This window comes from Herbaspirillum autotrophicum (assembly GCF_001189915.1).
Lineage (GTDB): Bacteria > Pseudomonadota > Gammaproteobacteria > Burkholderiales > Burkholderiaceae_D > Herbaspirillum > Herbaspirillum autotrophicum.
In genome coordinates, this window is record NZ_LFLS01000040.1 from 1 (window position 1) to 52,950 (window position 52,950).

A 52,950-nucleotide genomic window follows, 5' to 3' on the forward strand; every position below is an offset into this window, starting at 1 on the left:
AGTGTTGTGTGCCAGCTCACCGGCCGGCAGGCTGCGACCGGCACCGCGCTGATCGAACAACACCACCCGCTGTTGCGTCAGGTCGAACCAATCCAGCATGGACCACTGGCTGCTGCTGCCGGGGCCGCCATGCAACACCACACTGACCGGACCACCGGTGCGACCGAATTCGGCGAAATACACACGGTGGCCGGCACCGACCGGGAGATGGCCGGAGCGCAACGGAACGGGATCAGGCTTCGGCACGGAACTTGCGTTTATCGACATGATTGCGTCAGTGGTAAGAGAACATGAACACGATGCTGACATGCAATCACCAATCGTACCTGGTTTTTTTTCAACCCATTGATGGAGACAAGCATGACATGGAGCAAACCTGAGTTTTCCGATCTGCGTTTTGGCTTTGAAATCACGATGTACATCGCCAATCGTTAATTCCCTGACATCCGGGAATGCGCGGCAGTCGTACAACGATTGCCGCGTCTGCTCCCGGACCTGACCCCGGCACATAATGAAAATAATCGTATTAGGTTCTGCAGCAGGCGGCGGCTTCCCACAATGGAACTGCAATTGCCGCAACTGCAAAGGGGTACGCGAGGGCGTTATCAACGCCAGACCGCGCACACAATCATCGATTGCAGTATCGTCCAATGGCCGCGACTGGCTGCTGATCAATGCCTCGCCCGACATCCTGACCCAGATCAAGGCGACGCCGGCACTGCAACCGGCACGCGCCACGCGCGACACCGGCATCGCGGCCGTGATGCTGATGGACGCCCAGATCGACCATGTCACCGGTTTGCTGATGCTGCGCGAAGGCAAGCCACTGCCACTGTATTGTTCGGCTGCGGTCTGGGATGATCTGACCGGCGGTTTGCCGCTGGTACATGTACTGTCACATTACTGCCGCGTGCAATGGCATGTGCTGGCGCCCAATCAGACACCGATGCCGCAAGAGTTGCCGCAAATCGAAGACATCCGTTTCACGCCGCTGATGCTGACCAGCAAGGCACCGCCGTATTCGCCGCATCGCGAGTTGCCGCAACCGGGCGACAATCTTGGCCTCATCATCGAAAACCGCAAGACCGGCAAAAAGCTGTTTTACGCGCCCGGCCTCGGCGAACTGGAACCGCATGTCTTGGCTGCGATGCATGCTGCCGACTGCATTCTCGTCGACGGCACGTTCTGGACCGAGGATGAAATGATCAGACTCGGTTTCTCAAAGAAGAAAGCCGCCGACATGGGACACCTGCCGCAATCCGGTCCGGGCGGCATGATCGAGGTGCTCGATACGATCAGCGATGCCCGCAAGATCCTGATTCACATCAACAACACCAACCCGATTCTCGATGAAGATTCTGCCGAACGCGCCACGCTGACGCAGCACGGCATCGAGGTCGCCTGGGATGGAATGGAAATCGAACTATGAAGCAGCTCGCCGCCACAGCAACATTACCGGCATGGGAGCGTGCCGAATTTGAATCCCGCTTGCGCGCCAAAGGTGCCGGCTATCACATCCACCATCCGTTCAACGTCAAGATGAACGATGGCTTGCTCAATCCTGATCAGGTACGCGGCTGGATCGCCAATCGCTTTTATTACCAGATAAACATTCCGCAAAAAGATGGCGCCATCATCGCCAATTGTCCGGATCGGGAAACCCGCAGGAAGTGGGTACAACGCATACTGGACCACGATGGCTGGGAAGACAACGCCGGTGGCATCGAAGCGTGGAGCCGGCTGGCCAGCGCCGCCGGCATCCCGCGCGAGGAATTATGGTCGTTGCAGCATGTCGCGCCCGGCGTGCGCTTTGCGGTCGATGCCTATGTCAACTTTGCCCGTCGCGCGCCGTGGCAAGAAGCAGTCTGCTCTTCGCTGACTGAAATGTTTGCACCGAAAATTCACAAAGACCGGCTGGCCAACTGGCCGCAACACTACCGCTGGATCGAGTCTGACGGCTTGCAGTATTTCCGCAGCCGTATCTCGCTGGCCGAACGCGATGTCGAACATGGTTTGCAGGTGACGCTCGATCATTTCGTCACCCGCGTGCAGCAGGAGCGCGCACTGGAAATCCTGCAATTCAAGCTCGATGTGTTGTGGAGCATGCTGGACGCCATCGACAAAGCGTACCCCTGACCGGGCCACTCATTCAAACCGCCACTTTCCAGTAATTGACATCATGACGACACTGCCAGACAAACCCCGACTCTCGCGCCTGTTCCGCTTGCAATGGGAAGAAGCACAAGGCAATTACGTGCTGCTGTATCCGGAAGGCATGGTCAAGCTCAATCGCAGCGCTGCCGAAATTCTCAAGCTGTGCGACGGTGAACGCGATGTCGCCGGCATCACCTTCGACCTCGAACGCGCCTTCTCAGTCAGCGGCCTACAACCCGATGTCGATGATTTCTTACGGATCGCCAATGAGCGCAACTGGATTTCCTGACACCACCGCCGGCGTTGCGCCGCCGCTGTGGCTGCTGGCCGAGCTGACTTATCGCTGTCCGCTGCATTGCGTGTTTTGCTACAACCCGCTCAACTATGCCGAAAATCGCAACGAGCTCAGCACCGCACAGTGGATCGACGTGATGCAGCAGGCGCGCAAGCTGGGCGCGGCGCAACTCGGATTTTCCGGCGGCGAGCCCTTGTTGCGCGACGATCTCGAAGAACTGATCGGTGCCGCGCACGGACTCGGCTATTACACCAATCTGGTCACCTCGGGCATCGGTCTCAATGAAAGCCGCATTGCGCGCATGAAGCAACTCGGGCTGGATCATATTCAGCTTTCGTTCCAGGATTCGACCAGGGAAATGAACGACTTCCTGTCGAGCACCAAGACTTTCGACCTCAAATCGCGCGTTGCCGCACTGATCAAACGCTACGATTATCCGATGGTGCTCAATGTCGTGCTGCATCGCTACAACCTCGACCACGTGGCACGCATCATCGACATGGCGCTGGCAATGGAAGTCGAATATCTGGAACTGGCGAATACCCAGTACTATGGCTGGGGCATGATCAATCGCGCCCATCTGATGCCGACCCGCGAACAAGTCGAGCATGCCGAAGCGGTAGTCAACGAATACCGCAGCCGCATCGGCAACCAGATGAAAATTCTGTTCGTGGTACCCGACTATTTCGAAGAACGTCCCAAGGCCTGCATGAATGGCTGGGGTTCGGTATTTCTGGCCATTGGCGCCGACGGCACCGCACTGCCCTGCCACGCTGCGCGCAGCCTGCCCGGCATCCGCTATCCGAATGTCACCGACTACCGCATCGAAGACATCTGGCGACGCAGCAACGCCTTCAACCAATACCGCGGCGACGACTGGATGCAGGAGCCCTGTCGCAGTTGTGACGAAAAGAAAAAGGATTTTGGCGGCTGCCGCTGTCAGGCCTTCGCACTGACCGGCGATGCCGCTGCTGCCGACCCGGTCTGCGCCAAGTCGGAACGGCACGGCGACGTGACGAAGATCGTGATGCACGCGCGCAGCAAACCGGTGGCAGAGTTGCAGCCGATATTGTTCAGGACTGATGCGAATTCGCAACGATTTTTCTAATGACGGCTTCCGCCCCCGTCACCATCGCTGATGGCGGTGACGAGCGCGGCAACGGGTTGGGTTACTGCGCGTACACCGTCATTGCAACGCGTTTCTTTTGCGGCTCATCATCTGAAATCGAGACGATGTGCGCCGGGAATGCTTCCGGTGCTGCCATGCCCTCTTTCCACAACCAGTAATGGTTTTCCGGCAAACCGTTGACCGCCGTTACCTGATGGTTGCCATGTTTGTCGACGGCATGAATGGTGACCCGGCTGATCAGGCCGCCCTTGAGCGCGCGCATGTCTTCCACCGCTTCGGCCACGGCCTGTTCCACGCTCATGCCCATTTTCATGTACAGCACCACGGCGCGTGCAGTGCCGGCACGGATCGTCATTTCACCGGCGCCGGTACAAGCGCAGGCACCATAACGGCTGTCCGCGTAAGAACCGGCACCGATCACCGGGCTGTCGCCGAGACGACCCGGGTACTTCCAACCCCAGCCTGAAGTGCTGGTGCCGGAAGACAACGAGCCATTGGCGTCGAGTGCCAGAAACACCGTGGTGTCGCGTCCGATTTCGGGATCGATGGCGTTGTGGCAGTATTTTTCCAGCGCCACGTCCGGCCATGTTTGCTGATCGGCTTGCGTGACTTCGGCCAGAAACCAGCGCCGCCAGGCACTGCGCGAACGCTCATCCATCAGGTCGCCGGCTTCGGCGCCGATTTCCCGGGCGAAATGCGCTGCGCCCTCACCGATCAGCAACTCATGCGGCAAGCGCTGCAACAACTGCCGCGCCACACTGACCGGATGCAAGAAGCCCTTGAGGCCACCGATGGCGCCGGTACGCAAGGTATCGCCATCCATGACGGAGGCGTCCAGCTCTACTTCACCGAGCAGATTCGGCCAGCCGCAACGCCCCACTGTGCGCACCGTTTCATCATCTTCGACCAGCCGTACGCCGGCCTCGATGGCATCCAGTCCTGCCGCGCCGGCCTGCAACAAACGCGCGGTTTCCCCGATGCCCGATTTGCCTTCGTTATTGGTCAATATTAACAATGCATTCTCCTTGAGTAGCTAAGTTCAGTGGTCAGAGCCCGGCGCGGAATTCCTTGTTCCAGAAATCCAGCATCGCGCTCTTGTTTTTCATCAACAGATCGAAATCGATTGTCATCATGCGGTCCATTTCAGGGCCGGTGAAGCCGACTGCGCGCTGCAACTCCGGCGGCAAGGCCGCATTCTGAATGGTCGGCGCATAGCCCATGGTTTCGGCAAACGCACGCTGCGCCCCCGGATTGAGCATGGCATTCATGTAAGCAAAACCGGCGCCGCGATTCTTGCTGCCAATCGCCACCGTCGCTTCGAACGTCGCCGGCAACGCGCCTTCTTTCGGCACCACATAATCAATCGACAGACCCGCTTTTTTCCATTGCAATGCGCGCGCCTTCCAGGCCGGGGTCAACCAGATTTCGCCGCTCTTGAGTGCTGCTGCCAGTGCATCGGTAGAGGGATATACCTTGGGTGCGTTGTCCTTGAGCGCACGCAGGAATTTGCGTCCGGTTTCCAGATCCTTGACCGTCCCGCCGGCGGCCAGCGAACCGGCCAGCGTCAGATAATCATATTGATCGTCGATGACGCCGACGCGGCCTTTGTAGACCGGATCGAGCAAGGCTTGCATGCCATCAGGACGGGTCTTCACCTTTTCCGGGTTGTACAGCAAAACCAGGGCGCTGAAGATGTGCGGCACGGCATAAGGACGCTTGAACGCCGGGATGACGTGCGCCAGATTTGGCACCAGTGCCGCATCCACCGATACCGTCGTGGCTTCCGCAAACATCTGGTACATGTCGTTGTCGCGCAGCAGCGAGACATCGAGACTGCTGCGACGCGCATTCTTTTCCGCGCGCATCTTGGTCTGGCGCGCCAGTGCGCTGCCCGAATCGTAAACCGCAGTGAGACCGTTGCTCTTGATCAGCGGATCGATATATTGCTGCAGCAAGCGTTGATAATCGCCGCCCCAGGTGCCGACCACCACGTTCGATTCAGCAGCATCGGCCGCGTACACCAGTCCCGGCAAGGAAGCAACGGCAGGAATGGCGGCCATGGCGCCGGCCGTTTTGAGGAAGGAACGACGATCGTATTTATTCATGCTCACTTTTTTCTCCGGTAAGGTTTTCATACTTTCGGGACACTGCGAGATTGCATCGATACAGCGGTTTCACTACAGAAATCGGGGTGCTTGACGGCTGCGCTTACAGATGCGCTTCGACGTCAGCGATGGTTTTTACCAGCGTGCGATCCAGCGCATCGAGCAGCGCTTCGGTTTGCGCCGATGCCGCCGGGGTACGCGGCTTGATACGAATCGAATGGAACGTCATCGCCGGTTCGAAGCGACGGAATACAATGCCGTCGCTTTCCAGAAAGTCATATGCCGCGACCGGATGCACCAGTCCCACCCCGACCTGTTCACGTACCAGCGTGCAGATATTCACCGAGTAACGCACCGATGCCGTGACCTGCGGTGTCACGCCGGCTTCGCGGAACAAATCATCGACACCCCAGCGGATCATGTCGGCGGCTTCGTAGGAAATGAAATTGCACCCGTGCAAATCGAGCGCGTGGATCACCGACTTGCGTGCCAGCGGATGCTGTGCCGGCAAGGCGCACAGCGCCGGCAATTTGGCGATGGAAATGGCATCGGTCTCGCTCAGGTCAACCTGATCGGTCACGATGCCCAGATCCAGCGTGCGCGCTACCACGTGATCGCGAATTTCGGTCGAGAAGCCGGTGGTCAGCGCGACTCTGATGGACGGATGGGTCTTGTGGAACTCAGCAATGGCGCGGGCAAAGTAGCCGAGTCCGAATGACATGACGCTGCCGGCACGGATGATGGCTTCGTCCGGATTGCGCAGGCTCAGGGCAAATTCGCGGATATTGTCGAGTCCGGCATACCGGCGCTGTACTTCACCGAACAATTCGACGGCGGTCTCGGTCGGTTCCAGCCGGCCGCGTTCGCGGCTGAACAGGGTCAGTTGCGTGGTGCGTTCGAGATCGGCAATCAGACGGCTGATGCCGGGCTGCGAAGTGCCCAGCAACTGCGCCGCCTTGGTCGATGAGCGCGTCAGCATGACCGCGCGGAAAGCATCAATATGTCGGAAATCCATAGTGCAACCTCAGTAAAATCGTAAGGACGTCCTGAAACCTCAGGTCATCATGGTGTTGGCATAGCGCCGATGGATCAGCCAGTTGGCGCCCAGCGCCATGAGCAAGGTCACCACCATCAAAATCAATGCCAGCGCGGCACCGAACGGCCAGTTCGAAGCCTGGGCAATCTGCCCGTAAATCGCCGGCGCCATCATGGTCAGCGAGGTACCACCGAGCAGCACCGGCGTGGCATAGGCATTCATGCACAGGATGAATACCAACATGGTGCCGGCAGCCACCCCGGGGGCCGACATCGGCAAGGTCACGCGCAGGAATGCACGGGTATTATCGGCGCCCAGATTACGCGCCGCCTCTTCCACCGAACGATCAATCCCTTCCAGTACGCTTTGCAAGGTGATGATCATGTACGGCAAGACCACGCCGGTGGTGCCCATGATCACCGCCAGCGGGGTGTACAACAACCGCACCGGCTGATCAATGATGCCCATTGCCATCAGCAAGGCATTCATGAAACCGGCATTGCCGAGAATGACCATCCAGCCGGCGGCCCGCACCACATTGCCGACCAGCAGCGGAAATACCAGCAAGATCACCAGAATGCTTTTGTAACGACTCTGCGTGCGCGCCAGAAAATACGCCACCGGAAAACCGAACAGCAATGACAACAGCGTACAGACCGCGGCCACCTTGAGCGTATCGCCAAGAATATTCAGGTAATAGCGTTCGCTGAAAAACCGCACATAGTTTTCCAGCGTGAACGCGGCCTGCATCATTTGCCCGGCCTCGTAATGATTGAAGCTGTAGCGAAACAATTGCAGCGCCGGCAGGACAATCACCAGTATCACGATCAAGGAAGCCGGCACTGCCAGCAACGCTCCCGGATTGACTTTGCTGCCGGATGACGGCACCGGCATGACAGATCCGCTCATCGCTTACCCATTGAAAAAGACACAGTCGCGCGGCGCAAAACGGGCCAGCCCGAGTTCGCCGGGGGTCATCCAGGCTTGATTGGTGTCGGCGCCATTCTGAATCTGGGCCACAATGGTTTCGCCGTGGACAGTACGGGTTCTGATTTCGATCAGTGCGCCCATGTATACCAGCGATGAAATCGTGACCGGAATACCGGTACGCGCATGCAGGTTGCCGGTCAGCGGCTCCAGTGTCACCCGCTCCGGCCGCACGCCGACGGCACTGGCATTACCGGTGACGGCTCCGACCGGCAACTCGGTGCCGGCGGTAGTGGCAAAATTGCCATCGGCAGTCAGCGCCCCGTCGAAGAAATTCATCTTGCCGAGGAAGTCCGCCACGAAACGATTTTGTGGTCGTTCATATAAATCAGATGCGGTGCCGACTTGCTGAATGCGGCCGTCGTGCATAATGGCCAGCCGGTCGGCAATGGTCAGCGCTTCTTCCTGGTCGTGCGTGACAAAAATCGTGGTCAAGCCAAGCCGTTGCTGCAGCGCCCGGATTTCTTCGCGCACCTCGACCCGCAATTTGGCATCCAGATTCGACAGTGGTTCGTCGAGCAGAAACACCTTGGGTTGAATCGCCAGCGCCCGCGCAATCGCGACCCGCTGTTGCTGACCGCCGGAAAGCTGGCGCGGATAACGGTCGGCATACGCATCCAGACGCACCATGTCGAGCGCCTGCTTGACGCGCACCGTGCGTTCGGCTTTCGGCACCTTGTGCATTTCCAGACCAAACGCGACATTCTCGGCAATCGTCATGTGCGGAAACAAGGCATAGCGCTGGAATACCATGCCCGCATTGCGTTTGTGCGGTGGTACCCGGGTCACATCCTGGCCGCCGATCTCGATGGTACCGGCAGTCGGTTCGATGAAGCCGGCCACCATGCGCAGCGTCGTCGTCTTGCCGCAGCCGCTGGGACCGAGAAATGCCACCATCTCGCCGTCTTCGATATCGAGCGAAAAGTCGGACACCGCCACCGATGCACCGAACTGCTTCTTCAAATTCCTGATGGAAATTTTGGCCATTTTTATACCACTTGACTCAGCTTGACAAAACGATCGGTGACCAGCATCACGATACCCAGCAATATGATCTGCACTGCCGATACGGCGGCAATGGTGGGATCCATGTTGAACTCCAGGTACTGCATGATGGCGATCGGCAAGGTGGTGTGCCCCGGTCCGACCAGCGGCAATGTGACTTCAAGGTTTTCGAACGAGACGATGAAACTGAACAAGGCTGAAGCAACGATGGCCGGCCGCAGCATCGGCAGCGTCACGCACACCAGCGTCTGAAAACTGTTGGCACCGAGGTTGCGGGCGGCTTCTTCCACCGTCTGATCGAGACTGCCGAGACTGGCGGTGACCAGCCGCAGCGTCCACGGAATGGTGAGCGCAATATGCGCCGCCACCAGTCCGCTGTAGGTGCCGACGATATCGATGTCGAGCACGTTTTCGGCACTCAGATAGAACAGATACACCGCAATGCCGGCGACGATGCCGGGCACGACCAGCGGTGACAGCAACAGCGAATTGACCAGCGCACTGCCGCGAAACCGGTAGCGATGCAGCGCCAGTGCCGCCAGCGTGCCCAGCAACACGCTGAACACCGCCGTCACGGCAGCGACCTTGGCACTCAACACAAAGCCATTGGCAAATGCCGGATTGTTCCAGGCGCTCAGATACCAGGTGAAGGTATAGCCTGAGGGCGGGAAGCTGATGATGGCGTCATTAAAAAAGCTGAGCCACAGTACGAACAGCAAAGGGCTCAGCATAAAAAGGTAAATCAGTGCTACAAACGCCAACGCCGCCGGCCGGGCCAGCGATCCCAGGCCGTGGCGGGAAATCCGAGGTGCGATGCCGGCAGATTGAGCGTGTCGGTTCAAGACGTTTTCCTGTCACAAAGCGTAAGGGGCGAAGCGCTTGGTACTGATTTTTATTATTCAAATCTGAATGGAGATTATATTTTCATTCAAATTTGAATGCAAAGGATTATTTCGCTGCGGAACATTGTTGCTATAAGGCACCGGTTATCAGCAGCAATGGCCAAGTGATGCGAGCGGAAATACGGACGAAAAAAAAGCCGCAGGCTGCGGCTTGGTGAAAGTTCAGGAGTTCAGCAGGTCAGCGATGTTCGCGCCGCCATTGGCGCAAGGCGTCATTCATTCTGGTTTGCCAACCGTCGCCCTCTTCCTTGAAGGCAGCGATCAGGTCTTCATCGAAACGCACGGTGACTTGCACCTTCTTGCCACTGCCGGCAGGCCGGCCACGCGGACGCGCCGGACGCAGAGTGGCCAGTTGTTCGCTGGTCAGTGGTTGGGCATCGGGGTCACCGAGGGCGGCGGCGGTGATGACCTGGTCTTCTTCTGCATTTGGCACAATGGTGCCGGATTTAAGCTTGGGCATAATTATTTACCTCTCGTCGATTGGCTTTGCGCAGACTGATAATTCTGCGCACCTCATCACGATCAACATATACGACAACATACAAGCGCAAGCCTAAGTAGCCGATACCGACCATGCGCTGTTCCCTGTACTGCCACCGGATATCCGGCACGACGTACAAGCAATCCCATTCGATATGTACCGCCATGGCGAGTGAAACTCCATGTTTGGCACAGTTGATTTCATCCTTGAAGGGATCGAACGTGATTTCCATGCGAATTAGTGTAGCTACAAATATTTAAAACTTCAATCAGTATTTGCAGCTACATTTAATTCGATTCCGGCTTGCCAGACTTTCCGGTCCCTGCCGTCACCTTACCTCTTTCAATTGGGCCAAAATGGCGGGATTCTCCAAGGTGGAAACATCCTGGGTAATTTCCTCTCCGCGCGCCAGCACCCGCAACAACCTGCGCATGATCTTGCCGGAACGGGTCTTCGGCAAGTTGTCGCCAAACCGCAATTCCTTGGGCTTGGCAATCGGTCCGATTTCTTTCGCCACCCAGTTGCGCAACTCGCTGGCAATGCGCAAGGCATCTTCACCGCCCGGACGTTCTTGCTTGAGCACCACAAACGCACAGATCGATTCGCCGGTGGTGGCATCCGGCTTGCCTACCACTGCGGCTTCCGCCACCAGCGGATGCGCCACCAGTGCCGATTCGATTTCCATGGTCCCCATGCGGTGGCCCGAGACATTGAGGACGTCATCGATGCGGCCGGTGATGGTGAAGTAGCCGGTAGCGGCATCGCGAATTGCGCCATCGCCGGCCAGATACAATTTGCCGCCCAACTCATCAGGAAAGTAACTCTTGCGGAACCGTTGCGGATCGCCCCAGATGGTGCGGATCATCGATGGCCACGGACGCTTGACCACCAGAATGCCGCCTTCGCCATCCGGCAAATCTCTGCCGGTTTCGTCCACCACGCCGATCATGATGCCGGGCAATGGCAACGTGCAGGAACCCGGCACCATCGCCGTGGCGCCGGGCATCGGGCTGATCATGTGACCGCCGGTTTCGGTTTGCCAGAAGGTATCGACAATCGGGCATTGAGTACGACCGACGTGGCGGTAATACCAGAGCCAGGCTTCCGGATTGATCGGTTCGCCGACCGAACCCAGCAAGCGCAGGCTGCTCAGGTCGTAACGATCCGGATGCACTGCCGGATTGGTATCGGCAGCCTTGATCAGCGAACGGATCGCGGTCGGTGCCGTGTAGAAAATCGTCGCCCGGTGTTTTTCTATCATGTGCCAGAAGCGCCCGGCATCGGGATAGGTCGGCACGCCTTCGAACACGATTTGCGTCGCGCCGGCCGACAGCGGCCCGTAAGCGATGTAACTGTGGCCGGTGACCCAGCCGATGTCGGCAGTACACCAGAAAATATCGTCCGGCTTGATATCGAAGGTCCACTTCATGGTCAGCGTGGCCCACAGCAAGAAACCGCCGGACGCGTGCTGCACGCCCTTGGGGGTACCGGTCGAACCCGAGGTGTAGAGAATGAACAGCGGATGTTCGGCGTCCACCCACTCCGGTTCGCAGTCGTCGGATTGCTGCGCCAGCAGCGTATCAAGCCAGACATCGCGCGCAGCATCAAAGCCGACCTCGTTGCCGGTACGGCGATGCACGATCACCCGTTCGACGCACTCGCAACCGCCCGCGGCCAGCGCCTGATCGACAATCGCCTTCAATGGCAAGGACTTGCCGCCGCGCACTTGCTGATCGGCCGTGATCACCACCTTCGCACCGGCGTCGATGATGCGTTCCTGCAGCGACTTGGCGGAAAAGCCGCCAAACACCACTGAGTGAATCGCACCGATGCGGGCGCAGGCTTGCATCGCGGCCACGCCCTCGATCGACATCGACATGTAAATCACCACGCGGTCGCCCTTGCCTACGCCCATCGACTTGAGCGCATTGGCAAACCGGCACACCGTGCGATGCAATTGCTGATACGTCACCGACGAGGTGTGGCCGTCATCGGCCTCGAACATGATGGCGGTCTTGTTGCCGTTGCCATTGTGCACATGGCGGTCCAGGCAGTTCCAGGAAACATTCAGACGCCCATCCTGAAACCAGCGGTAAAACGGTGCATCCGATTCATCAAGCACATCGGAAAACGGTGTTTCCCATTGCAGATGTTCCAGCGCCAGCCGGCCCCAGAATTTTTCGTCATCCTGCGCGGCCGACGCGCACAAAGCGCGGTAAGCAGCCATGCCGGAAATGGCGGCATGGTCGACGAATTTTTCGGGTGGGTGAAACATGCCGCTTAACGGTGTCAGTTCGGTGATGTCGTTCATGTCTATCCTGCCTGTGAAGAATTGTTGCGTAAATCAGCTGGCCAACCGGTCCCTGGCAGCGCGGACAAAAAAATGGCTGACGACCGCAGTCGCCAGCCAAAACTGCTCAAGCACGAGCAAGGAAGCGGGTGCCATGCCTCAACAGCCTGGAGAATTGCCGTCGTTGATTACATTCGAAAAATCGGATTGCTGCTCCTGCTGCCTGTATCACGACAGGCAGCAGCTACCTCATTGCCACATTTATTTTGCCAGCTTGAAGACCCAGACCGAACCACCCTGTTCCAGGAAGTTGACCTTCTTCGCCACTTCGCCGCCCCACAGTGGCACCGCGCCACCCCAGCCGGAAACTACGGCGACGTATTGGGTATCGCCGTCTTTCCAGGTCACCGGTGGCGCCACGACGCCGGAACCGGTCTGGAATTTCCACAATTCCTTGCCGCTCTTGGCATCCACTGCCTTGAGGAAACCTTCCGGCGTGCCGTAGAACACCAGGCCACCGGCAGTGGTCATCACGCCCCCCCAGAGCGGCGCGTTGTTCTTGATTTCCCAGACGATCTTGCCAGTCTTCGGATCCACCGCACGCATGGCGCCGATGTAATCTTCATTGAGCGGATGAATGGTGAAACCGGCCCCGAGGAAAGCGCCGCCCTTCTTGTAGCTGACCGGCTCATTCCAGATATCCATGCCCCACTCATTGGCTGGTACATAGAACAATTTGGTTTGCGGGTTGTAGGCCATCGGCATCTGGTTCTTGGCGCCGAGGAACGCCGGTGCGGCAAACACGGTAGCGCCCTTCTTGCCTTCTTCGCCCTTGGTCGGATCGCCCGGACGGCCCTTGTCGAGGAACTTCGGACGGCCGGTCTTGAGATCAATGCCGGAAGCCCAGGTGATCTTGTTGACGAACGGGAAGGCGTTTTGCAGCTTGCCATCCTTGGCGTCGATCACATAGAAGAAGCCGTTGCGGTCAGCCTTGCCGCCCATGCGCTTGCCATCCATGTCGAACGTGACGAATTCATTGACGCCGTCGTAATCCCAGCCGTCATGCGGAGTGGTCTGATAGCTCCACTTGATCTGGCCGCTGTCGATATCGAGCGCCACGGTAGAGGCCGAATACAGATTGTCGCCAGGCCGCAGGTGGCTGTTCCACGGCGCCGGATTACCGGTGCCGAAATAAGCCAGGCCGGTCGTCGGATCATAGGTGCCGCCGAGCCAGGTCGCGCCGCCGCCGGTCTTCCACAAATCGCCGGGCCAGCTCTTGTTGGTAGTGCCGGTAATGCCGTTTTCCGTGGCCTTGCCGTCCTTGTCGTACTTGTAGCCCATGTGGCCTTCGATCATCGGCCGGCTCCACACCAGTTGCCCGGTCTTCGGATCCCGCGCCTCGACCCGTCCGACCACGCCGAACTCGCCGCCCGAAACGCCGGTCAGCAACAAGCCCTTGGCGATCAGCGGCGCTGCCGACATCGAATAACCGGCAGCATAGTCATCCACTTTTTCTTTCCAGACAATCTTGCCGGTATCCTGGTCCAACGCAATCAATTGCGCATCCAGCGTACCGAAAATCACCAGATTGTCGTACAGTGCCGCGCCGCGATTGACCACGTCACAGCACGGCATGATGCCGTCCGGCAGACGATGTTCATACTTCCACAGCTTGCTGCCGGTTTTCATGTCGACTGCATAGATGCGCGAGTACGAGCCGGTCACGAACATCTTGCCGTTATAAATCAGCGGCTGCGATTCCTGGCCGCGCTGTTTCTCGCCGCCGAAAGAAAATGACCACGCCGGCACCAGTTTGCTGACGGTCTTGGTATTGATCTGGGTCAGCGGCGAAAAGCGCTGGCCTTGTGTTCCCATGCCCCACGACAAGACGCTGCCGGGATTGGTGGCGTCCTTGGCGATCATGGCGTCGGTGACGCCGGCGGCATACACCACGGCTGGCGCTGCACTGCTCAGCGCCACACCCAACAAGCTTGCTATCAGTTTTCTTTGCATGTCATCCTCCTGTTTTTTTGCATCAATTGTTCAAGTACGCTGTTTTTGAATTCATGTTGTGAAGCCGACTCTGTACAGGCAAACCGCGTGCCAACTGCATGTGAGCGATTTCCTGCGCTGGCAGCCGCATGAAACGATTTTTTCTGTTCCAAAAGCGGGCAATTGTCACGCTCTGGAACAAGACAATTACGACGACTTTGCTGCTGCCGCGGGCGTGGCTGTTTCTGGTCCGGTTTGCGCCGACGTCATTTCTACCTGCGCATACTCTGCATCGGAAAACAATCTCGACCGTGTCAGAAAGCGCTTTCCGGTGCCATTGTCGAGCGAGAACATGCCTCCCATTCCCGGTACGACATCGATGATGAGTTGGGTATGTTTCCAATACTCGAACTGCTCGGCGCCCATGTAAAAAGGCGCGCCGTCCAGCAGCCCCATGAAGACATCGGTATCGCTCAGTCCGAAATCGCCGAGCGCGTAGCACATCGGCGAACTGCCATCACAACAGCCGCCCGACTGAAAGAACATCAGCGCGCCGTGCTGTTCATGCAGACTACGGATAAAGGTAATGGCCTCGTCGGTGGCGATCACGCGTGCAATGACGGAATGCGTCATGAGTTCTCCACAAAAAAACGGCATACCTGTCGATATGCCGTGGCCTGCATTGATTAGAAGAAACCCATGGCGTTCGGGTTGTAGCTCACCAGCAGATTTTTGGTTTGCTGATAGTGATCCAGCATCATCTTGTGATTTTCACGTCCGATGCCCGATTGCTTGTAACCACCGAAAGCCGCGTGCGCCGGATACAGGTGATAGCAGTTGGTCCACACGCGGCCAGCCTGAATCGCACGACCGACACGGAACGCGCGCGAACCGTCACGCGTCCACAATCCGGCGCCCAGACCGTACAGCGTGTCATTGGCGATTTCCAACGCTTCCGCTTCATCCTTGAAGGTCGTGACCGATACCACCGGGCCAAAGATTTCTTCCTGGAAGATGCGCATCTTGTTGTGGCCCTTGAAAATCGTCGGTTGCACGTAATAGCCGCTTTCGAGATCGCCGTTCAGTGTCTGGCGAGCGCCGCCGAGCAAGGTTTGCGCGCCTTCCTGACGACCGATGTCCATGTAGGACAGAATTTTTTCCAACTGTTCTTGCGAAGCCTGCGCGCCGATCATGGTGCTCTTGTCGAGCGGATTGCCCTGCTTGATCGCTGCTACCCGTTTGATGGCGCGCTCGATGAAGCGGTCGTAGATCGATTCCTGAATCAGTACCCGCGACGGGCAAGTACATACTTCACCCTGATTCAGCGCAAACATGGCAAAGCCTTCCAGGCACTTGTCGAAGAATGCATCGTCCTGATCCATCACATCGGCAAAGAAAATGTTCGGCGACTTGCCGCCCAGCTCCAGCGTGACCGGAATCAGGTTTTGCGAAGCGTATTGCATGATCAGGCGGCCCGTACCGGTTTCGCCGGTGAACGCGATCTTGGCGATGCGCTTGCTGGACGCCAATGGTTTGCCCGCTTCCAGACCGAAGCCGTTGACCACATTCAACACGCCTGGCGGCAACAGGTCGCCGATCAGCTCCATCAAGACCAGAATCGAGGCCGGAGTCTGCTCGGCTGGTTTGAGTACGATGCAATTGCCCGCAGCCAGTGCCGGCGCCATTTTCCATACGCCCATCAGGATCGGGAAATTCCATGGAATGATCTGACCGACCACGCCCAGCGGCTCATGGAAGTGATACGCATAGGTTTCGGAATCAATCTGAGCGACACTGCCTTCCTGCGCCCGGATGCAACCGGCAAAGTAACGGAAGTGATCAATCGCCAGCGGAATATCGGCCGCCATGGTTTCCCGGATCGGCTTGCCGTTGTCGATGGTTTCAGCAGTCGCCAGCAATTCCAGGTTGGCTTCCATGCGGTCCGCAATGCGATTGAGGATATTCGCGCGATCAGCCAGCGAGGTTTTGCCCCAACTGGCTTTTGCTGCATGTGCAGCATCCAGTGCCAATTCAATATCTTCTGCGGTGGAACGGGCGATTTCACAAAATGCCTTGCCGGTGACCGGCGTGATGTTTTCAAAGTAAGCGCCATTGACCGGTGGCACAAATTTGCCGCCGATATAGTTGTCGTAACGTTGCTTGAACGGGTTCTTCACACCCAGTTTGCTGATATCTGCCAGATTCATGTCATCCTCCTGTTGATATGTGTCATTGAAAGCTCCGGGGGCGGCACCTCCGGAAACAGGTACCTATCAGCAATCGCCATGCCAGAACCCGCAGCGGTCGCCGGCCCTGCGCCGTAGCCCGTTGCCGGCAACCGGATTGATTTTCGGCGGCTGTCACCGCCGCAACCCGACTGTCATATTTTTGAACACATCGGCGGCCGACTGTCCCAAATTGTTCAAGCACCCTGCTGCTGCCGGCAGCCAGGCATAAAAAAACCGGGAGGGAGGAACCTGCGGTTCCCGCCTTCCCGGTCGGCTGTCTCAGCAGGCAGAACACCTGCGGCAGATCACATCCACAGGTTCAAAACGCGTGTTTGATGCCCAGTTGAATTGCCGTCGTGGTTTTTCCCGCTGCCGCCAGGAAGGCATTGTTGTTGGCAATGCCGAACGGCGCACCGGCGGTGTAACCGCTGCCGGCATTGACGCCGGCAATCAGGCCATACAGAGTGGTGCGCTTGGACAAGGCATAGTCATCACTGAGTATCCAGGTGCGCGAGGTATCGCTGTTGCCATCCTTGTTGGTGGAATAGTAAAACGCCAGCGTCGCCGTATTCGCCACCGAGGTACGATAATTCAGACCCAGCCCATACACGTGATACTGCGCCAGCCGTGAACCCGTCGCCGGATCGGTATTCTTGTCATTCAGATAGTTGCCGGTCAGGGTCGCGTCGCCCATGGTATAGGCTGCACCGACGCTGTATTTGCGGGTCTGTGCACCGGTGCCGCCAAGGGTGGCAGTGGGACGGCCGTTCTCGGTCTGATACGCGGCCGACAAGGTGACCGGACCGGTATAGGTCGCGCCCAGTGCAATCACGCGATTGGCGCTCATGCTGCCGGCCTGTTCGCCGAAACTGTAGGAACCGCTCAGATTGACGTCACCGACTTTGGTGCTCAGGCCGACTGCGTTGGCCACGAACACATCAATCACCGAATTCGAGTTGGCAGGTGCCGCTGCGGCGCCGCCATTCAACGGGTTTTGCGTCAGCGCCCAGGAAATCAGGCCGGAAAAAGTTTCTTTCAAACCGCGCGGATCAGTGGCGGCAAACGCCAGCACCGCCGGCGAGTATTGTTTACCGAGCGTGACCGAACCGAGGCTGTTGGACAGGCCGATATTCGATTGGCGTCCGAACAGGCCGCCCCACTGCCCACCCTCACCGGTGGTCGAAACGAAATGTCCTTCCAGATTGAAATTGGCTTTCAGGCCGCCACCGAGATCTTCGCTGCCCTTGAAACCGAGGATGCTGGGGCTCAGACCGCCCGTGCTCAGGCCCACCACGGTGCCGCTGCCGCCATTCGCCGTTTTCTGGTTATTCACCATCACCACGCCGGCATCGATCACGCCGTAAATGGTGACCGATGATTGTGCCTGTGCCTGTTGTACCCCGGCCCCCGCGATCGCCCCCAGTGCCAGCAATGCGCGCAATGATGTATTCAATTTTTTGTCCATCCGTATCTCCTCTGTCTAATGGATTTTCTGTCCTGCACCTGCATATCGATGCCCACGGCTAAGGGCAAAATGCGTGCCCGTCAGCGCGTGCCATCAGCGGCCACCCAAACACTGCCCCGCAAACCCCGGGCAAGGAAGTGGCCGACAGTGCGGGCGCTCATCGAAAGCCTTGCCGGCTGCGACTTCCACCGCAGGATGCGGCGGCGCAATACAAACCGGAATGATCATTTCCGGCTGCGCAAATTCGGATCACTTGTGTGCGCGTCTGTTCAGATTTTGACCGTCCCCGGCACGCGTGACCGGACACCGTCAGGGCTGACCACGCCGTCAGTGATGGCATGCGATTTGCTCTCGTCTTCTAGCAGACGCGCGCACATACAACAACCAGCTTGCCACCGCCCAAGGCCGCCACATGCATATCTGGAACAAAGTCCTGCTGCTATTGATTACCTCCTGTTGCCTGTCACAGGTCAGCGCCGGCGTGATGACGCGCGATACCATGGTAAAAAATTTCCCGGCACCGCTGATCGTCGCTGACAAAGCCAGCGATATTCCGGTATGGCCCTTGTTCCGTCAAAACGCGACCGCCAATGAGCTGGTCGGCTACGCCTTCGAATCGATTGATCTGGCACCGGTGCCGGGATTTTCCGGAGTCCCGGTCAATCTGTTGATCGCCCTTGATCCCAAGGGCAACTTTCTCGATGTCAAAGTCCTGTCGCATCATGAACCGGTATTTCTGGAAGGACTGGGCGAAGCGCCGTTGTTCCAGTTCGTCAGCCAGTATCACGGCCTGTCGCTGAACCAGAACATCAAGATCGAAGCACGCAATGGCCGTCAGACCAGCGCCACCAATGCTTATCTCGACGGCGTCACCAAAGCCACGGCATCGGTGCGCATCATCAATCAAACGGTATTGGCATCGGCGCTCAAGGTGGCGCGCAAGAAACTCGGGTTTTCCGCAGGCCGCGATCCGGATCTGATCGCCCGCATCAAACCCGATCTGCAAGAACGGCACAGCATCAAGTCCATGCTCAATGACGGTCTGGTCAAGCACGTCACGCTCTACAACAAGGACATCGAAAAGAAATTCGCTGCCACTGCCGGCGCCGGCCTCGATCCCGACGCCGTGAAAAATCCCGGTGCGGTATTCATCGATCTGTACCTGGCATATGTATCGGTGCCGGCCATCGGCAGCAATCTGCTCAACGCCGCCAGTTGGGACAAACTGCAAAAACGGCTGGAGCCGGGCGATCACGCCATTCTGGTGATGTCGAATGGCCGCTACAGCATTGCCGGCGACGATTTCACTCCCGGCTCTGTGCCTGACCGTTTGCTGTTGCAGCAAGACAAGTTGCCGCTGGAAATGCGTGATCTCAACATGGAGATGCACCTCAAGGACACGCAGAGTTTGCCCGCGCCGGAGCAGATCAAGGTATTTCGCGTCATCAGTCAGTCCGGACTGGATCCGTCGCGGTCACTGGATTTCCTGCTGCCGGTGATCCGCAGCAAAGGCATCATTTATCCCGAGCGTTTCACCGAGAATGTCGCTGTCAGCATGACGATCCCGACCCGTTTCTACACAGTGCCGGACAGCGACGACAAAGCCTGGCAAGGAATCTGGAAAAGCCGCTGGCCGGAACTGGCGGTTCTGGCTGCGGCGCTGGCACTGCTGTCGCTGGCGCTGATCCGGCAACGACAACTGACCCGCAATGGCCGGCGCTTTATCTGGTTCCGCCGGGGTTTCCTGCTGTTCACCTTGCTGTTCATCGGCTGGTACGCCCAAGGCCAACTTTCGATTGTCAATATCACCGGTCTGCTGCAGGCGCTGGTGGCCGGCCGCAGTCTCGATTTCTTCCTTTACGATCCGATGACCGTGGTGTTGTGGGCCTTCGTCGCGGTTTCGCTGATCGTCTGGGGGCGCGGCACGTTTTGCGGCTGGCTGTGTCCGTTCGGTGCGCTGCAGGAATTCACCGGCAAACTTGGACGCCTGCTGCATCTGCCGCAATTGAAAATTCGCGCCAGGACGGACGCCCGTCTGAAACTGATCAAATACGTCGTGTTGGCCGGGATCGTGACCAGCAGCATTTTCTCCAGCGCCATCACCGACATGCTGGTCGAAGTCGAACCATTCAAGACCGCCATCACCCTCAACTTCGTACGCTCCTGGCCCTATGTCAGTTACGCGCTCGGCTTGTTGCTGCTCAGTGGTTTCATCTACAAATTCTTTTGCCGCTACCTGTGCCCGTTCGGCGCCGGCCTGGCCGTGCTCGGCCGCCTGCGGGTGTTCAACTGGCTGCCGCGCCGCAAGGAATGCGGCACGCCCTGTCAGACCTGCCGTCATCGCTGCGATTATCTTGCCATCGCCGGCGACGGCAAGATTGCCTATCAGGAATGCTTCCAGTGCATGGATTGCGTGGTGATTTACGCCAGCGATGAAAAGTGCGCGCCGCTGATGCTGGAAAAGAAAAAGCAGGGAGTGAAGCGCGACTTCATTCCGATTCAGGTAACCCCGGTCAATTGATGAGGACCATCACATGCAACGTCGCACCTTGATTTCCGCCGCCGTCGGCGGTGCCCTGATCAGCGCTGCCGGCTGGCGTCTGTCACGCCCGGAAACCGCTGCCGGCCAACTGACCCGCAGCGCAGCGTTGCCGGATGGCGTTCATATGTACACCGGCAGCGACCTCGCCTTCGGCACCACCATGTCGATACAAGTGTTACACGACAACCGCCGGCAGGCGGAACTGGCGATTGAAGATGCGTTCCAGGCGGCCAGGAATGTTGATGCCCTGATGAGTATCTACAACCCGCGCAGTCAGGTCTGTCAGCTCAACCGCGACGGTCGTCTGGCCGCGCCCGATGCCCATCTGCTGCATGTGATGCAGGATGCGATGCGGCTGTCGGCATTGAGTGCCGGCGCGTTTGATATTACGGTGCAGCCGCTGTGGCAGCAATTCAGTCAGGCCGCCAGGAATCAGGTTCTGCCCGCGCCCGCCGCACTGCATGCCGCGCGCTCACTGGTCAACTGGAAAGACGTCATCATCAGCGCCGATGACATCCGTTTCCGCCAGCCCGGCATGGCGATCACGCTCAATGGCATGGCGCAGGGGTATGCCGTCGATCTGGCGCTGGCGGCGGTCAAGGCGCGCGGTGTACGACACGCCTTGCTGGATACCGGCGAGTTCATTTCCGCCGGCCACAAATCAGCCAATCGCCACTGGGCCATCGGTGTGCAAAACCCACGCGATACGCAAGCCCTGACCGCCGTACTGGAAATGGATGGCCGCAGCATCGCCACTTCAGGCGATTATGAAACCACGTTTACGCCCGATTTTCGTCATCACCATATTTTCGATCCGGCCACCGGCGATTCGCCGTTGCAACTGGCCAGCGTGACCGTGGCTGCGCCCACCGGCTTGCAGGCGGACGGACTATCGACGGCCCTGTTCGTCATGGGCAGCGCAAAAGCCTTGCGGCTGGCGGCAAGCCTGCCTCAGGTTGATGTCCTGCTGATCAGCAAACAGGGACAGGTATGGCGTTCCGCCGGATTGCGGCAAGTACCGAGCTGAGCCGCGATCGACATGACAGCGCGTCGGAAAAATTCACGGCCACATGCGGCGCGCCATGTGCCGGCGGTCAAACCAGATATGCCTGATCGCCGCCAGCACATGGACCGCAATCAGCACGGCAAAGACCAACGCCAACAACTTGTGATACTGCATCAGGTTGTCGCGCAAGCCGGCATCTTCTGCCGCCCAGCGCGGCAACTGCAGGCCAAAAAACCTGACGCCATACTTGTTGAAGGACGATGACAGATAACCCGTCAGCGGCTGCAAGAGCATCAGCACATACAGCAACAGATGCCCGCCCTGTGCGGCCTTGATATTCCACGCCGCCATGCTGGCCGGCAAGGCCGGCGGCCGGTGTGTCACACGCCACAGCAGCCGGACTATGATCAAGACCCCGGCCAGCACTCCGAACGACTTGTGCAGATTGAAATACACAGCGCGGTCCGGCGTCCCTTTGGGAATGCCGACCATCCAATAGCCGAGTGCCAGCATGCCGATCACCAGCAAGGCAATGCTCCAGTGCAGCAGCATGGCCACCTTGTCATAGCGGGCCGGGTCGTGCATGGGGGGCGATGTTGCACTCACCGGATCACCACGCCCCACGGCAATTCACCCACCGCGATTTCCTTGCTGACGGTATTGCTTGCAGTGTCGATCACCGATATCGAATTGGAGCGGCCATTGGCGACGTACAGCTTCTTGCCGTCCGGCGTGATCGCCATGTTCCATGGCCGCTTGCCGACCGGCACCGTGGCCACCACCGTATTGCTGCCGCTGTCGATCACCGTTACCGTGCCATCCTTGCCATTGGAGATATACACCCGCTTGCCATCGGGTGCGATCGTCACGCCATTGGAAAAATTGCCGGGCTTGATTTGGGCACTGACTGTCCGGGTTGCCACATCGACCGCGTAGACGGTACTGGCAATCTCGGCGGCAACATAGGCCTTGCTGCCGTCCGGCGTGAAGGCAATGCCACGCGGTCGCATGCCGAGCTTGACCGATCCGACTTGCTTGCGCTGTGCCACATCAATGATATCGAGCGAATCGGCTTCTTCGGCGCTGACGTACAGCCATTTGCCATCCGGGCTGAATACCGCGTGTTCCGGATTCTTGCCTGCGGTCTTGATGCTGAAGACTTTTTGATTGGTGGCGGTGGAAATGAAGCTGACCGAATTGGTGATTTCACTGGCCGCCACGACCCAGTCGCCGGCGGCAGAAATACCGACCCCTTCGGGCGATTCGCCGAGCGGCACGGTCCCGACCTGGGCTCGCTTGCCGAGATCGACAATCAGCAAGGCATTGGCCGGCTGATCGCTGACATACAACATCTTGCCATCGTGACTGACTGCCAGCCCGCGCGGCTTGGTGCCAGCCTTGATTTGTCCGACTACGTTATCGGTAGCGCAATCGATGATGGAAATGGTGCCGGATTTTTCATTCGGCACATAGGCGAACGGACTGGCTGTGGCCATGCCCGGCAACAAGGCCGCGGTCAACAGGCCGGCCAATGCCAGACGCCGGGCAGAAACGGCGAGAATGCTGTGCTTGATGGTCATGGTGGTATGTCTCCTGAACAGGGTTATTGTTTTATATTGCTGCGGCCTCGATCACTACATACACGCAATAAACATGCCGAAGCCGGGCGACTGACAGCATGCGTCCGGCGCGCCGCATGCCGGACACACTGTTGCAATTGCTCACAGGCGACTGCGGCAAATTGGAACAGTCGCCCTGGGCCCGGCATTACTTCGGTTTGTCGAATTGGTAACGCAAAGCAATCCAGAACAGGCGTGGCGCGCCCGGTGCGTAGAAGGTGGATTGCCGCACCGCATAGCCGGCCGCGGCGGAGCCGCCGAACGGCCGCGCACTGACATTGCCGCTGGCATCGAAGCCGGTCGGGCCAAGCTGTGCCGCGGTGTCATAACGGGTGTCGAACAGGTTGTTGATCTGGGCCATGACTTGCAACTGCGGTGTCACACGCAAGGCCGCGCCGAGATTGAAGATGGCGTAGCCAGCGCTGCGTCCGGGGCCGAGGTAATACTTGCCGTCCGGCTGATGCAGGCCGTTTTCATTGCCGCGCGCCAGAGACCCGGCCACCGCTACCATGCCGGCACTCACGGTCAGTGCCGGCGAAAAGGCATAGTCGGCAAACAGCTTGAGCATCTGGCGCGGAATCAGCGGAATCTTGTCGCCCGGATTGATACTGATATTCCCCTCCTGCCCCGGCTTGCCGGCCTGCGCCAGCGTATTGCTGCTGTTGCCGGTACCGTTGACGGTCTCGGCGCTTTGGTAGGTGGCATCGAGGAAGGTGTATTGGCCGCCGATATCCAGATTGCCAAACTTGCTGCTCAAGCCGAGTTCGATACCCTGACGTTTGGTCTGGCCGAAATTCTTGAAATAACCATAGCCGGATTGATTATCGGCCACGAACAGAATGTCGTCCTGATTGCGCGCACTGAACACCCCTGCATTCCATTGCAGGCGGTTGCCGAGCGAACCTCGGATACCGGCTTCCAGCGTGCGTGTCACCACCTGATTGAGCGGCGGATCGCTGGCCATCGCATTGGGCAACTTGCATGGCTGATCGGGATTGGCACACCCCAGCTCAATCGCGGTCGGGGCCCGGCTGCTTTCGCTGTAACCACCGTACAGATTGAGATTGGACGTCGGGCTGTAGGTCAGGCCGATGGCCGGGTTGAAACGCGAATAGCGATGATTGCCGCTGAGCGAAGCCGGATCGCCGTCGGCATGAATCTGATCGGCGTTTCTGATCGATGTCGTGTTATAGCGACCGGACAAGGTCAGATGCCATTTGTCGGCAAAGGTCATGGTGTCGCTGGCAAAGGCACTCCAGGTTTCGATCCGGCCCGACAGATTGACCCGGGTATCAAACGGCACGCCATCGACATTGCCGCCGGTGACGCCGTCGCCATACGAATTGATACCGGTGACGCTGCGGTCGGCATTGATGTACCCGAGTTGCGAGGATTGCTTGAAGTCGATCCGGCTGCCGTCATAGGCACCACCGGCAACCAGTTGATTGCGCTGGCCGAACACATCACCGAGCCAGGTCGCCTGCGCCGAGATGCCGTAGTTCTGTTGCGAAGTCTCGGTACGATTGATCAGGCCGGTACACTTTTCACCGGGTTCATCGTTGAGCAACCCTTGCGCGATACAACGCCAATACGGAAACGGCGTATTGGCCGCATTCATGGTGCCGGTCGGAAATCCGGTATAGCCGGCTGCCGTCAACGCCGTGCGCTCCGCCGCACTCAATTGATAGATGGACTGATCCAGCGCCCCTTCGTTGATGTCGCCGTTGAGCGTCGAGGTATGCATATCGCGGTAATACACATTGCCGGACAACAGCAGATTGTCATTGACGGTATGCGTGGCGGCCAGATTGAACATGGTGGAACGGTTCTGGGTCTGGTCCGGTTTGGTATAAACGCTGGCGCGGTCACGCGCGAGGAAGGTCTGCTCCTGCAAGCCGTTGCCGGTCATGTCATTGTCGGCATGGGCAATGCTCAGTTTCAGCGTGGTGCTGGCATTGCGCCAGCCCAGCTTGCCGAAAATCTGACGCACATCGGATGGCGAATCATTGCGCCAGCCGTCTTCCTTGAACAGATTGCCGGTGACATACCAGTCCAGCGTATCGTTGGCGCCGCCATGTTCGAATTCCACCGCGCGGCGAGCGTTGCTGCCCAGCGTGGTTTGCACCGACGTACCCGGATTGGCGCGGCCATCCTTGGTTTGTACCGATACCGCACCGCCCAGCGTATTCAGGCCGAACAGCGGATTGGAGCCCGGCATCAGGCTCATGGAAGAAATCGCCGCGCGCGGAATCAGATCCCAGCTGACCACATCGCCGAATGGCTGGTTCATGCGTACGCCATCGACGTATACCGACAAACCCTGTTGCGTGCCGAGCAAGGGCGAAGCGGTGTAACCGCGATAGCTGACATCCATCTGGAATGGATTGCCTTGCATTTCATTGACGTAAACGCTGCCCAGACGGCGGTTCATGAAATCGCTGAGATCAAGCGCGCCGCTGCGTTCGATGTCCTTGCTGGCAGCGGTTTGCACCGGTGCCGCGATTTGGTTGCGCGACAGCCCGATGCCGGGCAACGGCGTGGTGCCGACGACTTCGACTGCCGGCAGTTCAGTTGATGCCGCCGGGGCCGGGGTCTGGGCCTCGACCGCCAGCGGCGCAGCGACGCCAAGCGTCAGCGTCAGTTGCAAGGCGGCCGCCAGCGGCCACCGCTGCATCCCCCGCAGGATGGTGGATTGGTACATGTTGTCTCCTCATGTTTTTTTACCTTCACCCGGCTCTAAGCAATATGTTTGCCAGCGGATGAAACATGAGGCCGCATGCGGGGGCGGCGAAAAAACGAGACCAGATGCAACATGATCGATGCGTGCGCGATTGTTCCATTTTTCAACACCATCCCTAAATGGAACAATCGGGAACAATCGCGAACAACCGGGAATATCCGGATCAATCAACTGACAGCGGCAAAACTACCCGATCAAAAACGATAAGTCGCCTTCAGCCATGCATTGCGCGGATTGCCGTAGGTGTAACCGTTATAGCCTCCCAGACCGGTGTAGTAATACTTGTCGGTCAGGTTTTCGATATTGAGGGCGAGGCTGAGTTGTTTGCTGAACTCGTAACGCGCCATCAGACCGATCAGCGTCAGGCCGCCTTGACAGGCGCGTTTGGCGCTATAGGTTTCGTCATAGTAGATGCTGCTCTGATAGCTCAGGTTACCGCCCACGGTGAGCTTGCTCCAGCTGCCGGGAAAGCGATAGCTGGTGGCAACCCGAACCAGCCGGCGCGGATAGGTCGGGTTGAGCAAGACATCCTTGTTGCTGTGCTTGGAACTGTAGGTATAGCCGGCCATCAGTTGCAGTCCTGTGGCTGCTTCGCCCGCAATCGTGGTTTCAAATCCCTGGCTGCGCGCCCCTTTTACTGCCCGCGACGGCACTGTTCCATCAGGCAACAATGGGGCGCCGGTATCGGTTTCGACGGCATTGTCTTCCTGTGTTTCAAATACCGCAAAACTGGTATTGAGCTTGCCGCCCCAGTGCTCACCCTTGATCCCGAATTCGGTATTGGTGCCACGACGTGGCGCGATGATCTGGTTGCTGGCATCGCGTACCGTGTTCGGCTGGAAGATATCGGTATAGCTGGCGTAGACCGAATATTCCTTGTTGATGTCATAGACGATACCGGCATACGGCGTGAATACCTCACCTTCCTTGACCGGTTTGATCGTCACCAAGGCACCGTTGGTGTTATTGGTCCAGAACCGTTGGAAAGTGTTGTTCTCATACCAGGAAAGGCGGCCACCGATCAATACCGACAAGGCATCAAACGGCTTGAAACGCAGTGCGCCGTAGAACGCTTTTTCTTCGGTATTGCCGCTGAACTGGTTGAGCGGATAGCTAAAGTTCGGTTGCGCCACGGCGCCCAGATCGAAAATATTTACCGGCCGCCGGTCGAATGCATTGCGCACGGCTCCGCTGTTGCTGTAACCGTAGTTGTATTGATTGATATTGAATCCGGCAACGGCTTCATGCGTGCGGCCGAACAAGGAAAACGGGCCGGTGGCATACACGTCGAGCGACTTGTTGCTACTGTCGGCCGGATTGTCGGCGACCTGCACCGTGCCGGTATTCGCCGTGGGGCTGATGTTGCCCGGATACAGCCAGAGATCGGCACTGTAGCGTTCGCGGCGATTCTTGGCATAAGCCGCATCCACTTTCAGACGCCAGCCGCTGTCGAAGCGCTGATCCAGATTGACGAACACCCGCTCGGTAGTCATGTTCCAGGTACTCCATGGCGCACTGGAATTGAATGCGCGCGGCAAATGCGTGGCGCTGCCGTCGGCATAGAACAAGGGACTCTGACCGAAATTGGCGCCCTTGACTGCCGTGCGCTGATACTCATAGCCGGCAGACAGCAAGGTGTCGCGTGACAGATCTGCTTCGACGATGCCGTAGAACACGTCTTCACTCTGTTGTTTACCGTCAATGAAACTGTCGCCATCGGTATGCGACGCCACCATGCGACCACGCAGGGTACCGGCGGCATTCAGGCTGCCGCCGAGATCGGCTTCCAGATTGTAGCGATTCCAGGAACCGGCACCGGCCGTCACGTGGCCGGCGAATTCGGTGCCGGGGCGCTTGCGTACCAGATTGATGGAACCACCCGGCGACCCCACGCCATTGAGCAGACCTGCGGCGCCGCGCACCACTTCAACCCGGTCATACATGACGGTGCTGACCATGCTCGATTCACCGGCGATGGTATTGAAGGACAACGTCGGCACACCATCGATCATGGTATTGAGGGCGAAGCCGCGTGAGGAAAAAGTGACCCGTTCATCGAGCCGGTCGGCCACGATACCGGGTGTCTGCCGCAACACATCGGCCAGCGTCATCAGATTCTGATCGGCGATTTGCTGGCGACCGATCACACTGACGGATTGCGGTGTTTCGCGCAACGACAAGGCCATGCGCGTGGCGGCACCGGTGGCGCGCGTGGTGTAGGAGCCGCTGCCTTCGGTGGTGACGCTGCGTTCGGCGGCAGCGGCCACGGTAATGGCCGGCAACCCGGCATTGCTGCCATCCGGCCGCAGCGCCAGTTTGCGCAAGGTATAGGTGCCATCAGCACGCGCCACCATCTCCAGTCCGCTGCCGGCCAGCAACCGGGCGGCGGCGTCACGCGCCGGCAGATTGCCCGCTACCCCGTCACTGCGCAGGCCTTCGGTCAGCGCCGGCTCAAACGACACGGCAATCCCGGCATCCAGCGCGAACGTCGACAGCGTCTTGCCCAGCGGGCCGGCAGGAATGTTGTAGGTTTTGGCAGTGCCACTGCCGGCCGCCAGTGCTGACTGGCTCCAGCCAGCAGCCCCGCTCAAGGCCGCCAGCAGCAGCGTGGAAAGAAGAGTGCGACGACAATGCGGGCGCGCGCCGACGACGGGAGAGAACATGAAAATTTGATCCTTTCGATGGTCAAGAGAAGTGGTTCACTTCGCTTGCCAGCCAGAATCAAAAAAAGTATCAGGGCCAATCAAAATAATTTTTCCCGGTGCTATGTACGCAGCGTCAAGGTCAGCCAGTAACCATTGAAGCGCGTGACGGCGCGCACCGGATAAGTCGACACCAGCATGGTCAGAATGCGGTCCGGGTCATCCAGCGGGAACGTGCCGGACACCAGCAATCCGGCCACCGCCGGGTCGCAGTGAATGAAGCCGCGGCGATAGCGCGTCAGTTCGCCGGCGAATTCTGCCAGTGGCATCTTGTCGACCAACAGCACCCCGCCAGTCCAGGCTTCGTCGCTGCGTTCACTGGCCGTAATGGCGTCGATGGCAAAGGCGCTGAAGCCGGTTTTTTGCCCGGCTTGCAGGATGTGAAAATGGCTTGCCGGCATCTTCCGTGGTTCGATCCGTACCGCACTTTCAAAGACCGCCAACCGTGTGCGGCCGTCATCCTGACGCACGCTGAAGCGGGTGCCGAGCGCCTGCATGCGCCCTTCTGCCGTTTCGACATAAAACGGCCGCGCCGCCGCCGCGGTATCGTGCGCGGTGGTCACCACGATTTCGCCGCTGCGCAAACGGATCAGCCGTTCGGTGGCGTCATACGCGATATCGATCGCCGTGCCGGTATTGAGAAAGATGGTGCTGCCATCGGCCAGCGTGATCTGCCGCCGCTCGCCAGTGGCGGTGCGATGCTCCGCGCGCCAGCCTTGCTGCCCGGCCACCCGCCAGCCGAGCCATGCTGCCGGCAGCGCTGCCAGCACGCTCGCCAGTTTGAGTACGGCCCGGCGACGGCTGGCAGCCGACGGCCGTTCCAGCACCGGCATCGCCAGTGACGGCGGCAAGCCGCCCAGTTTGTTCATCAACAATTCGGCGCGGGCCCAGGCGCGCGCATGCTCGGGGCAAGCATTCTGCCAGTGACGACAGGCACGGCGCTGTTCGTCGGTGGTGTTGCTGGCATTGAGCAGCATCAACCATTCGGCAGCTTGTTCGAGGACGTCGGGATCAATGGCGACAGTGGTTGTCATGATGCTCAGTCCATCAGCATCAGGCAGGAGAGAAACGCTTGCTTCATGTAACGCTTGACCGAAATCAGCGAGCAACCGATACGCTCGGCAATCTCTTCATATTTCAGGCCTTCGATCTGCGACAACAAGAAAGCCCGTTTCACCTTGACTGGCAAGGCATCCAACATGGCATCGACCTGTTGCAGCGTTTCCAGAATGACAAGTTGCTGTTCCGGCGACGGCACTACTGCTTCCGGCAAGCGCGCCAGTGCCTCCAGATAACTTCTTTCGAGCGCCTGACGCTGATACCAGTTGACCAGAATGCCCTTGGCAATGGTGGTCAGATAGGCCCGCGGTTCCTTGATGTCGTTGAGCGTACGCGCCGTCAGAATGCGGGCGAAAGTATCTTGTGCCAGATCGTCAGCGTCGCTGGTGTTGCCGAGCTTGCCGCGCAGCCAGCCCTGCAGCCAGCGGTGGTGATCCGAGTAAAGCGCGCCGACCTCTGCTGCTTGCGGATGTGCGGCGATGTTCAGGGCTGACATGGCAGTGATATTGAATGAGAATGGTTCGCATTCTAGCGCATGCCAGTGATATTTGCCTAAGCTGTTGTCACGTTTATGGCAGCGGGTGTTGCAGAAACACCCGCTGCCACGCTGCACGGCAAGCAGCCGCTTACTTGGGAACGACTTGTTGCTTCATCTGCGCCAGCGCATGCAAATCGGCAATATTCTGATCAGTCCAGCCACCGCCGAGCGCCTTGGTCAACAGCACACTGGCGGCCATGCGCTGATTCAGAATGCTCAGTGCGGTTCGTTCACTGGTCAGTGCCGTCGCCTGTGCCGTAATCACATTGACGTAACTGACGGTACCGGCCTTGTATTGATTCAGCACCAGCGTCACCGCCAGCCGCGCCGATTCCAGCGCTTCGCCCTGCACTTGCGCCTCCTGTTCCAGAATCCGCAAGGCAGCCAGATTGTCTTCCACTTCCTGGAACGCGGTCAGCACGGTTTGCTTATAGGCTGCTGCCGTAGCGTCATAAGAAGCCACTGCCTGCGCCGTCAGGGCGCGCCCGGCACCGCCGTCAAAAATGATTTGCCCCAGTTGCGGCCCGAGCGACCAGATGCGGCCAGGCAAATTGAACCAGTTGGCAAAATTGGCCGCCTGGTAACCACCCGAGGCCGTCAATGACAGTGTCGGGTAGTAGGCCGACTTGGCCACACCGATCTGGGCATTGGCGGCAGCCGCACGTCGCTCTGCCGCTGCAATATCGGGACGGCGTTCCAGCAGCATCGATGGCAAAGCCACCGGAATCGGCGGCGCGGTCGCGGTCAGCGGTGAACGGGCAATGGAAAATGTGGATGCCGGTTGTCCCACCAGCAACGCCACCGCATGCTCCAGTTGCGCGCGCTGCACGCCATTGTCGAGTGCAGAGGCCTGCGCCGTTTTGAGTTGTGTCTGCGCCTGAATCACGTCAGCCTTGGCAGCAACCCCGACTGCATACTGATTTTGCGTCAGCTGATACGAACGCTGATAAGCGGTGACGGTATCATCCAGCAATTGCTGCTGACTATCGAGCACCCGCAGTTGCAGATAATTTTGCGCCAACTGTGCCTGCGCACTGAGGCGGGTGGCAGCCAGATCGGCAGCACTGGCCTGCGCGCTGGCTTCGTTCGATTCGACATTGCGCCGCACCCTGCCCCAGACATCGATTTCCCAATCGGCATTGAGCGTAAAGGCATAAGCGTCCTTGACCGAACTCTTGCCGGCGGCCGTGATGGAACCGGAACGGGTATGCGAAGCACCGGCCGTCAGCGTCGGCGAATAATCGGCACGTGCCCCTTGTACCAGCGCCAGCGCTTGACGGAACTTGGCTTCATATTGCGCCAGATTCTGGTTGGAGACATCGATTTGCTCGACCAATGCATTCAGTTGCGGATCGCCGAACATTTCCCACCACTTGCCGTTCTGCACCAGTTCACTCGGCTGCGCCGGTTTCCAATCCTGCATTTCCTTGAATGCAACCGGCACCGCTGCCGCTTCCGGGCGCACATAATCCGGGCCGACCGAACACGCACCGAGCAGCAGCGCCAATGGCACGGTCAACATCAACTTCATCGGTCCTGCGGACTGGTTTTTATGCGGCATATTGTCTGGCTTCATCAACTGTTTCATCTTGAATTCTCCCTCATGCCGTCAGGCCGAGATTTCCCTGCTGTGGCGCTGAAAGACACTCTTGCTCCACAAGCGAAAACGTTCCATGTACAAATAGACTACCGGCGTGGTGTACAAGGTCAGCAACTGGCTGACCAGCAAACCGCCGACAATTGCAATCCCCAGCGGCTGTCGCAATTCGGCGCCATCGCCGCGCCCGAGCGCCAGCGGAATCGCGCCCAGCATGGCTGCCATGGTGGTCATCATGATCGGCCGGAAACGCAGCAGGCAAGCTTCGAAAATGGCATCACGCGGGCTGAGTCCGCGCTCGCGCTCGGCGGCCAGTGCAAAGTCGATCATCATGATGGCATTTTTCTTGACGATGCCGATCAGCAGAATCACCCCGATCAATGCGATCAGGCTGAAATCGGTTCCGGTCACCAGCAACGCCAGCAAGGCACCGACACCAGCCGAAGGCAGCGTCGAAATGATGGTAATCGGATGCACCAGGCTTTCATACAACACGCCGAGCACGATATACACCGCCAGCAAGGCCGTCAAAATCAACAGTGGCTGACTGCTCAGCGAGGACTGGAATGCATTCGCCGTTCCCTGAAAACTGCCCTGCACGGCGGTCGGTACCCCGAGCAGCGCCATCGCGTGGTTGATGGCATCGGTGGCTTGCGACAACGACACGCCTTGCGCCAGATTGAACGACAGCGTGGACGCAATGAACTGCCCCTCATGATTGACCGACAACGCTGTGGTGGTAGGCCGGAAACTGGAGAAGGACGACAGCGGCACCTGGGTCGAAGCCTGGGTCGACAACGTCAGTGCCAGCGAGGAATTGGCATTGAGTTTGCCGCCGGCAGTGAGTGCCGGTGGCGTTCCCAGCGTCGACGTCGTCGGTGACAGATTGGAGCTGCTGTTGGCGATACTGACCCACGTATCCTTCAGAATCTGCGGACTTTGCCAATACTGCGGCGCCGCCTCCATCACCACATGATATTGATTCATGCCGCTGTAGATGGTGGAAATCTGCCGCTGTCCGAACAGATCACTGAGGCTGGAGTCAATCAGTTGCGGCGTCACGCCGGTACGCATCGCGGTTTCACGATCGATCGTCAGCGTCGTCTGCAAACCCTTGTCTTGCTGATCGGTGCTGACATCTTCCAGTTCCGGCAAATTGGAAAATGCCAGCCGGATCTTGGGCTCCCATTCCCGCAACAAGGCCAGGTCATCCGATTGCAACGTAAACTCATATTGCGAATCGCTCTGTCGCGCCCCCACGCGGATATCCTGCGCCGCCTGCAAGAACAGGCTGGCACCGGCCACATGCGCCAGCTTGCCGCGCAAGCGACCGATCACCTTATCGGCTGATATCTTGCGGACCGATAATGGCTTGAGTGCGATGAACATGCTGCCGCCGTTACGCCGGCCGCCGCCGGTGAACGCAGTGACGTTCTCGACCGCCGGATCTTGCCGCACGATATCGACAAACTCGTTGAGTTTGATCTGCATCGCCTGGAAGGAAATCGACTGGTCGCCGCGAATGCCGCCGACCAGACGCCCGGTATCCTGCTGCGGGAAAAAGCCTTTGGGCACAATCACGTACAAATAGACGTTGAGCAAAATGGTAGCCAGCAAGATCACCATCATCAGCGGCGAGAAACGCAGGGCCCATCCCAGGGAGCGTTCATAACCGCGTGACATGGCCGCAAAACCGCGCTCCACCAGCGTGAAAAAACGCCCCGGCCGGGTCGGCTTCTGCTGCTTGAGCAAGACCGCGCACATCATCGGCGTGGTGGTCAGCGAGACCAGCAGCGACACCAGAATCGCCACCGACAGCGTGACCGCAAATTCGCGGAACAGACGACCGACGATACCGCCCATCATCAGGATCGGGATAAACACGGCGATCAGCGAAATGCTCATCGACAATACCGTGAAGCCGACTTCCTTGGCGCCGAGCAAGGCTGCCTTGAGCGGCTTCATGCCCTGTTCAATATGACGTGAAATATTTTCCAGCACCACGATCGCATCGTCCACCACAAACCCGGTGGCAATCGTGAGTGCCATCAGCGACAGGTTATCCAGCGTATAGCCGAGCAGATACATGACACCGAAGGTGCCGATCAGCGAGACCGGCACCGCCACACTCGGAATCAGCGTGGCGCGGCCATTGCGCAGGAACAGGAACACCACCATGATGACCAGCGCAATCGACATCAATAACGTGATTTCGGTTTCCTTGAGCGAGGCGCGGATGGTCGGCGTGCGATCCATCATCACTTCCAGCTTGATTGCCTGTGGAATCGAAGCCCGCAATTGCGGCAGCAACGCATTGACGCTGTTGACCGTTTCGATGATGTTGGCACCCGGTTGCCGGCTCAGAATCAGCAACACCGACGGCTTGCCGTTGGCTGAACCGGCATTGCGCAGATCGGCCACCGAATCCACTACCTCGGCCACATCGCTGACCCGCACCGGCGCACCGTTACGGTAAGACACTATCAGCGGTGCATATTCCGCCGCCGTCGTGGCCTGATCGTTGGCGTAAATCTGCCAGTTGCGGTCACCATCTTCGACGATACCCTTAGGCCGGTTGGCATTGGTGGCGGCGACTGCCGTGCGGACGTCGGCCGAGCCGATGCCGTACTTGTTGAGCGCAGTCGGATTCAGTTCAATCCGCACCGCCGGCTGCGAGCTGCCGCCGACGCTCACCTGCCCGATGCCATCGACCTGCGCCAGTTTCTGCGCCAGAATGCTGTCGGCGGCGTCATACATTTGCCCTTGCGACATGGTGTCGGAAGTCATCGCCAGAATCATCACCGGGGTATCGGCCGGATTCACCTTGCGATAAGTCGGACTGCTCGGCATGCCGCTCGGCAGCAGATTGCGGGCGGCGTTCAGTGCCGCTTGCACATCGCGCGCAGCGCCGTTGATGTCCCGATTGAGATCGAATTGCAGCGTGATGCGGGTAGAACTGAGCGAGCTCGACGAAGTCATCTCGGTGACCCCGGCAATCGCACCGAGGGCCCGTTCCAATGGCGTGGCAATAGTCGCGGCCATGGTTTCGGGACTGGCTCCGGGCATCGAAGCCGAGACCGAGATGGTCGGATAATCGACCTGCGGCAATGGCGAGACCGGCAACAACCGGAATGCCACCATGCCCGCCAGCGCAATGCCGATGGTCAGCAGCGTGGTGGCAATAGGCCGTTCAATGAAGGGACGCGAAATATTCATACTGGTCCCGGATCAGGATTCGCTCGGCTCAACCGCAGTGCCGGCATCGCCGGTGCTCGCGTCATTGCGACCGAAACGCTTGCGCATTCTGGTCGCCAGCCGGTCAAACGCGAGATAGATCACCGGCGTAGTGAACAAGGTCAATACCTGCGATACCAGCAGGCCGCCAACCATGGTGATGCCGAGCGGTTGCCGCAACTCGGAACCGACACCGGTACCGAGCATCAGCGGCAAGGCGCCGAGCAAGGCGGCCATGGTAGTCATCAGGATCGGCCGGAAGCGCAACAGGCACGCCTGATAAATCGCTTCACGCGGTGACTTGCCTTCGTTGCGCTCGGCATCGAGCGCGAAGTCGATCATCATGATGGCATTTTTCTTGACGATACCGATCAGCAAAATGATGCCGATGATGCCGATGATGCCGAGGTCGTTGCCAGAAATCATCAGCGACAGCAAGGCCCCGACACCGGCCGAAGGCAGCGTCGACAGAATCGTGATCGGGTGGATATAGCTCTCATACAGCACGCCGAGCACGATATACATCGTAATGATCGCCGCCAGAATCAGCCACAAGGTATTCGACAACGACGCCTGGAACGCCAGCGCCGCGCCCTGGAAGTTGGTCGAAATGCTGGCCGGCAAGCCGATTTCCTTTTCTGCCGCGACAATCGACTTGACCGCTTCACCGAGCGAAGCGCCCGGCGCCAGATTGAAAGAAATGGTCGCCGCCGGGAATTGCCCCAGATGGTTGACCACCAACGGCGCGCTGCGCTCACTCACTTCGGCAATGCTGGACAACGGAATCTGATTGCCATTGGACGCCACCAGGAAGATATTGTTGAGCGCATCCGGCCCCTTCTGGAATTCCGGCTTCACCTCCAGCACCACGCGATACTGATTCGATTGCGTATAAATGGTCGAAATCAGGCGCTGGCCGAAGGCGTTGTACAGCGCGTTATCAATCGCAGCAGTGGTAATACCCAACCGTGACGCGGCGTCGCGGTCGATCTGCACGTACGCCTGCAAACCATTGTCCTGCGCATTGGTGGCCACATCCGCCAGTTCCGGCAATTTACTCAGGCGCGCCACCAGTTTCGGCACCCAGGTGCGCAACTCGGCCGCATCGGCATCTTCTACCGTGAACTGATATTGCGTACGACTGACACTGTCTTCAATCGTCAGATCCTGCACCGGCTGCATGTAGAGCGTAATGCCCGGCACCTTGCGGTCGAGTTCCGGTTGCAGACGCCGGATCACCTCGCTGGCGCTGATATCCCGCGTGTCATGCGGCTTCAGGTTGATCAGCATGCGGCCGCTGTTGAGCGTGGCATTGATGCCATCGACACCGATGAAGGAAGACAGGCTTTCCACTGCCGGGTCTTGCAATACCACCTTGGCCAGTTCTTGCTGACGCTGTGCCATGGCGGCAAACGATACCGATTGCGACGCTTCCGAAATCCCCTGAATCACGCCCGTATCCTGTACCGGGAAGAAACCCTTGGGCACGTAGATATACAACAAGCCGGTCAGCACCAGCGTCCCGAGCGCCACGATCAGCGTCGCGAACTGACGATCCAGCACCCACACCAGCGCCTTGCCGTATTGCGCGATGATGTTATCGAAGAAAGCGCCGCTCTTGTGATAGAACCAACTTTGCTTTTCTTCCGGCACGTGATGCAACAGACGCGCGCACATCATCGGTGTCAGGGTCAGCGATACCACCGCCGAAATCAGGATCGCCACCGCCAGCGTCACCGCGAATTCATGGAACAGCCGCCCCACCACATCGCCCATGAACAGCAACGGGATCAATACGGCGATCAGCGAAAAGGTCAGCGAAATGATGGTGAAGCCGATCTGTTCTGCCCCTTTCAGGGCTGCCGGCAACGGCGCCATGCCTTCTTCGATGTAACGCGAGATGTTTTCGATCATGACAATTGCGTCATCGACCACGAAACCGGTGGCAATGGTCAGCGCCATCAGCGTCAGGTTATTGATCGAAAAGCCGGTCATGTACATGACACCGAAGGTACCGACCAGTGACAACGGTACCGCCACGCTCGGAATGATGGTGGCAGGAATATTGCGCAGAAACACGAAAATCACCATCACCACCAGCGCAATCGACAGGAACAATTCGAACTTGACGTCGTTGACCGAAGCACGAATCGTGGTGGTGCGATCAGTCAGTACCTGAACTTCGATAGCGCCGGGCAAACTGGCTTGCAGCGTCGGCAGCAGCTTCTTGATGCTGTCCACCACCGCAATCACGTTGGCGCCGGGCTGGCGCTGGATGTTGACGATCACTGCCGCCGATTCATTGGCCCAGGCCCCGAGCCGGATATTTTCGGCACCATCGACGACATCGGCGATATCCGACACCCGGATCGGCGCCCCGTTCTTGTAGGCGATGATCAGCTTGCGGTATTCATCTGCGGAAGTCAGCTGGTCATTGGCGTCAATGGTAGAGGCGCGCGACGGCCCGTCGAAGCTGCCCTTGGCCTGATTGACGTTGGCATTGCCGATGGCGGTCCGGATATCATCCAGATTCAAACCCAGCGCCGCCACTGCGCGCGGATTCAGTTGCATCCGCACCGCCGGGCGCTGACCGCCGGACAGGCTGACCAGACCGACGCCGGACAATTGTGAAATCTTTTGCGCCAGCCGGGTATCGATCAAATCCTGCACCTTCGGCAACGGCAAGGTTTTGGAGGTCACCGCCAGGGTCAGGATCGGCGTGTCGGCCGGATTGACCTTGTTATAGATTGGGGGTGCCGGCAAGTCCGATGGCAACAGATTGCCGCCGGCATTGATGGCCGCCTGCACTTCTTGCTCGGCAATATCCAGACTGAGATCGAGGTTGAATTGCAGCGTGATCACCGAGGCGCCACCGGAACTGGTGGACGACATCTGGTTGAGGCCCGGCATCTGGCCGAACTGACGCTCCAGCGGCGCGGTTACCGAGGATGTCATGACATCGGGACTGGCCCCCGGATACAGCGTGACGACCTGAATCGTCGGATAGTCGACTTCGGGCAAGGCCGACAACGGCAATTGCTTGTAAGCGACCAGGCCGGCCAGCAAGATTGCCAGCATCAGCAATGACGTGGCGACCGGCCGCAGAATGAACTGGCGTGATGGATTCATGCTGCGCCTTTATTTGCCGGTGCTGCCGGCGTTACCATTGCTGCTGCCCGCCGGCGCATCACTGCCGCCGCGCTGCTGCCGCCGCATTTCCATCATCTTCTGACGCCGCTGATCTTCCGGCAATTTCTTGATTTCCTCACCAAACTCACCGTTGTCGATGCGCTTGTTGAGTTCGGCCCAACGCTTCTGGCGCTCTTCCGGCGTGGCATTGGCATCACCTGCTGCGGCACCGCCATTCTTGCGGCGCGGACCGGCCTTTTCCGTGAGCTTGTTGGCCGGGTCATTGCTGCCGCCGCGCATCACCGGTTCCACCTTGGCGCCTTCGCGCAATTTGTCGATACCATCCACCACCACGGTTTCACCGGTGGCGACGCCATCTTCGATGGCAGTGACGTCACCCTGCGCCGGACCGGTCTTGACCTTGCGCACGGTCACGCTATTGTCTTGCTTGACCACATACACGAACAGACCCGCCGAACCGCGCTGAATTGCAGCGCTCGGGATCACCGTGGCGTCATGCTTCACATCCAGCAGCATGCGCACATTGACAAACTGATTGGGAAACAAAGCGTAGCCGGCATTGGGAAACTGCGCCTTGAGCTTGACCGTGCCGGTTGTGGCATCTACCTGATTATCGATGGTCAGCAAATAACCGCTGTCGAGTTTGTTTTGCTGGGCACGGTCCCAGGCGTCGGCCGATAATTTTTTACCAGCCTGCAATTGCTTCATGACGCTTGGAATATTATCTTCCGGGATACTGAAGATGACAGTAATCGGCTGTACCTGAGTAATGACGACAATGCCGGTGCTGTCGCTGGCATGCACGATATTGCCGATATCGACCTGACGCAGGCCGAGGCGGCCGCTGACCGGCGCCGTCACCCGCGAATAAGTCAGTTGCAGTTGCGCGTTATCGAGATTGCCCTGATCGGCCTTGACCGTGCCTTCATATTGCTTGACCAGTGCCGCCTGCGTATCGACCTGCTGACTGGCGATGGAGTCCTGCTCCAGCAAGGTGCGGTAGCGCTTGAGGTCAATCTGGGCCGCATTCAGTTGCGCGATATCACGCGCCAGTTGCCCCTGCGCCTGGGTGACCGCCACCTGATACGGACGCGGATCAAGCTCCGCCAGCAAATCGCCGGCCTTGACCAGTTGCCCCTCCGTGAAGTGCAGTTTCATCAACTGCCCGTCGACCCGGCTTTTGACGATGGCCGTTGCAGTTGGCGTGACGCCGCCCAATCCAGCCAGATAAATGTTGACGTCAGCGGTCTTGGCCAGCGCCACGCCCACCGGCATGGTCATGTTGCCGCCACCCGGGCCGCCACCACCGAATCCGCCGCCTTTGCGACCTTTGGGCGCACCGGCAGCAGCGGCGCTGTCACCGGCAGGCGCCTGGCTGCGTTTCCAGAAATGATAAGAACCGCCGGCAATCACCACCACCAACAGCAGCCAAAGCCAGCGGCGTTTCCGGCGTGCCGGCACTTGAGAAGATGAGGAAGGCGGCACGGCAGGTTGTTGATCTGGGGTCGGTGTAGTGGTCATCGTCGGCAAGACAAAAAAGACATTGGTTTATTCGTATTCATTTCGTCAATACCTGCGCAGGTACGGATATTGATGAAATGATCTTCAGGTGTCGCTCATTTCTACAGGTGTTACGGGTGTTTCGGCTAACTCGTCATTATGTTCCAGAAGCATGACATGGCGATGATATTAGTGTTGCCATTTGTATCACAAACGCAAAGAGCCTTGCGCGCTGGCAAGGCCCTCTGAAATGCGACGATTACTTGGCTGCGGCAGGTCCTTGTGCCGGACCTGGACCCTGTTCAGGGCCGTGACCGCGACCGTGACCGAAACGGCCGTGTTTGAAACGACGCTCCTGCATGTGACGGAACACTTCATCAAAGGTCTTTTGCTGTGTCGGCGACAACACGGCATAGAATTCCTTGGTGGCCGCGATACGGTCGCTCATGCGGGCTTCGGCCTTTTTCATGAATGCCATCTCATGATCGAGACGATCCGGAGTCGACATTTTCTTCCAGTCTTCCCGGCTCAGACGGGTCGACGGCGTGGCCGGACGTACCGGCCGGATCTTGCCGAGGAAAGTTTGCCAGGCGGCTTCCTGGTTGGCGGTAATACCCAGCTTGGTATGGAATTCTGCTTCGCGTTTGGCGCGATGTTGTTCATACTTGGCTTGTTGCTCAGGGGTTGGCGCGGCACGTGGCCCCGCAGGCATCTCGGCATAGGCCGACAGCGCAGTAATGGCAATACCTGCAGCAGCCAGACCGGTGATCAGATGTTTTTTGAATTTCAACATGGCAAATTCCTTTCTTGATAGTAGTGCTCTCTGCACGGTTCCCATTTAACCGCCGGGGTGTGTCAGGGGTTTTTCGCTTGTTGCATGATTTGTATCGCTCTGTATAAACCGGCTTCTGCTTTGTATCGGCATGTATCAACAGCGCCTTCTGATATGCGCGGCTACATTTTTCTTGCCATCTCCGATGGTGAAATAGTCATAATGCAGCCATGGATACTCTCTCTCATATTCTGGTGGTCGATGACGACCGTGACATCCGCGGCCTGCTGGCTGAATATCTTGACGCCAATGGCTTCAAGACGCTGACCGCGACCAATGGCACGGAAATGCGTAAAACGCTGGAAGAGTCGCGGGTCGATCTGATCGTGCTGGACCTGACCCTGCCCGGCGAAGACGGCCTGACGCTGTGCCGCGACCTGCGCTCGCGCTCGACCGTGCCGGTGATCATGCTGACCGCGCGCGGCGAACCGCTGGACCGGATCCTCGGCCTGGAAATGGGGGCCGATGACTATCTGGCCAAGCCATTCGAACCGCGCGAGTTGTTCGCCCGCATCCGCAGCGTATTGCGCCGCACTCAGGCACTGCCGCCCAACATGGCGCTGCCGCAAGCCAAGGCGCTGCACTTCTCCGGCTGGACGCTGGATCTGACGGCGCGCCACCTGCTGAATCCGGACGGTATCGTCGTCGCCTTGTCAGGCGCCGAATTCCGCATGCTCAAGGTATTTCTGGAACACCCCAACCGGGTACTCAACCGCGACCAGTTGCTGGAACTGACTCAGGGACGCGAAGCCGATCCGTTTGATCGTGCCGTCGATCTGCAAATCAGCCGCCTGCGCCAAAAACTGGGCGATGACGCGCGTACCCCGACCATCATCAAGACCGTCCGCAACGAGGGATATGTACTGGCAACCACGGTCAACACGGAAAATCCGGGATGAAGAATTTTTTCGGCTCCATTGTCAACCGCGTCTTTCTGATTTTGCTGGCCGGCATCATTGTCGCCACCGTGGTCACGACCTGGCTGGCCGCCAATGAACGCCGCAGCACGCTCAAGGAAATCCGCTATCAGCATGTGGCCGAACGGGTCGAACAAATCGTGCTGGCGCTCGATGATATTTCGCCGGATGCGCGCAAGGTGATTTTGCAGGCCGCCGACAACTTCGGTTTTGAAGCCGCCGAAGTCAAAAGTCTCGGCGACGCCACAAAAGACAGCAACCGCAACAGCAATCTGGCGGAAATTCTGAAACTGCGGCTCGGCACCAATCGCCAGATCGCCGTACAAAGCGAAACCGATTGCACCTCGCGTCGGCCGCGCTCCAACGCCGGCCCGGATCAGCGTCCCGAACGCGAAACCTGCCGCGTGATTTATGTCAGCCTGCGCGACAACACGCTGCTGCGGCTGCGCCTGCACATGCCGGGCGAACCGCCATCGATGCGCTCGCGCGGCAATCCGGTTGCGCCGTATGGCGCGCCCTACATCTTGTTGTTCCTGGTGCTGATCGCCATGCTGGCTTATCTGGTGGCGAAGATGACGGCACGCCCGATCAAGCAACTGGCCAGTGCCGCTTCCGAACTGGGACTGGACATCGAACATCCGCCCTTGCCGGAAAAAGGCCCTACTGAAATCCGGCAAGCAGCCAAAGCCTTCAATGCCATGCAAGCGCGCATACGACGTCAGATTCAGCATCGCACCCATATGCTGGCGGCGATCACGCATGATTTGCAAACACCGCTGACACGATTGCGGCTGCGTCTCGAAAAAGTCAGCGATCCGGAATTGCAGCACAAGCTGGTGGATGACCTCGCCGTCATGCAAGGAATGGTGCGCGAAGGACTGGATCTGGCGCGCAGCATGGATTCTTCGGAAAAGATTCAGGCGCTGGATATCGATTCACTGCTCGACAGTGTCTGCTCCGACGCCACCGATGCCGGTCAGGATGTCCATCTGCATGGCAGCACGCGCGCCTTCGTGATGGCACAACCGGGCGCTTTGCGCCGCTGCCTGACCAACTTGCTGGACAACGCGGTCAAATACGGCCGACGTGCCGATGTCTCGATCATGCTGGAACAACAGAATGTGATGATCCGTATCCGCGACCACGGCCCCGGCATTCCCGAAGACCAGCTCGACGCCGTATTCGACCCCTTCTACCGGCTCGAAACCTCGCGCTCCCGCGATACCGGCGGCACCGGTCTGGGTCTGACCATTGCCCGCAACATCGCAGAAAATCACGGCGCCCTGCTGCGGCTGACCAATCTGGTGGGCGGCGGCCTGGAAGCACTGCTGCAACTGCCGCAAAAACCGCGTTGAACCAGACACTACCGTTCAACGTCGCGCCCCCCCCTCTGATCTGACACCAACTGCCCCACGCAAAAACGCCACGCATACAGCGTGGCGTTTTTGTATAAGGAGCGATACGCAGCGATACTCAATAAGCTCCCGGCGGCGGCCCGTAATACGTCGGTGGCGGACCGTAATATCCCGGTGGTGGAGGTGGTGGCGGCGCCGAATAGTAACGGGCGATGCGACGACCGCCAGCGCTTTGCACCTGATTGCCCTTGGCATACATGCATTGCGAATAGGTATTGTCGTAACGCTGCTGCATCGAGTAATTGCCGCCGGCTGCGGCATTGGCGCCATTCGCGCTGCCGACCAGCAAACCGCCACCGGCGCCGATTGCCGCACCATGTCCGGCTTGTCCGACCATGGCGCCAACCACGGCGCCGGCGACTGCACCCACTGCGGTGCCGACGGCGGCATTGTTGACGACATTGTTTTGCGTTGCCGCTGCCGCCCCGCCTATGGATTGCTGGGCATATTGCTCGCAAGTCGCGGCTTCGCTGCGGAACTGTTCATAACTCTTGCCCGGCCCCGGCATCACTGAAACCTGCGGTCCGGTCGGTACGCTGACGCAGCCGCCGAGTGCCAGCGCTGCAGCCACCGCCAGCAACGAATATAGTGGTGTGTGTAATTTTTTCACGGTATCACTCCTTGGTTGCCGACATTAACGCGGTGGCGGCGACGGTGGCTGGGATGGTGCCTGAGAAGGCTCACCCGGAACCACTTTCATCCAGCCTGCCGGACAACTTTGAACGTACGGATAATAACCATTGGCCTGCGTGCAGTAATACCAATACGTCGGTGCCGGCTCCACATAGACGGGCGCCGGCTGGCGTTCAATGTAAACCGGGGGCGGATAATAATAGGCAGGCGGCGCAACCCATAACGGCCCGCCAATATAGACACCGCCGTAGAATCGCGTATGTGCTGAAGCGACGCCACTTGCCAGCAGGCAAGCAAGTCCCAGCATTCCCAGGGCAACAGATTTTTTCATTTGAGTACTCCGATAACCGGTACACGCCGACAGCGTGCTTGGCACCCGTGCCGAATCCCGGTCGGGTACTTTCAATATACTCAATCGCCTGAAAATTCAACGGATATGTTTCAATTCGTAACCCAATTAAAGAGTCTGTACATGCCGCTACATTACGGCACATAAGGCGCCTGGCAACACCGGCGGGACCCTGCCGGGCGTCCCGCAAATGATGTCGCCGGCGTTGATCAGCCCGGACGCGTCATATCGACCGGAATGATCCATTCGGCAAATTGCGCCTCGGTAACATAACCCAATGCCAATGCCGCCTGTTTCAGCGTCGTGCCGTCATGATGCGCCTGCTTGGCAATCTTGGCTGCACGGTCATAACCAATGTGGGGTGCCAGTGCCGTTACCAGCATCAGCGAACGTTCCATCAGATCGGCGATGCGATCGCGATTGGCGGCAATGCCCTGCGCGCAATGCTCATCGAAACTGGCCATGCCATCGGTCAGCAGTCGCACGCTTTGCAGATAGTTATGCGCGATCAGCGGCTTGAACACATTCAGTTCAAAGTTGCCGCACGCGCCGCCAATATTGATCGCGACGTCATTGCCGAACACTTGCGCACACAGCATGGTCAGCGCTTCGCATTGGGTCGGATTGACCTTGCCCGGCATGATCGAACTGCCCGGTTCATTTTCCGGAATGGTCAGCTCCCCCAGACCCGAGCGCGGACCGGAAGCCAGCCAGCGCACATCGTTGGCAATCTTCATGAGCGCAGCCGCCAGTGTCTTCAGTGCGCCATGCGCGGAGACCAGCGCATCATGGCTGGCCAGTGCGGCAAACTTGTTGGGCGCCGTCTTGAACGGCAACCCGTAATGCGACGCCAGCTCTGCCGCCACCCGCGCTCCGAACTCGGGATGCGCATTGAGGCCGGTGCCGACTGCGGTACCGCCGGCAGCCAGTTCGCTGGTTGCCGCCAGTGTGGCGATGATCGCCATTTCCGCATGCGACAGTTGCGCTACATAGCCGGAAAATTCCTGGCCCAGCGTCAGCGGCGTCGCATCTTGCAAATGGGTACGCCCGATCTTGACGATGTCGGCGAATTCAGTAACTTTGCCCTCCAGCGTCGCGCGCAGATGATGCAAGGCCGGGAACAGATGCGTCGCCACACCGACACAGGCCGCCACGTGCATGGCGGTCGGGAAGATATCGTTGGATGACTGGCTTTGATTGACATCATCGTTGGGATGCACCAGCCGCGTTTCGCCGCGCACGCCGCCGAGCAATTCGGAAGCGCGGTTGGCCAGCACTTCGTTCATGTTCATGTTGCTTTGGGTGCCGGATCCGGTCTGCCAGACCGACAATGGGAATTCATCCGGATGCTTGCCGGCAATCACTTCGTCAGCGGCAGCAATGATGGCGTCGGCTTTTTTGCCGTCGAGCTTGCCGAGATCGCGATTGACGACGGCACAGGCGCGCTTGACGGCCGCCAGTGCGGTGACCAGTTCGGTCGGCATGCGCTCGCTGGAAATATGGAAATGATGCAGCGAACGCTGCGTTTGCGCGCCCCACAGACGATCATCAGGGACTTCGATAGGGCCGAAGGTATCGCGCTCCACTCTGTGCTTCATGGTACTTTTCTCCATAAGAAATATGGTTCTTTCGAACCGCTAGATCTCGTAGGGCTCTGGCGTACGCAACCGGCTTGAGCGATATGAGATGACAAGAAACGCATTTCACAAGCCGGCGGCACAGACACTCCGCCGCAACAGCTTGTGAAATGCGTTCAGGTCTTGCTGGTGCCGGGCTCCGGCAACAGACAGGCGTCGATCACCTGCAAATCGTTATCTTTGGCAAAATTGACAACAAAATGATACGCCAGCGGATCGAGCTGGCGTAATGCTTCATTGACCACCACCGAGCGCACGCCGTTGAGCATGGTCGGCAACACATAAGGGGAATATTGCAGGTGGGCATTGCGGCCGCCGGAACCTTCAGGGCGGAAACAGGACATGACGCCGCACAATCGTTCGGCCCAGTCGCTGGGACGAAACTGTTTTCCATCCTGGGTCAGTCCCAGAATGAAGAATTCTTGTGCCGGCTTGGAAGTATTGATGGGATCTGCCATGCGTGCAATTCGTTCGTTGGGCTTGCTTAGGTTCAACCAGAGAGCGCCGGAGGCTTTGTTCTCTGCTGCAAATTAGCGGTATCAGGCGCTGGCCTTGCTACATATATTGCCCGCTACCCTCTCTTGCAGCGGGAGCCTTTGAAGCCGAAGTATTATATCTTATAGAAGACTCAGGATATAGCACTATCTCGAATGCGGACCGGCGACCACTGAAATCCGGGCCGGCTGCCGGCATACACCGGCTCCATGATTTTGCACCATGGCAATTTGTTCCGATGCATCGCTTGCAGGCATGCTCTCAGCGATACCCGCCCGACAATGCATTATTGGCTCAACCCATCCAGACTGCAACCGACAGCAGCAACAGCAGGAACATCCATAACAGCAATGCCCGCCAGACCAGACCGACCGTACTTTGCAATGTGCGTGGCGATGGTGCATCGCCGGGGAAACCATCGGACTCTTCGAGCAGCGAATCAACCGTGGCGGCATCGACCGGCAACACATCGGCAGCGGCTTCCGCTGGCGTACCGAAACGCACACCCATGGCACCACCACCGGAAGACAGAATGATGCCGACGGCTTCATCTTTCCAGCGGCTGGCAAAATTGCGCCAGGCGTAAATCGCATCTTCAAAGTTGCCGACCACGGCAAACGCCGAGGCGGTAAAGCGCGCCGGAATCCAGTCGATCCAGTAAAACGCGCGTTCGGCGAAACGGCCAAATACTTCCTGCTTCATGTGATCCGGCTCGTTCCATGCGCGCGCCAGATATTCAGCGATACGGTACATCACGGCGCAGGCCGGACCGAGTGGCATCAGGAACCAGAAGAATACGCCAAACACGTGACGGTGCGTGGTCACCAGCGCCTTTTCGGCGGCGATACGGGAAATCTCGCCGACATCCATATCCGAGGTGTCTTGCTTGATCCACTCGGCAAGCAAGGCGCGCGCGGCAATTTCATCGCCGCTGTTGAGCGCCAGTTGAATCGAAGTGAAGTAGTGACTGTAGTGGCGGAAGCCGAGTGTCAGGTAGACGATCAGTACATTCCAGGCCAGTGCCGCGAGCGGGCTGATGCGCAGGCAAATCCAGTAGATCACGGCGGTCGGGATCATCAGCGAGCCGACCATTACGGCCCAGCCCAGACGACCATGACGGGCATGCCCGGCGTTGAACCAGTTTTCGATGCGGGCCGCGAACAGCTTGATCCAGGCATATACCGGATTGTCTGCACGCAACGGCTTTAATTGTTCTATGAGTAGCGCAAAGAGTATGGAAAGAAATGTCATCAAGCCGCCTTAAAAATCGCCAAGCAAGTTATCGCGACACCATGTCCGATAATCAAGCATGCATCTGACCGGTACGATAACGCACGGGATTCAGGGAATCAAACAGATGATACAACGGCAATATCACTTGCTGATGCATTCTGTTGCCCGAAGGCGATATTTTTAATGATATGACGCAGTTCCGATGTATTCAGCTGCGCAGAAAGTGGAACAGATTGCGCAACATGCCGGCAGTTGCCCCCCAGATGAAATGGCGGTCATAGGGCATGGTGTAAAAGCTGCGCCGGAAGTTGTCCGGCAATTCAAAGGTACGGCGCTGATGGTTCATGCCATTCATAAGAAATGCCAGCGGCACTTCAAAGATCTCGGCCACTTCGCGCGGGTCGGCCTGCAGATCGAACGGCGGCAGGATCAGTCCCGCCACCGGCGTCACGCGGTAACCGGTACCAGTCACGTAATCCGGCATGGTGCCGATCACTTCGATGTGATTGCGCGCCAGTCCGATTTCTTCCTGCGTTTCACGCAAGGCCGTCTCGATCAGTGTTTCATCTTCAGGTTCGCGCCGGCCACCGGGAAAACTCACTTGTCCGGCGTGATCCCGCAAATCGGCGGTCCGTTGTGTAAACAACATGGTCAGGCCTTCCGGCCGGGTCACGATGGGAATCAGCACGGCTGCCGCACGCGGCTCGCCGGTAGTCTGACGCAAGCGCTGCTCGTCGGTGCTTTCCGGTTGCCACAACGGTGGATTGGCAAAGCGCGCGCGCAACCATTCATCGGTCAGGCGATCAGCGCTCAGCGGTGCTTCGCCGGCAACCGAATCGATGGGTAAGGCATGAGGATCAAAGCTGGCCAAGATGGTTTCCCGAGAGACAAAAAAGGGGCGTCATCGGACGCCCCTTTTTCTGCAAGTATACGCTGAAGATTACGCAGCTGTCTTTGCAGCGCTGCTGCGGCGGTTCGGCAGTTTTTCTTTGATACGTGCCGATTTGCCCGAACGTTCGCGCAGGTAGTACAGTTTGGCGCGACGGACATCACCGCGACGCTTCACTTCGATCGAAGCGATCAGTGGCGAGTACAACTGGAATGTACGCTCCACGCCTTCGCCGGACGAAATCTTGCGAACGATGAAGTTGGAGTTCAGGCCACGGTTGCGGCGGGAAATCACAACACCTTCGTAAGCCTGTGCACGCTTGCGCGTACCTTCGACCACATTGACGCTGACCACGACGGTGTCGCCTGGTGCAAAGTCAGGGATGTTTTTTGCGAGACGGGTAATCTCTTCTTGCTCTAATTGCTGGATCAAGTCCATTTTCTACTCCAAAAACCATCTTGCCGGCGCCGCGAACGTCTTGCAGCACATTCATATGCCCGGTAGAGGATGGGGATTTATCAACGGGCTGCCAAATGGCAAACGCCGCACTCACTGCCAACTACAAACTGCTCAATATCTTTTCATCGGCGCGCGACAGCAAACCTGCTGCACGTGCCTTGAGAATCAGATCGGGGCGTTTTTCCGCGGTAGCCTCAAGAGCCCGTGCGCGCCGCCATTTCTCGATTTCAGCGTGATGACCACCCAGCAACACTGGCGGCACTGTCACGCCTTCGTATTCTTCCGGCCTTGTGTAATGTGGACAATCCAGCAACCCGTTGACAAAACTGTCCTCGACCGCCGAAGCACCATCATGCAATACACCCGGCAGTTGACGGATAACTGCATCCATCAGGGCCATCGCCGGCAACTCTCCGCCTGACAACACAAAATCGCCAAGACTGATTTCTTCATCCACGCAACTGTCGAGCAAACGCTGATCAACTGCTTCGTAGCGACCACACAGCAACACCAGGCCAGGCTCCTGCACCAGTTGCATCACGCGCTGATGCGTCAGCGGTGCGCCTTGCGGCGACAGGTAGACGACACGCGGCGCCTGCAATCCCAGTGTCGTCTGCCGTGTTTTGGCGGCAGCTATCGACGCCTGCAACGGCTTGGCCAGCATCACCATGCCCGGGCCACCGCCATACGGCCGGTCATCCACGGTACGATGATTGTCACTCGTGAAATCACGCGGATTCCACAGCGACAGCTCACATTTCTTTTGATCGAATGCGCGTCGGGTAACGCCGGATTGCGTCAGTGCGGTGAACATTTCGGGAAACAGCGTGACGACATCAAATTGCATCTCGCCCTCTTCCCTTCAATTTCAACAAATACCCGTCAAACGTTGGCGGATTAATAATCCAGCCCCCAGTCGACCACGATTTTCTTTTCTGACAGCGACACCGATTTGACGAACTGGTCGACAAACGGAATCAGCATTTCGGTCGCCGGTTTGTCGGCTTCCGCAGCAGGAACGGCGACCCGCAAGATCGGATGTGCGCCGTTGTCCATCATGTCGGCCACGACACCCAGGGACTCGCCCTGCTCATTTGCTACTGCCAGGCCGATCAGATCGACCCAGTAAAATTCATCATCGGACAATGCCGGAAAGCGACTGCGCGAAATCTGTACCACGGTGCCCTTGAGCGCCTCGGCAGCATCACGTCCCGCCACTCCCATCAGTTGCGCCACAACGTCTCCGCTGTGGTGCTTGGCATGCATCATCTCGACATCACGTACTTCAGCGACTTCAGACTTGCTCAGCCACCATGTCTTGGCACCAAGCAAAGCATCGGCGTCAGCCGAATAAGGTTTGACCCGCACCCAACCCTGGATGCCATAGGCACCCGAGATGTAACCTACCGTCACCAGATCGGCGGGGACGGCTACACCTGATTGCGAACTGCGCGTCAAACCCGTACTGCCAGCTTCAGCAACTGCAATCAAGCAGCAACTTTTTTGCCAGCGGCGATCAGGCGAGCCACGGTTGGCGACAATTGCGCGCCGGTGCCTTCCCAATATGCCAAACGGTCCTGAGCAATACGGAAGCCTTCTTCCTTGCCAGAAGCGACTGGATTGTAGAAACCCAGACGTTCGATAAAGCGACCGTCGCGGCGATTGCGCGAATCAGTTGCAACGATGTTGAAGAACGGGCGCTTCTTGGCGCCTCCACGAGCTAAACGAATAACGACCATAATGGTTCCAAAAAGTGTTCGAACACGGAAAAGTTGCAGATTATAGCCGAATTACCGACCGCCTCGCAAGCCGAATACGCGACAACCGCCGGGATCATCGCGTCAAAATCGATAAAAACGCCGTCAAATTTGCGTCTTTACCAATGAAATACGCCCAAATGCGGTGCACCTGCCTTGCCAAGCAGATATACTACGCGCAGTATTTTTACAACAAGAGCCGCCCCCGACTACCCTCAGCCGGACTGGCTCAGCCTTCAAAAAGATTGTCTGCATGCCCACTCCACACAAGAACAAGACGTTCACCACATTTCTCGCCGCCGTCTTCGGCGGCCTCGGCATTCATCGCTTTTATCTGTATGGACGCAAAGACTTGTTCGGCTGGCTGCACTGGCTGACCCTGCCGCTGTCGCTGCTGGCCATCGCCCTGCTGGGCAATCTGAACCCGATGTTTGCCGGCATGCTGTTCATTCTGTCCATCCTGTGCGGATTTCTGGAAGCCCTGGTGATCGGCCTGACACCGGATGACAAATGGGACACGAAACATAACACAGGCAGCGGCAAAAAATCCGAATCGCACTGGATTCTGGCATTGATACTGGTATTGACTGTCGGCATCGGCGCCATGTCGCTGATTGCGCTGCTGGCCCGCACCTTTGACTTGCTGTTCACCGGCGGCGCCTACGGCTGACACCGGCTGCTGCAACATGCGGGTCAGCACCAGGCTGATCCGCACGCATTATCGGCACTTCCTCAGAACTGGCTTTCGCTCAAGGCCATCACACCGGCACTACCCTCTATGATCGCCGTGCGCTGCGCGCCAGCCTGCGTCAATTGGTGATCGGCAAAGAACCGCGCGGTCGCAATCTTGGCCTGATAAAAATCGGCATCACCGGCGCCATCTCTGATCCTGGCTGCCGCCACCAGCGCCGCGCACCCCATCTGCCAGCCACCCAGCACGATGCCAGCCAGCTTCAGATACAACACACTGCCAGCGAATACGCCTTTGATATCCGACTTGATATTGGCAACCACATAATCGACCACTTCTTCCAACGCCTGCGCGCCATCCTGCAAACGCCGACCGATCACCTTGAGTTCAGCCGATTCGGCAGCCAGCAATTCGCCAGCCGTGGCGCGCACCTGCGAAATCAACAACCTGGCGACCGCACCACCATCACGCGCCGTCTTGCGTCCGACCAGGTCATTGGCCTGAATCGCGGTGGTACCTTCGTAAATCGCCAGAATGCGGGCATCGCGGTAATACTGTGCAGCCCCGGTTTCTTCGATGAAACCCATGCCGCCATGCACTTGCACGCCGGTTGATGCGACATCAATCGACAACTCGGTCGACCAGCCCTTGACGATCGGCACCAGATATTCGTAACAAGCCTGATTGGTTTTACGGGTAGCGGCATCGGCATGATGATGCCCGGTATCGGAAGCAGCGGCGGCAACATAGGCCAGCGCGCGCGCAGCTTCGATCTGCGCCCGCATCGACATCAGCATGCGCCGCACATCAGGCTGATGAATGATGCTGACCGGCCCCGGCGAACCGGCCAGATCGCGTGACTGCACGCGATCCCTGGCGTACGCCGCAGCTTTTTGATAGGCTCGCTCGGCCACACTGATGCCCTGCAGACCGACCGCAAACCGCGCCGCGTTCATCATGATGAACATGTATTCCAGACCACGGTTTTCTTCGCCCACCAGCGTGCCGACTGCGCCGCCCTGATCGCCGAACTGCAATACCGCTGTCGGGCTGGCCTTGATGCCGAGCTTGTGTTCGATCGATACGCAATGCACATCGTTGCGCGCGCCGGGCGAACCGTCGGCATTGACCAGAAATTTGGGTACCACGAACAGCGAAATACCCTTGACGCCTTCGGGCGCACTTGGTGTGCGCGCCAGCACCAGATGGACAATATTGTCCGCCATGTCGTGCTCGCCAAAGGTAATGAAAATCTTGGTGCCAAACAATTTATAGCTGCCATCATCCTGCGGCACCGCACGCGTGCGCACCATCGCCAGATCGGAGCCGGCCTGCGGCTCGGTCAGATTCATGGTGCCGGTCCATTTGCCGGAGATCAGATTGGCCAGATAGGTTTTCTTTTGCGCTTCGGAACCGGCCGTCATCAGTGCTTCGATGGTGCCGTCCGTCAACAGCGGACACAGCGCGAACGACAGATTCGCCGAGTTGAGCATTTCAATACAGGGGGTCGCGACCAGCTTCGGCAAACCTTGCCCGCCAAACTCGACCGGATGCTGCACACCCTGCCAGCCGGCTTCGCCGAACAGCTTGAAGGCCTCCTTGAAGCCCTTGCTGGTAACTACCTTGCCGTCGACCCAGTGACTCGGTTCCTGATCGGCAGTGTGATTGAGCGGAGCAACCACTTCGCCACAGAATTTTGCATTCTCTTCGAGAATCGCCTCAACTGTTTCCGGCGTCGCATCTTCACAACCTGGCAATGCGGCGACATTGGTCAACCCGGCCAGTTCGTTGATCACGAACAACATATCCTTCAATGGTGCGACGTAGCTCATCTCTGACTCCTTGACTATTGCTGCGCAGTCTCTGGCTGCGCTACCCGGTTCCGAG

General features: G+C 58.5%; 46 protein-coding genes. 10 read left to right on the forward strand and 36 right to left on the reverse strand.

The features are described from left to right. Positions 1-246 (reverse strand): alpha/beta fold hydrolase (locus AKL27_RS23375; RefSeq protein WP_232311082.1); only part of this gene is annotated, 246 nt, incomplete at its 3' end. 114 nt (positions 247-360) lie between these two features. Here AKL27_RS23375 and pqqA point away from each other — a divergent pair. The 5 genes from pqqA to pqqE all read left to right on the forward strand — a co-directional run bounded on the left by pqqA (position 361) and on the right by pqqE (position 3,557). Then, complete coding sequence (pqqA, locus tag AKL27_RS27305; protein WP_139217194.1) at positions 361-435, forward strand: pyrroloquinoline quinone precursor peptide PqqA; 75 nt, start codon at positions 361-363, stop codon at positions 433-435. Between the two features lie 76 nt (positions 436-511). Beyond that, entirely contained in the window at positions 512-1,429 is a 918-nt protein-coding gene (gene pqqB / locus AKL27_RS23380; protein ID WP_050465287.1) for a pyrroloquinoline quinone biosynthesis protein PqqB, read from the forward strand. Continuing rightward, positions 1,426-2,136 carry a pyrroloquinoline-quinone synthase PqqC gene (gene pqqC / locus AKL27_RS23385; protein WP_050465288.1) on the forward strand — a complete coding sequence of 237 codons (711 nt, stop codon included), beginning with the start codon at positions 1,426-1,428 and terminating at the stop codon, positions 2,134-2,136. The genes pqqB and pqqC overlap by 4 nt, the downstream gene beginning before the upstream one ends. Before the next feature lie 43 nt (positions 2,137-2,179). Continuing rightward, positions 2,180-2,443 carry a pyrroloquinoline quinone biosynthesis peptide chaperone PqqD gene (gene pqqD, locus AKL27_RS23390; RefSeq protein ID WP_050465289.1) on the forward strand — a complete coding sequence of 88 codons (264 nt, stop codon included), beginning with the start codon at positions 2,180-2,182 and terminating at the stop codon, positions 2,441-2,443. Further along, positions 2,421-3,557 (forward strand): pyrroloquinoline quinone biosynthesis protein PqqE, encoded by a 1,137-nt coding sequence (gene pqqE / locus AKL27_RS23395; RefSeq protein ID WP_050465290.1) that lies wholly within the window; start codon positions 2,421-2,423, stop codon positions 3,555-3,557. Before pqqD ends, pqqE begins: the two co-directional genes overlap by 23 nt. A gap of 61 nt (positions 3,558-3,618) precedes the next feature. Here pqqE and AKL27_RS23400 read toward each other — a convergent pair whose 3' ends face one another. The 13 genes from AKL27_RS23400 to AKL27_RS23460 form a co-directional block, all read right to left on the reverse strand. Next, positions 3,619-4,593, reverse strand: coding sequence for an isoaspartyl peptidase/L-asparaginase (locus AKL27_RS23400; RefSeq protein ID WP_050465291.1), 975 nt, complete (start codon positions 4,591-4,593; stop codon positions 3,619-3,621). Positions 4,594-4,624: 31 nt separating this feature from the next. Beyond that, positions 4,625-5,683 carry an ABC transporter substrate-binding protein gene (locus tag AKL27_RS23405; RefSeq protein ID WP_083439250.1) on the reverse strand — a complete coding sequence of 353 codons (1,059 nt, stop codon included), beginning with the start codon at positions 5,681-5,683 and terminating at the stop codon, positions 4,625-4,627. Between the two features lie 103 nt (positions 5,684-5,786). Continuing rightward, on the reverse strand, positions 5,787-6,698 hold the full coding sequence (locus AKL27_RS23410) for a LysR substrate-binding domain-containing protein (RefSeq protein ID WP_050465293.1): 912 nt from the start codon (positions 6,696-6,698) through the stop codon (positions 5,787-5,789). A 39-nt stretch (positions 6,699-6,737) separates the two neighbouring features. Continuing rightward, on the reverse strand, positions 6,738-7,628 hold the full coding sequence (locus AKL27_RS23415) for an ABC transporter permease (protein WP_050465294.1): 891 nt from the start codon (positions 7,626-7,628) through the stop codon (positions 6,738-6,740). A 3-nt stretch (positions 7,629-7,631) separates the two neighbouring features. Further along, positions 7,632-8,693, reverse strand: coding sequence for an ABC transporter ATP-binding protein (locus AKL27_RS23420; protein WP_050465295.1), 1,062 nt, complete (start codon positions 8,691-8,693; stop codon positions 7,632-7,634). 2 nt (positions 8,694-8,695) lie between these two features. Beyond that, on the reverse strand, positions 8,696-9,526 hold the full coding sequence (locus tag AKL27_RS23425) for an ABC transporter permease (protein WP_408609784.1): 831 nt from the start codon (positions 9,524-9,526) through the stop codon (positions 8,696-8,698). Between the two features lie 265 nt (positions 9,527-9,791). After that, a complete protein-coding gene (locus AKL27_RS23430; protein WP_050465297.1) occupies positions 9,792-10,073 on the reverse strand; it encodes a BrnA antitoxin family protein in 282 nt (93 codons plus the stop codon). Continuing rightward, the gene (locus AKL27_RS23435) at positions 10,060-10,326 is read right to left on the reverse strand and encodes a BrnT family toxin (RefSeq protein WP_050465298.1); all 267 of its coding nucleotides are present in this window, start codon (positions 10,324-10,326) and stop codon (positions 10,060-10,062) included. The genes AKL27_RS23430 and AKL27_RS23435 overlap by 14 nt, the downstream gene beginning before the upstream one ends. Before the next feature lie 96 nt (positions 10,327-10,422). Next, on the reverse strand, positions 10,423-12,405 hold the full coding sequence (gene acs / locus AKL27_RS23440; RefSeq protein WP_050465299.1) for an acetate--CoA ligase: 1,983 nt from the start codon (positions 12,403-12,405) through the stop codon (positions 10,423-10,425). Positions 12,406-12,645: 240 nt separating this feature from the next. Beyond that, complete coding sequence (locus AKL27_RS23445) at positions 12,646-14,397, reverse strand: PQQ-dependent methanol/ethanol family dehydrogenase (protein ID WP_050465300.1); 1,752 nt, start codon at positions 14,395-14,397, stop codon at positions 12,646-12,648. 186 nt (positions 14,398-14,583) lie between these two features. Continuing rightward, a complete protein-coding gene (locus tag AKL27_RS23450) occupies positions 14,584-15,009 on the reverse strand; it encodes a DUF779 domain-containing protein (RefSeq protein WP_050465301.1) in 426 nt (141 codons plus the stop codon). A gap of 53 nt (positions 15,010-15,062) precedes the next feature. Further along, positions 15,063-16,583: an aldehyde dehydrogenase gene (gene adh, locus AKL27_RS23455; RefSeq protein ID WP_050465302.1), complete on the reverse strand. Its 1,521-nt coding sequence runs from the start codon at positions 16,581-16,583 to the stop codon at positions 15,063-15,065. Between the two features lie 340 nt (positions 16,584-16,923). Next, the gene (locus tag AKL27_RS23460) at positions 16,924-18,069 is read right to left on the reverse strand and encodes a porin (RefSeq protein ID WP_050465303.1); all 1,146 of its coding nucleotides are present in this window, start codon (positions 18,067-18,069) and stop codon (positions 16,924-16,926) included. A gap of 412 nt (positions 18,070-18,481) precedes the next feature. On the opposite strand from AKL27_RS23460, the gene AKL27_RS23465 reads away from it, so the two are divergent. After that, positions 18,482-20,590, forward strand: coding sequence for a 4Fe-4S binding protein (locus AKL27_RS23465; protein ID WP_050465304.1), 2,109 nt, complete (start codon positions 18,482-18,484; stop codon positions 20,588-20,590). Positions 20,591-20,603: 13 nt separating this feature from the next. Beyond that, positions 20,604-21,638 (forward strand): FAD:protein FMN transferase, encoded by a 1,035-nt coding sequence (locus AKL27_RS23470; RefSeq protein WP_050465305.1) that lies wholly within the window; start codon positions 20,604-20,606, stop codon positions 21,636-21,638. Positions 21,639-21,671: 33 nt separating this feature from the next. On the opposite strand, the gene AKL27_RS23475 is transcribed toward AKL27_RS23470, so the two are convergent. The 11 genes from AKL27_RS23475 to AKL27_RS23525 form a co-directional block, all read right to left on the reverse strand. Continuing rightward, entirely contained in the window at positions 21,672-22,202 is a 531-nt protein-coding gene (locus AKL27_RS23475; RefSeq protein ID WP_050465306.1) for a cytochrome b, read from the reverse strand. Positions 22,203-22,219: 17 nt separating this feature from the next. Then, entirely contained in the window at positions 22,220-23,197 is a 978-nt protein-coding gene (locus AKL27_RS23480; RefSeq protein ID WP_050465307.1) for a beta-propeller fold lactonase family protein, read from the reverse strand. A 187-nt stretch (positions 23,198-23,384) separates the two neighbouring features. Continuing rightward, complete coding sequence (locus tag AKL27_RS23485; protein WP_083439251.1) at positions 23,385-25,937, reverse strand: TonB-dependent receptor; 2,553 nt, start codon at positions 25,935-25,937, stop codon at positions 23,385-23,387. A 233-nt stretch (positions 25,938-26,170) separates the two neighbouring features. Beyond that, positions 26,171-28,639, reverse strand: a complete 2,469-nt coding sequence (locus tag AKL27_RS23490; RefSeq protein ID WP_050465308.1) for a TonB-dependent siderophore receptor — start codon at positions 28,637-28,639, stop codon at positions 26,171-26,173. A 101-nt stretch (positions 28,640-28,740) separates the two neighbouring features. After that, positions 28,741-29,712 (reverse strand): FecR domain-containing protein, encoded by a 972-nt coding sequence (locus AKL27_RS23495; protein ID WP_050465309.1) that lies wholly within the window; start codon positions 29,710-29,712, stop codon positions 28,741-28,743. A gap of 5 nt (positions 29,713-29,717) precedes the next feature. Then, positions 29,718-30,233, reverse strand: coding sequence for a sigma-70 family RNA polymerase sigma factor (locus AKL27_RS23500; RefSeq protein WP_050465310.1), 516 nt, complete (start codon positions 30,231-30,233; stop codon positions 29,718-29,720). Positions 30,234-30,363: 130 nt separating this feature from the next. After that, positions 30,364-31,851, reverse strand: coding sequence for an efflux transporter outer membrane subunit (locus AKL27_RS23505; protein ID WP_408609785.1), 1,488 nt, complete (start codon positions 31,849-31,851; stop codon positions 30,364-30,366). Positions 31,852-31,884: 33 nt separating this feature from the next. Beyond that, the gene (locus tag AKL27_RS23510; RefSeq protein ID WP_050465311.1) at positions 31,885-35,088 is read right to left on the reverse strand and encodes an efflux RND transporter permease subunit; all 3,204 of its coding nucleotides are present in this window, start codon (positions 35,086-35,088) and stop codon (positions 31,885-31,887) included. 12 nt (positions 35,089-35,100) lie between these two features. Beyond that, positions 35,101-38,235, reverse strand: a complete 3,135-nt coding sequence (locus AKL27_RS23515; protein WP_050465312.1) for an MdtB/MuxB family multidrug efflux RND transporter permease subunit — start codon at positions 38,233-38,235, stop codon at positions 35,101-35,103. Between the two features lie 9 nt (positions 38,236-38,244). Next, complete coding sequence (locus AKL27_RS23520; RefSeq protein WP_050465313.1) at positions 38,245-39,777, reverse strand: MdtA/MuxA family multidrug efflux RND transporter periplasmic adaptor subunit; 1,533 nt, start codon at positions 39,775-39,777, stop codon at positions 38,245-38,247. Between the two features lie 238 nt (positions 39,778-40,015). Continuing rightward, entirely contained in the window at positions 40,016-40,549 is a 534-nt protein-coding gene (locus tag AKL27_RS23525; RefSeq protein ID WP_050465314.1) for a Spy/CpxP family protein refolding chaperone, read from the reverse strand. A gap of 209 nt (positions 40,550-40,758) precedes the next feature. On the opposite strand from AKL27_RS23525, the gene AKL27_RS23530 reads away from it, so the two are divergent. Together AKL27_RS23530 and AKL27_RS23535 are read left to right on the forward strand one after the other, a co-directional pair. After that, positions 40,759-41,487, forward strand: a complete 729-nt coding sequence (locus tag AKL27_RS23530) for a response regulator (RefSeq protein WP_050465315.1) — start codon at positions 40,759-40,761, stop codon at positions 41,485-41,487. Beyond that, positions 41,484-42,860: an ATP-binding protein gene (locus AKL27_RS23535; protein WP_050465316.1), complete on the forward strand. Its 1,377-nt coding sequence runs from the start codon at positions 41,484-41,486 to the stop codon at positions 42,858-42,860. The genes AKL27_RS23530 and AKL27_RS23535 overlap by 4 nt, the downstream gene beginning before the upstream one ends. A gap of 118 nt (positions 42,861-42,978) precedes the next feature. Here AKL27_RS23535 and AKL27_RS23540 read toward each other — a convergent pair whose 3' ends face one another. The 10 genes from AKL27_RS23540 to rpsP form a co-directional block, all read right to left on the reverse strand. Further along, the gene (locus AKL27_RS23540) at positions 42,979-43,530 is read right to left on the reverse strand and encodes a glycine zipper family protein (protein WP_050465317.1); all 552 of its coding nucleotides are present in this window, start codon (positions 43,528-43,530) and stop codon (positions 42,979-42,981) included. Positions 43,531-43,554: 24 nt separating this feature from the next. Then, positions 43,555-43,884 carry a hypothetical protein gene (locus tag AKL27_RS27310; protein WP_083439252.1) on the reverse strand — a complete coding sequence of 110 codons (330 nt, stop codon included), beginning with the start codon at positions 43,882-43,884 and terminating at the stop codon, positions 43,555-43,557. A gap of 227 nt (positions 43,885-44,111) precedes the next feature. After that, the gene (gene fumC, locus AKL27_RS23545; RefSeq protein ID WP_050465318.1) at positions 44,112-45,500 is read right to left on the reverse strand and encodes a class II fumarate hydratase; all 1,389 of its coding nucleotides are present in this window, start codon (positions 45,498-45,500) and stop codon (positions 44,112-44,114) included. Between the two features lie 155 nt (positions 45,501-45,655). Beyond that, complete coding sequence (locus tag AKL27_RS23550) at positions 45,656-45,997, reverse strand: DUF3579 domain-containing protein (RefSeq protein WP_050465319.1); 342 nt, start codon at positions 45,995-45,997, stop codon at positions 45,656-45,658. A 331-nt stretch (positions 45,998-46,328) separates the two neighbouring features. Then, complete coding sequence (locus AKL27_RS23555) at positions 46,329-47,285, reverse strand: CobD/CbiB family protein (protein ID WP_050465320.1); 957 nt, start codon at positions 47,283-47,285, stop codon at positions 46,329-46,331. Between the two features lie 190 nt (positions 47,286-47,475). Next, the gene (locus AKL27_RS23560; protein ID WP_050465321.1) at positions 47,476-48,138 is read right to left on the reverse strand and encodes a CoA pyrophosphatase; all 663 of its coding nucleotides are present in this window, start codon (positions 48,136-48,138) and stop codon (positions 47,476-47,478) included. 69 nt (positions 48,139-48,207) lie between these two features. Then, positions 48,208-48,594 carry a 50S ribosomal protein L19 gene (gene rplS / locus AKL27_RS23565; RefSeq protein WP_050465322.1) on the reverse strand — a complete coding sequence of 129 codons (387 nt, stop codon included), beginning with the start codon at positions 48,592-48,594 and terminating at the stop codon, positions 48,208-48,210. Between the two features lie 121 nt (positions 48,595-48,715). Next, a complete protein-coding gene (gene trmD / locus AKL27_RS23570; RefSeq protein ID WP_050465323.1) occupies positions 48,716-49,462 on the reverse strand; it encodes a tRNA (guanosine(37)-N1)-methyltransferase TrmD in 747 nt (248 codons plus the stop codon). 50 nt (positions 49,463-49,512) lie between these two features. Then, positions 49,513-50,073 carry a ribosome maturation factor RimM gene (rimM, locus tag AKL27_RS23575; RefSeq protein ID WP_050465329.1) on the reverse strand — a complete coding sequence of 187 codons (561 nt, stop codon included), beginning with the start codon at positions 50,071-50,073 and terminating at the stop codon, positions 49,513-49,515. A 29-nt stretch (positions 50,074-50,102) separates the two neighbouring features. After that, complete coding sequence (gene rpsP, locus AKL27_RS23580) at positions 50,103-50,354, reverse strand: 30S ribosomal protein S16 (RefSeq protein ID WP_050465324.1); 252 nt, start codon at positions 50,352-50,354, stop codon at positions 50,103-50,105. A gap of 271 nt (positions 50,355-50,625) precedes the next feature. Here rpsP and AKL27_RS23585 point away from each other — a divergent pair, with 271 nt between their 5' ends. After that, positions 50,626-51,042, forward strand: a complete 417-nt coding sequence (locus AKL27_RS23585) for an NINE protein (protein WP_050465325.1) — start codon at positions 50,626-50,628, stop codon at positions 51,040-51,042. 62 nt (positions 51,043-51,104) lie between these two features. Here AKL27_RS23585 and AKL27_RS23590 read toward each other — a convergent pair whose 3' ends face one another. Continuing rightward, complete coding sequence (locus tag AKL27_RS23590) at positions 51,105-52,895, reverse strand: acyl-CoA dehydrogenase (RefSeq protein WP_050465326.1); 1,791 nt, start codon at positions 52,893-52,895, stop codon at positions 51,105-51,107. Between the last annotated feature and the right edge of the window lie 55 nt (positions 52,896-52,950).

Bases quoted from the DNA above. Each gene is read 5' to 3' on its own strand.
- pqqB (WP_050465287.1), top strand. From the start codon at position 512: ATGAAAATAATCGTATTAGGTTCTGCAGCAGGCGGCGGCTTCCCACAA.
- pqqC (WP_050465288.1), top strand. From the start codon at position 1,426: ATGAAGCAGCTCGCCGCCACAGCAACATTACCGGCATGGGAGCGTGCC.
- pqqD (WP_050465289.1), top strand. From the start codon at position 2,180: ATGACGACACTGCCAGACAAACCCCGACTCTCGCGCCTGTTCCGCTTG.
- pqqE (WP_050465290.1), top strand. From the start codon at position 2,421: ATGAGCGCAACTGGATTTCCTGACACCACCGCCGGCGTTGCGCCGCCG.
- AKL27_RS23405 (WP_083439250.1), bottom strand. From the start codon at position 5,683: ATGAATAAATACGATCGTCGTTCCTTCCTCAAAACGGCCGGCGCCATG.
- AKL27_RS23410 (WP_050465293.1), bottom strand. From the start codon at position 6,698: ATGGATTTCCGACATATTGATGCTTTCCGCGCGGTCATGCTGACGCGC.
- AKL27_RS23415 (WP_050465294.1), bottom strand. From the start codon at position 7,628: ATGAGCGGATCTGTCATGCCGGTGCCGTCATCCGGCAGCAAAGTCAAT.
- AKL27_RS23420 (WP_050465295.1), bottom strand. From the start codon at position 8,693: ATGGCCAAAATTTCCATCAGGAATTTGAAGAAGCAGTTCGGTGCATCG.
- AKL27_RS23430 (WP_050465297.1), bottom strand. From the start codon at position 10,073: ATGCCCAAGCTTAAATCCGGCACCATTGTGCCAAATGCAGAAGAAGAC.
- AKL27_RS23435 (WP_050465298.1), bottom strand. From the start codon at position 10,326: ATGGAAATCACGTTCGATCCCTTCAAGGATGAAATCAACTGTGCCAAA.
- acs (WP_050465299.1), bottom strand. From the start codon at position 12,405: ATGAACGACATCACCGAACTGACACCGTTAAGCGGCATGTTTCACCCA.
- AKL27_RS23445 (WP_050465300.1), bottom strand. From the start codon at position 14,397: ATGCAAAGAAAACTGATAGCAAGCTTGTTGGGTGTGGCGCTGAGCAGT.
- AKL27_RS23450 (WP_050465301.1), bottom strand. From the start codon at position 15,009: ATGACGCATTCCGTCATTGCACGCGTGATCGCCACCGACGAGGCCATT.
- adh (WP_050465302.1), bottom strand. From the start codon at position 16,583: ATGAATCTGGCAGATATCAGCAAACTGGGTGTGAAGAACCCGTTCAAG.
- AKL27_RS23460 (WP_050465303.1), bottom strand. From the start codon at position 18,069: ATGGACAAAAAATTGAATACATCATTGCGCGCATTGCTGGCACTGGGG.
- AKL27_RS23465 (WP_050465304.1), top strand. From the start codon at position 18,482: ATGCATATCTGGAACAAAGTCCTGCTGCTATTGATTACCTCCTGTTGC.
- AKL27_RS23470 (WP_050465305.1), top strand. From the start codon at position 20,604: ATGCAACGTCGCACCTTGATTTCCGCCGCCGTCGGCGGTGCCCTGATC.
- AKL27_RS23475 (WP_050465306.1), bottom strand. From the start codon at position 22,202: ATGCACGACCCGGCCCGCTATGACAAGGTGGCCATGCTGCTGCACTGG.
- AKL27_RS23480 (WP_050465307.1), bottom strand. From the start codon at position 23,197: ATGACCATCAAGCACAGCATTCTCGCCGTTTCTGCCCGGCGTCTGGCA.
- AKL27_RS23485 (WP_083439251.1), bottom strand. From the start codon at position 25,937: ATGTACCAATCCACCATCCTGCGGGGGATGCAGCGGTGGCCGCTGGCG.
- AKL27_RS23490 (WP_050465308.1), bottom strand. From the start codon at position 28,639: ATGTTCTCTCCCGTCGTCGGCGCGCGCCCGCATTGTCGTCGCACTCTT.
- AKL27_RS23495 (WP_050465309.1), bottom strand. From the start codon at position 29,712: ATGACAACCACTGTCGCCATTGATCCCGACGTCCTCGAACAAGCTGCC.
- AKL27_RS23500 (WP_050465310.1), bottom strand. From the start codon at position 30,233: ATGTCAGCCCTGAACATCGCCGCACATCCGCAAGCAGCAGAGGTCGGC.
- AKL27_RS23505 (WP_408609785.1), bottom strand. From the start codon at position 31,851: ATGAAGCCAGACAATATGCCGCATAAAAACCAGTCCGCAGGACCGATG.
- AKL27_RS23510 (WP_050465311.1), bottom strand. From the start codon at position 35,088: ATGAATATTTCGCGTCCCTTCATTGAACGGCCTATTGCCACCACGCTG.
- AKL27_RS23515 (WP_050465312.1), bottom strand. From the start codon at position 38,235: ATGAATCCATCACGCCAGTTCATTCTGCGGCCGGTCGCCACGTCATTG.
- AKL27_RS23520 (WP_050465313.1), bottom strand. From the start codon at position 39,777: ATGACCACTACACCGACCCCAGATCAACAACCTGCCGTGCCGCCTTCC.
- AKL27_RS23525 (WP_050465314.1), bottom strand. From the start codon at position 40,549: ATGTTGAAATTCAAAAAACATCTGATCACCGGTCTGGCTGCTGCAGGT.
- AKL27_RS23530 (WP_050465315.1), top strand. From the start codon at position 40,759: ATGGATACTCTCTCTCATATTCTGGTGGTCGATGACGACCGTGACATC.
- AKL27_RS23535 (WP_050465316.1), top strand. From the start codon at position 41,484: ATGAAGAATTTTTTCGGCTCCATTGTCAACCGCGTCTTTCTGATTTTG.
- AKL27_RS27310 (WP_083439252.1), bottom strand. From the start codon at position 43,884: ATGAAAAAATCTGTTGCCCTGGGAATGCTGGGACTTGCTTGCCTGCTG.
- fumC (WP_050465318.1), bottom strand. From the start codon at position 45,500: ATGAAGCACAGAGTGGAGCGCGATACCTTCGGCCCTATCGAAGTCCCT.
- AKL27_RS23550 (WP_050465319.1), bottom strand. From the start codon at position 45,997: ATGGCAGATCCCATCAATACTTCCAAGCCGGCACAAGAATTCTTCATT.
- AKL27_RS23555 (WP_050465320.1), bottom strand. From the start codon at position 47,285: ATGACATTTCTTTCCATACTCTTTGCGCTACTCATAGAACAATTAAAG.
- rplS (WP_050465322.1), bottom strand. From the start codon at position 48,594: ATGGACTTGATCCAGCAATTAGAGCAAGAAGAGATTACCCGTCTCGCA.
- trmD (WP_050465323.1), bottom strand. From the start codon at position 49,462: ATGCAATTTGATGTCGTCACGCTGTTTCCCGAAATGTTCACCGCACTG.
- rpsP (WP_050465324.1), bottom strand. From the start codon at position 50,354: ATGGTCGTTATTCGTTTAGCTCGTGGAGGCGCCAAGAAGCGCCCGTTC.
- AKL27_RS23585 (WP_050465325.1), top strand. From the start codon at position 50,626: ATGCCCACTCCACACAAGAACAAGACGTTCACCACATTTCTCGCCGCC.
- AKL27_RS23590 (WP_050465326.1), bottom strand. From the start codon at position 52,895: ATGAGCTACGTCGCACCATTGAAGGATATGTTGTTCGTGATCAACGAA.